Source organism: Streptomyces sp. GL_148, assembly GCF_057834205.1.
In genome coordinates this window covers 457,778-513,780 of record NZ_JBYQMC010000002.1, presented here as the reverse complement: position 1 = coordinate 513,780, position 56,003 = coordinate 457,778, and the positions used below count along the sequence as shown (strand labels likewise).

At 68.1% G+C, this 56,003-nt stretch carries 55 protein-coding genes, 1 tRNA gene and 7 pseudogenes (1 of these 63 cut by a window edge); 44 read left to right on the top strand and 19 right to left on the bottom strand.

Annotation, left to right across the window (positions count from 1 at the left end; translation table 11 throughout):
- Positions 1-742, bottom strand: partial view of a helix-turn-helix domain-containing protein gene (locus AC3IYI_RS42180; RefSeq protein ID WP_489412239.1) — the 5' portion only. It extends 125 nt beyond the left edge of the window; the window shows 742 of its 867 coding nt (coding positions 1-742); the start codon lies at positions 740-742; its stop codon lies off the left edge, out of view.
- Positions 743-1,051: 309 nt separating this feature from the next.
- Here AC3IYI_RS42180 and AC3IYI_RS42175 point away from each other — a divergent pair, with 309 nt between their 5' ends.
- From AC3IYI_RS42175 to AC3IYI_RS42130, 10 genes are all read left to right on the top strand, one after another.
- Complete coding sequence (locus AC3IYI_RS42175) at positions 1,052-1,546, top strand: ATP-binding protein (RefSeq protein ID WP_489412238.1); 495 nt, start codon at positions 1,052-1,054, stop codon at positions 1,544-1,546.
- Positions 1,547-1,895: 349 nt separating this feature from the next.
- On the top strand, positions 1,896-2,069 hold the full coding sequence (locus AC3IYI_RS42170; RefSeq protein ID WP_489412237.1) for a hypothetical protein: 174 nt from the start codon (positions 1,896-1,898) through the stop codon (positions 2,067-2,069).
- Between the two features lie 302 nt (positions 2,070-2,371).
- A complete protein-coding gene (locus AC3IYI_RS42165) occupies positions 2,372-3,028 on the top strand; it encodes a hypothetical protein (protein WP_489412236.1) in 657 nt (218 codons plus the stop codon).
- A complete protein-coding gene (locus AC3IYI_RS42160) occupies positions 3,025-3,717 on the top strand; it encodes a hypothetical protein (protein WP_489412235.1) in 693 nt (230 codons plus the stop codon). Before AC3IYI_RS42165 ends, AC3IYI_RS42160 begins: the two co-directional genes overlap by 4 nt.
- Positions 3,714-4,217 carry a LuxR C-terminal-related transcriptional regulator gene (locus AC3IYI_RS42155; protein WP_489412234.1) on the top strand — a complete coding sequence of 168 codons (504 nt, stop codon included), beginning with the start codon at positions 3,714-3,716 and terminating at the stop codon, positions 4,215-4,217. Before AC3IYI_RS42160 ends, AC3IYI_RS42155 begins: the two co-directional genes overlap by 4 nt.
- A 99-nt stretch (positions 4,218-4,316) precedes the next feature.
- A complete protein-coding gene (gene fxlM / locus AC3IYI_RS42150; RefSeq protein ID WP_489412233.1) occupies positions 4,317-5,549 on the top strand; it encodes a methyltransferase, FxLD system in 1,233 nt (410 codons plus the stop codon).
- A 62-nt stretch (positions 5,550-5,611) separates the two neighbouring features.
- Positions 5,612-5,803, top strand: coding sequence for an FxLD family lanthipeptide (locus tag AC3IYI_RS42145; RefSeq protein ID WP_489412232.1), 192 nt, complete (start codon positions 5,612-5,614; stop codon positions 5,801-5,803).
- An 84-nt stretch (positions 5,804-5,887) separates the two neighbouring features.
- Entirely contained in the window at positions 5,888-8,932 is a 3,045-nt protein-coding gene (locus AC3IYI_RS42140; RefSeq protein ID WP_489412231.1) for a lantibiotic dehydratase, read from the top strand.
- Positions 8,929-10,056, top strand: coding sequence for a lanthionine synthetase LanC family protein (locus tag AC3IYI_RS42135; RefSeq protein WP_489412230.1), 1,128 nt, complete (start codon positions 8,929-8,931; stop codon positions 10,054-10,056). The genes AC3IYI_RS42140 and AC3IYI_RS42135 overlap by 4 nt, the downstream gene beginning before the upstream one ends.
- 14 nt (positions 10,057-10,070) lie before the next feature.
- The gene (locus AC3IYI_RS42130; protein ID WP_489412229.1) at positions 10,071-11,033 is read left to right on the top strand and encodes a thiopeptide-type bacteriocin biosynthesis protein; all 963 of its coding nucleotides are present in this window, start codon (positions 10,071-10,073) and stop codon (positions 11,031-11,033) included.
- Positions 11,034-11,066: 33 nt separating this feature from the next.
- Here AC3IYI_RS42130 and AC3IYI_RS42125 read toward each other — a convergent pair whose 3' ends face one another.
- Entirely contained in the window at positions 11,067-11,558 is a 492-nt protein-coding gene (locus tag AC3IYI_RS42125) for an NUDIX domain-containing protein (protein WP_489412228.1), read from the bottom strand.
- Between the two features lie 256 nt (positions 11,559-11,814).
- On the opposite strand from AC3IYI_RS42125, the gene AC3IYI_RS42120 reads away from it, so the two are divergent.
- From AC3IYI_RS42120 to AC3IYI_RS42095, 6 genes and pseudogenes are all read left to right on the top strand, one after another.
- The gene (locus tag AC3IYI_RS42120; RefSeq protein ID WP_489412227.1) at positions 11,815-12,186 is read left to right on the top strand and encodes a hypothetical protein; all 372 of its coding nucleotides are present in this window, start codon (positions 11,815-11,817) and stop codon (positions 12,184-12,186) included.
- Between the two features lie 93 nt (positions 12,187-12,279).
- Complete coding sequence (locus tag AC3IYI_RS42115) at positions 12,280-13,626, top strand: IS630 family transposase (RefSeq protein WP_489405530.1); 1,347 nt, start codon at positions 12,280-12,282, stop codon at positions 13,624-13,626.
- A gap of 279 nt (positions 13,627-13,905) precedes the next feature.
- The gene (locus AC3IYI_RS42110; RefSeq protein WP_489412226.1) at positions 13,906-15,228 is read left to right on the top strand and encodes a UDP-glucose dehydrogenase family protein; all 1,323 of its coding nucleotides are present in this window, start codon (positions 13,906-13,908) and stop codon (positions 15,226-15,228) included.
- Between the two features lie 60 nt (positions 15,229-15,288).
- Positions 15,289-15,756 (top strand): GNAT family N-acetyltransferase, encoded by a 468-nt coding sequence (locus AC3IYI_RS42105; RefSeq protein WP_489412225.1) that lies wholly within the window; start codon positions 15,289-15,291, stop codon positions 15,754-15,756.
- Positions 15,757-15,826: 70 nt separating this feature from the next.
- Positions 15,827-16,417: pseudogene (locus AC3IYI_RS42100) on the top strand (SDR family oxidoreductase); the annotation flags it as partial.
- Positions 16,418-16,663: 246 nt separating this feature from the next.
- Positions 16,664-16,951 (top strand): heavy-metal-associated domain-containing protein, encoded by a 288-nt coding sequence (locus AC3IYI_RS42095; protein WP_489412224.1) that lies wholly within the window; start codon positions 16,664-16,666, stop codon positions 16,949-16,951.
- A gap of 151 nt (positions 16,952-17,102) precedes the next feature.
- On the opposite strand, the pseudogene AC3IYI_RS42090 reads toward AC3IYI_RS42095, so the two are convergent.
- Positions 17,103-18,637 (bottom strand): annotated as a pseudogene (locus tag AC3IYI_RS42090) (ISL3 family transposase).
- A gap of 121 nt (positions 18,638-18,758) precedes the next feature.
- Here AC3IYI_RS42090 and AC3IYI_RS42085 point away from each other — a divergent pair.
- The 4 genes and pseudogenes from AC3IYI_RS42085 to AC3IYI_RS42070 form a co-directional block, all read left to right on the top strand.
- Positions 18,759-19,142, top strand: a complete 384-nt coding sequence (locus AC3IYI_RS42085) for a hypothetical protein (RefSeq protein ID WP_489412223.1) — start codon at positions 18,759-18,761, stop codon at positions 19,140-19,142.
- A gap of 181 nt (positions 19,143-19,323) precedes the next feature.
- Complete coding sequence (locus AC3IYI_RS42080; RefSeq protein WP_489412222.1) at positions 19,324-20,739, top strand: phosphatidylinositol-specific phospholipase C domain-containing protein; 1,416 nt, start codon at positions 19,324-19,326, stop codon at positions 20,737-20,739.
- A 101-nt stretch (positions 20,740-20,840) separates the two neighbouring features.
- Positions 20,841-21,664: pseudogene (locus AC3IYI_RS42075) on the top strand (IS3 family transposase); the annotation flags it as partial.
- Positions 21,665-21,785: 121 nt separating this feature from the next.
- Positions 21,786-22,286: pseudogene (locus AC3IYI_RS42070) on the top strand (DUF4158 domain-containing protein); the annotation flags it as partial.
- Between the two features lie 203 nt (positions 22,287-22,489).
- Here AC3IYI_RS42070 and AC3IYI_RS42065 read toward each other — a convergent pair.
- Complete coding sequence (locus AC3IYI_RS42065) at positions 22,490-23,170, bottom strand: hypothetical protein (protein WP_489412221.1); 681 nt, start codon at positions 23,168-23,170, stop codon at positions 22,490-22,492.
- Between the two features lie 271 nt (positions 23,171-23,441).
- On the opposite strand from AC3IYI_RS42065, the pseudogene AC3IYI_RS42060 reads away from it, so the two are divergent.
- Together AC3IYI_RS42060 and AC3IYI_RS42055 are read left to right on the top strand one after the other, a co-directional pair.
- Positions 23,442-23,849: pseudogene (locus tag AC3IYI_RS42060) on the top strand (Tn3 family transposase); the annotation flags it as partial.
- 46 nt (positions 23,850-23,895) lie between these two features.
- Positions 23,896-24,837 (top strand): Tn3 family transposase, encoded by a 942-nt coding sequence (locus AC3IYI_RS42055; RefSeq protein ID WP_489412220.1) that lies wholly within the window; start codon positions 23,896-23,898, stop codon positions 24,835-24,837.
- A 232-nt stretch (positions 24,838-25,069) separates the two neighbouring features.
- Here AC3IYI_RS42055 and AC3IYI_RS42050 read toward each other — a convergent pair whose 3' ends face one another.
- Complete coding sequence (locus AC3IYI_RS42050) at positions 25,070-26,092, bottom strand: SpaA isopeptide-forming pilin-related protein (RefSeq protein ID WP_489412075.1); 1,023 nt, start codon at positions 26,090-26,092, stop codon at positions 25,070-25,072.
- A 532-nt stretch (positions 26,093-26,624) separates the two neighbouring features.
- On the opposite strand from AC3IYI_RS42050, the gene AC3IYI_RS42045 reads away from it, so the two are divergent.
- From AC3IYI_RS42045 to AC3IYI_RS42030, 4 genes are all read left to right on the top strand, one after another.
- A complete protein-coding gene (locus tag AC3IYI_RS42045; protein WP_489412219.1) occupies positions 26,625-27,521 on the top strand; it encodes a recombinase family protein in 897 nt (298 codons plus the stop codon).
- Positions 27,522-27,641: 120 nt separating this feature from the next.
- The gene (locus AC3IYI_RS42040; protein ID WP_489412218.1) at positions 27,642-28,103 is read left to right on the top strand and encodes an integrase core domain-containing protein; all 462 of its coding nucleotides are present in this window, start codon (positions 27,642-27,644) and stop codon (positions 28,101-28,103) included.
- A 316-nt stretch (positions 28,104-28,419) separates the two neighbouring features.
- Positions 28,420-28,917, top strand: coding sequence for a hypothetical protein (locus AC3IYI_RS42035; RefSeq protein ID WP_489412217.1), 498 nt, complete (start codon positions 28,420-28,422; stop codon positions 28,915-28,917).
- A gap of 550 nt (positions 28,918-29,467) precedes the next feature.
- Positions 29,468-29,716 (top strand): hypothetical protein, encoded by a 249-nt coding sequence (locus AC3IYI_RS42030; RefSeq protein ID WP_489412216.1) that lies wholly within the window; start codon positions 29,468-29,470, stop codon positions 29,714-29,716.
- Between the two features lie 69 nt (positions 29,717-29,785).
- On the opposite strand, the gene AC3IYI_RS42025 is transcribed toward AC3IYI_RS42030, so the two are convergent.
- From AC3IYI_RS42025 to AC3IYI_RS42010, 4 genes are all read right to left on the bottom strand, one after another.
- A tRNA-Ile gene (locus AC3IYI_RS42025) sits at positions 29,786-29,859 on the bottom strand.
- Positions 29,860-30,832: 973 nt separating this feature from the next.
- Entirely contained in the window at positions 30,833-31,315 is a 483-nt protein-coding gene (gene ssb, locus AC3IYI_RS42020; protein WP_489412215.1) for a single-stranded DNA-binding protein, read from the bottom strand.
- 500 nt (positions 31,316-31,815) lie between these two features.
- The gene (locus tag AC3IYI_RS42015; protein WP_489412214.1) at positions 31,816-31,998 is read right to left on the bottom strand and encodes a hypothetical protein; all 183 of its coding nucleotides are present in this window, start codon (positions 31,996-31,998) and stop codon (positions 31,816-31,818) included.
- Positions 31,999-32,287: 289 nt separating this feature from the next.
- Complete coding sequence (locus tag AC3IYI_RS42010) at positions 32,288-32,767, bottom strand: hypothetical protein (RefSeq protein WP_489412213.1); 480 nt, start codon at positions 32,765-32,767, stop codon at positions 32,288-32,290.
- A 1,219-nt stretch (positions 32,768-33,986) separates the two neighbouring features.
- Here AC3IYI_RS42010 and AC3IYI_RS42005 point away from each other — a divergent pair.
- Positions 33,987-34,424, top strand: a complete 438-nt coding sequence (locus tag AC3IYI_RS42005) for a hypothetical protein (RefSeq protein ID WP_489412212.1) — start codon at positions 33,987-33,989, stop codon at positions 34,422-34,424.
- Positions 34,425-34,436: 12 nt separating this feature from the next.
- Here AC3IYI_RS42005 and tpg read toward each other — a convergent pair whose 3' ends face one another.
- From tpg to AC3IYI_RS41980, 5 genes are all read right to left on the bottom strand, one after another.
- Positions 34,437-34,994 carry a telomere-protecting terminal protein Tpg gene (tpg, locus tag AC3IYI_RS42000; RefSeq protein WP_489412211.1) on the bottom strand — a complete coding sequence of 186 codons (558 nt, stop codon included), beginning with the start codon at positions 34,992-34,994 and terminating at the stop codon, positions 34,437-34,439.
- Between the two features lie 170 nt (positions 34,995-35,164).
- The gene (locus AC3IYI_RS41995; protein ID WP_489412210.1) at positions 35,165-36,535 is read right to left on the bottom strand and encodes a replicative DNA helicase; all 1,371 of its coding nucleotides are present in this window, start codon (positions 36,533-36,535) and stop codon (positions 35,165-35,167) included.
- Positions 36,532-36,870, bottom strand: a complete 339-nt coding sequence (locus tag AC3IYI_RS41990; protein ID WP_489412209.1) for a hypothetical protein — start codon at positions 36,868-36,870, stop codon at positions 36,532-36,534. The genes AC3IYI_RS41995 and AC3IYI_RS41990 overlap by 4 nt, the downstream gene beginning before the upstream one ends.
- A 972-nt stretch (positions 36,871-37,842) precedes the next feature.
- Positions 37,843-38,139, bottom strand: coding sequence for a hypothetical protein (locus tag AC3IYI_RS41985; protein ID WP_489412208.1), 297 nt, complete (start codon positions 38,137-38,139; stop codon positions 37,843-37,845).
- Positions 38,136-38,387 carry a hypothetical protein gene (locus tag AC3IYI_RS41980; RefSeq protein WP_489412207.1) on the bottom strand — a complete coding sequence of 84 codons (252 nt, stop codon included), beginning with the start codon at positions 38,385-38,387 and terminating at the stop codon, positions 38,136-38,138. The genes AC3IYI_RS41985 and AC3IYI_RS41980 overlap by 4 nt, the downstream gene beginning before the upstream one ends.
- 245 nt (positions 38,388-38,632) lie before the next feature.
- Here AC3IYI_RS41980 and AC3IYI_RS41975 point away from each other — a divergent pair, with 245 nt between their 5' ends.
- From AC3IYI_RS41975 to AC3IYI_RS41965, 3 genes are read left to right on the top strand one after another with little or no spacing between them, the layout of a single operon-like run.
- Positions 38,633-38,794: a hypothetical protein gene (locus AC3IYI_RS41975; RefSeq protein ID WP_489412206.1), complete on the top strand. Its 162-nt coding sequence runs from the start codon at positions 38,633-38,635 to the stop codon at positions 38,792-38,794.
- On the top strand, positions 38,791-38,949 hold the full coding sequence (locus tag AC3IYI_RS41970; RefSeq protein WP_489412205.1) for a hypothetical protein: 159 nt from the start codon (positions 38,791-38,793) through the stop codon (positions 38,947-38,949). Before AC3IYI_RS41975 ends, AC3IYI_RS41970 begins: the two co-directional genes overlap by 4 nt.
- Positions 38,946-39,416 (top strand): hypothetical protein, encoded by a 471-nt coding sequence (locus AC3IYI_RS41965; protein WP_489412204.1) that lies wholly within the window; start codon positions 38,946-38,948, stop codon positions 39,414-39,416. The genes AC3IYI_RS41970 and AC3IYI_RS41965 overlap by 4 nt, the downstream gene beginning before the upstream one ends.
- Before the next feature lie 65 nt (positions 39,417-39,481).
- Here the strand turns inward: AC3IYI_RS41965 and AC3IYI_RS41960 are convergent, their stop codons facing one another.
- The gene (locus tag AC3IYI_RS41960; protein WP_489412203.1) at positions 39,482-40,234 is read right to left on the bottom strand and encodes a GntR family transcriptional regulator; all 753 of its coding nucleotides are present in this window, start codon (positions 40,232-40,234) and stop codon (positions 39,482-39,484) included.
- Positions 40,235-40,838: 604 nt separating this feature from the next.
- On the opposite strand from AC3IYI_RS41960, the gene AC3IYI_RS41955 reads away from it, so the two are divergent.
- The 6 genes from AC3IYI_RS41955 to AC3IYI_RS41930 all read left to right on the top strand — a co-directional run bounded on the left by AC3IYI_RS41955 (position 40,839) and on the right by AC3IYI_RS41930 (position 43,075).
- Positions 40,839-41,087 carry a hypothetical protein gene (locus AC3IYI_RS41955; RefSeq protein ID WP_489412202.1) on the top strand — a complete coding sequence of 83 codons (249 nt, stop codon included), beginning with the start codon at positions 40,839-40,841 and terminating at the stop codon, positions 41,085-41,087.
- A 16-nt stretch (positions 41,088-41,103) separates the two neighbouring features.
- The gene (locus AC3IYI_RS41950) at positions 41,104-41,340 is read left to right on the top strand and encodes a hypothetical protein (protein ID WP_489412201.1); all 237 of its coding nucleotides are present in this window, start codon (positions 41,104-41,106) and stop codon (positions 41,338-41,340) included.
- Positions 41,341-41,437: 97 nt separating this feature from the next.
- A complete protein-coding gene (locus AC3IYI_RS41945) occupies positions 41,438-41,614 on the top strand; it encodes a hypothetical protein (RefSeq protein ID WP_489412200.1) in 177 nt (58 codons plus the stop codon).
- Positions 41,607-41,912, top strand: a complete 306-nt coding sequence (locus tag AC3IYI_RS41940; RefSeq protein ID WP_489412164.1) for a transposase — start codon at positions 41,607-41,609, stop codon at positions 41,910-41,912. Before AC3IYI_RS41945 ends, AC3IYI_RS41940 begins: the two co-directional genes overlap by 8 nt.
- An 11-nt stretch (positions 41,913-41,923) precedes the next feature.
- Positions 41,924-42,847: an IS3 family transposase gene (locus AC3IYI_RS41935; protein WP_489412163.1), complete on the top strand. Its 924-nt coding sequence runs from the start codon at positions 41,924-41,926 to the stop codon at positions 42,845-42,847.
- 66 nt (positions 42,848-42,913) lie between these two features.
- Complete coding sequence (locus tag AC3IYI_RS41930; RefSeq protein WP_489412199.1) at positions 42,914-43,075, top strand: hypothetical protein; 162 nt, start codon at positions 42,914-42,916, stop codon at positions 43,073-43,075.
- Positions 43,076-43,103: 28 nt separating this feature from the next.
- Here AC3IYI_RS41930 and AC3IYI_RS41925 read toward each other — a convergent pair whose 3' ends face one another.
- The 3 genes and pseudogenes from AC3IYI_RS41925 to AC3IYI_RS41915 form a co-directional block, all read right to left on the bottom strand.
- The gene (locus tag AC3IYI_RS41925; protein ID WP_489412279.1) at positions 43,104-43,319 is read right to left on the bottom strand and encodes an IS3 family transposase; all 216 of its coding nucleotides are present in this window, start codon (positions 43,317-43,319) and stop codon (positions 43,104-43,106) included.
- 97 nt (positions 43,320-43,416) lie between these two features.
- A pseudogene (locus tag AC3IYI_RS41920) lies at positions 43,417-44,615 on the bottom strand (IS3 family transposase).
- Positions 44,616-44,694: 79 nt separating this feature from the next.
- On the bottom strand, positions 44,695-45,642 hold the full coding sequence (locus tag AC3IYI_RS41915) for a transposase domain-containing protein (protein ID WP_489412198.1): 948 nt from the start codon (positions 45,640-45,642) through the stop codon (positions 44,695-44,697).
- Between the two features lie 14 nt (positions 45,643-45,656).
- On the opposite strand from AC3IYI_RS41915, the gene AC3IYI_RS41910 reads away from it, so the two are divergent.
- The 4 genes and pseudogenes from AC3IYI_RS41910 to AC3IYI_RS41895 form a co-directional block, all read left to right on the top strand.
- Entirely contained in the window at positions 45,657-46,871 is a 1,215-nt protein-coding gene (locus AC3IYI_RS41910) for an IS110 family RNA-guided transposase (protein WP_489412197.1), read from the top strand.
- Positions 46,872-48,372: 1,501 nt separating this feature from the next.
- Positions 48,373-49,410: a bifunctional DNA primase/polymerase gene (locus AC3IYI_RS41905; RefSeq protein WP_489412278.1), complete on the top strand. Its 1,038-nt coding sequence runs from the start codon at positions 48,373-48,375 to the stop codon at positions 49,408-49,410.
- Complete coding sequence (locus tag AC3IYI_RS41900) at positions 49,407-50,963, top strand: DNA primase family protein (protein WP_489412196.1); 1,557 nt, start codon at positions 49,407-49,409, stop codon at positions 50,961-50,963. Before AC3IYI_RS41905 ends, AC3IYI_RS41900 begins: the two co-directional genes overlap by 4 nt.
- Positions 50,964-51,086: 123 nt before the next feature.
- Positions 51,087-51,461: pseudogene (locus tag AC3IYI_RS41895) on the top strand (DUF6009 family protein); the annotation flags it as partial.
- A 67-nt stretch (positions 51,462-51,528) separates the two neighbouring features.
- On the opposite strand, the gene AC3IYI_RS41890 reads toward AC3IYI_RS41895, so the two are convergent.
- A complete protein-coding gene (locus AC3IYI_RS41890; protein WP_489412195.1) occupies positions 51,529-53,064 on the bottom strand; it encodes an ISL3 family transposase in 1,536 nt (511 codons plus the stop codon).
- Between the two features lie 117 nt (positions 53,065-53,181).
- On the opposite strand from AC3IYI_RS41890, the gene AC3IYI_RS41885 reads away from it, so the two are divergent.
- The 4 genes from AC3IYI_RS41885 to AC3IYI_RS41870 are packed head-to-tail and all read left to right on the top strand — an operon-like array spanning position 53,182 to position 54,933.
- Entirely contained in the window at positions 53,182-53,505 is a 324-nt protein-coding gene (locus tag AC3IYI_RS41885; protein WP_489412194.1) for a hypothetical protein, read from the top strand.
- The gene (locus AC3IYI_RS41880; protein ID WP_489412277.1) at positions 53,499-53,747 is read left to right on the top strand and encodes a transposase; all 249 of its coding nucleotides are present in this window, start codon (positions 53,499-53,501) and stop codon (positions 53,745-53,747) included. Before AC3IYI_RS41885 ends, AC3IYI_RS41880 begins: the two co-directional genes overlap by 7 nt.
- A gap of 17 nt (positions 53,748-53,764) precedes the next feature.
- On the top strand, positions 53,765-54,064 hold the full coding sequence (locus AC3IYI_RS41875; RefSeq protein ID WP_489412022.1) for a transposase: 300 nt from the start codon (positions 53,765-53,767) through the stop codon (positions 54,062-54,064).
- Positions 54,061-54,933 (top strand): IS3 family transposase, encoded by an 873-nt coding sequence (locus AC3IYI_RS41870; protein WP_489412021.1) that lies wholly within the window; start codon positions 54,061-54,063, stop codon positions 54,931-54,933. The genes AC3IYI_RS41875 and AC3IYI_RS41870 overlap by 4 nt, the downstream gene beginning before the upstream one ends.
- The last annotated feature ends 1,070 nt before the right edge of the window (positions 54,934-56,003 follow it).

Sequence of the window (56,003 nt, the reverse complement as noted above, 5' to 3'; positions counted from 1 at the left end):
TGGTCGTCGCCCTGTGGCTGTCGCTCTGCACCACGGCGTCCAGGCCCGTGAACTCCAAGATCGTGAAGTTGAAAGCCGCCCGATACATCCCCTCGCCGAGCTCCGGGAGGATCTGAACATCGACGTTGTCGAGCCTGGCTAGGCGTTCGATCTCGGCATACTGCTCGCGCATGACCTCCGTCGTGCCGATCTGCCGAGTCAGGGCATTTTCAGTGAGAATGATGTGGAGCTCCGGGCCGCCCTCCCCAAGAAGCAGACTCTTCCGCTCCATGCGAAGCCGGACGCTCGTTTCTACCGCGTCTGTGGTGCGTTCCTCGACCACCTTTGCCGAGCCCATGAGGGCGCTGGCGTAGGACTCGCACTGGAGCAGGCCGTGGACGTTGATGTTCTCGTATCCGAAGATGCCCTTGGCGTCGCGTTCCAGGCCCATGTACATGGGCCACCCGGACGGCAGGACGTTTCGGTAAGAGGTGAACGGCTCCTTGTTGAGGGAGTCCTTGTGCATCCTCACTAGCGTGGCCCGGTCATCCAGGTCTATCACCTGTAGGTGGTCGAGCAGCTTGTTGAGGTCCTCGAGCTTGGGCAGAGGAATCTCGCCGGCTTCGATCCTGCTCAGCCTGGGTCGCGACCACCCCAGAGCGACGGAGACGGCTTCTGCGGTCTCCCCCTTCTCCCGCCTCAGGGCACTCAGCTCCTTGCCAAGTGCCACCCGGAGATACGTCGGTCCCTGTCGTGCGGCCACCCGCCTGTCTCCCTACTTCGTCGCCCTGTCCGTCACAGCGAGACCCCTGTCCCCGTAGCCGGGGCACCTGTCCGGCAGATGAAGGTCCCTGACCGGAGTGTGGCACTGCCCGTCCCCCTCGCAACACCCTCTGTAGGACACGTGGCATGTGCCAATTTACTGCCTTTCGGAGTTTCCCTTGAATGTTAACTGGCACTTCCATCACGCTAGTTGAGCAGGGACGGGCAAGGATCCGAAACCTCGGAGATCGCCCCGTTCCCAGTGCTGGCACGACTCCTTGTACACCGCCGACTCGGACAGGTGTGGACCATGACGAACACGATCACCCCGCAGCGAGCCGTGCAGGCGCTGGAGCAGCCGGGCCCGGCCCGTCGTCGAACTGACGCCCTGATGCAGTGCGGGTTCACCGCCAAGTGCGCATCATCGGGGACTGCGTCGGTCCTTGATGCACGTCGTGTCGGCCACATGCGGACGCTCGTGACCGCGCAGCTTCGCCACCTGGACCTTGGTGCTCTGGTGGAGGCCATGCAGCAGATCGTCAGCGAGCTGGTGACCAACGCGATCGAGCACGCCAGTGGACCGGTGACGCTGTCCCTGCTCGTCACCGGCACGAAGGCACGGCTGGAGGTCGAAGACTCCGGGGCCGGCCATCCCCTTCTGCGGTCGGCGGCCTCGGAGGAAGAGAACGGCCGGGGCTTGTTCCTGGTCGACAGCCTCACCACCGAGCTCGGCGGCAGATGGGGGTTCGACGCCGACCGCCGCACGGTCTGGGTCGAGATCCCCACGCCCACCAGCACGCCGTAGCCGTACACCCAACCGCGCCCCATACATCTCTCCTGGAGGTCTCCCTTGTTCGAGGTTCCCCGCGGCGGCTTACCGCGCGAAGTGCAGGTTGAGCGTGCCCCGCTGGGCCCGCGTCCGCCGGGCGAGGCCCGGCGCGGCGCGGAGGCCGGACTGCCGCTCCCCAAGTCGAACCCTTTGGAGGTGCCCGTGCCGACTCGGCGCAGCGACTCGGTGCGCCGGGATTGGGCTTCGTATCGGCGGTCGATGGTCCCGCGCGGGGCCCGCTCCGTCGAGGGGGCATGACGTGGATCGGGTGGGTTCTGCTGGTGGCATTCGGAGTGCTGATCGTGCTCGGCCCGCGGAGACGCCGATGACCGTCCGTCGCGACCGCGGCCGTCTCCCCCGGCTGCGGTGGGCGATCCGCCACCCGATGAAGGTGCTGGATCGGGGCGGGTTCGGGCCGGTGACGACCTCGGTGCTGCTGGCGTTTGCGACCGCCGTCGTGGGCTGGCTCGCGTACACGTACTTCACGTACCTCTCCTGACCGCCGCCTCCCCGGCGCTGCCCACCCTCGCACCTGGGAGACGGCTCTCGAAGGGCCCCGCCCGCTCCCCGGAACCCCGCCCCGCCTCTCAGGCCGAGCGGGGTGCCCCGGGGCACCGGCCAAGCGGCCGGGGCGCGGCGCCTGGCCCACCGTCGCCCACCGGTGGGCCAGAGTGCCCCGGCCGCCCCCTGCTCCCAACTGATCCGGGGGCGGCCGGCCACCCCGTTGTGCACCGTCCACGGACGGTTTCCCATACTTCCACCCGCGAACGGGCCCTGCACCGGCCCCACCTGGAGACCTGAGTGAGCACGATTCAAGCCCCGGCCGTCGCGCGGCGGGAAGGCCGCCATCCCCAGCATCCGCTGGTCATCGTCAGCGATGACGGAATCCAGTACAAGGGCGGACGGCGCGCAGACCAGCTCGACACCCTGTTCCCCGTGCTGTGGGAGCTGTGGGACGGCCCCCGCGGCGGGCTCCCCGTGTATGGGGAGTTCGACGCGGAGATCCAGCGTGAGGCGGCCGACCGCCGGCTGTGCGCGTACTGCATGAAGCCGCCCGAGTTTGAGCCCGTCGCGGGCGGGCTGTGGCTTCTCCACGCGGACCGGGACTGGCGCACGTGGCCGGCCACGATAGAGACGACGACGCCCCCGATCTGCCGCCCTCACGCCAAGCTCGCGCTGGAGCGGTGCGCGACCCTGCGCCGCGGCTACCTGACGGTCCGCGTCCCCGAGGTCGAGCCGATCGGTGTGATCGGCACCCTCTACACCGACGGCAAACCCAGCGCCCCCGACGAGCGCGTCCTGTTCACCGACACCAGCCGCCTGCCCTTCGTCCTGGCCCGCTACCTGTTGCTGGAACTCCGAGACGCCGTCCCGGACACCGTGCTGCACCCTCCCCAGCACCTCAGGCCTCATACCGCGGCCGCACCAACCATCTGTCCGAGAGGAACCTCGTGGTGAGTACCGACCCGACCGAGGCGCAACAGCTGTTCCGAGCGCTGGCGGGCGCCACCCTCATGTCCGAGTCCCCCGCCTTTGTCGAGAATCGGGACGGCTGTCTTCCCTGCCTGCTCTGGCCCATCGGCGTTGGCCCTGTGGGCGCCTCGAACGTGGACGAGTTGAGGAGCTGGCTCGCGAGCAGCCGGATCGAGGCGACGGTCGAGATGGTGGGCCGAGATGGCCAGGATGCGAGGGTGGAGTTCGCCGACGCGGACTCGGGCCACCGGCTGGCCGAGTTGCTGCGTGCACCCGCCGACCGGGCTCAGGTCCTGGCTCGGCAGCTGTACGAAGCTCTCGCCCTTCACCAGGTCGACGCCAAGGTGGCGCCCTCCGAGAAGGGCAGGGTCGCGGTCGATATCGAGGACATCGCGGACATGCCGTCGGCCACGAACCTGGCCGACGCCCTCGGCGCCGAGGACATCGCCGAGGGGCTCGATCTCAATGAGCACGACGGGCAGTACGAATTCGGTGTCCGTATGCGGCGGGTCATCGAGGAGGCCGCAGGCGGCTGCGCCCTCTACGAGCTGCACCCGGACTGCCGCCACACCCCCAGCGCGATCGAGATGGAGTTCGCCGAAGCACAGGCCTTGAAGCTCGTCGGTCTCCTCACCTCCGCTCCTGGGATCCAGACCACGGCAGGCACGTCATGAAGACACCCGCGGACACCGCCATGAGAGCGATCTCGGCGGTGGGCTCGGTGAGGGCTGGCAGCTCCATCGCGTTCACGAGGCGGGAGGTTCAGGTGGTGGCGTTGCTGGCCGACGGCCTGACCGTCAGGGAAGTCGGCGCGCACTTGCACCTGTCGCCGAACACGGTGGCGAGCTACGAGCGGACAGCGAAGGCCAGGATCGGTGTCCGCACCGCGGCCGAGCTGGTCCTGGCCATCTACGAACACAAGCTGCTGTCCAACCCCCTCAAGGCTCCCGGGCCCTTCTGTCTTGATGACGACCTGCAGACGTTGGTTCCGCTCGTTGTACGGGGGATGACGAGCAACGAGATCGCGTCACGGCTGCGGCGTCCGCCCGTTGACGTACGAGCCGATGTACGGATCCTGCTCGGTCAGCTGGGGGCCCGCAACGCCGCGCACGCCGTCAAGCTGCTGCGCTGCTACGGACAGCACGACCTGCTCAAGGGCGAGGCTGAGCCTTAGCCCCGCCCCAGAGCCCCCCACCACCAGAAACCCGATCACTCTCAGCCACCTCAGTGGATACGGCCGAGTAGGAGAACCGCCATGGATAGCGTCCCCGACATGACGACCGACAGTGTGCAGTCCCCCGCGTCCGCAGCCGAGTTGCGTGACCAGATGGTCAACCAGCTTGTCACGATGGGCGCCCTTCGCAGCAGCCGCGCCGAGGCGGCCTTCCGGGCTGTTCCCCGCCATCTGGCGGCTCCCGAGGCCGAGCTGGCCCAGGCGTACAGCGTGGAGAACGCGGTGATCACCAAGACCGACGGTCATGGTGTCCAGATCAGTTCCGTGTCCGCGGCCCGAATCCAGGCCATCCAGATCGAGCAGGCCGGCCTCCGGCCGGGCCAGCGGGTGTGGGAGATCGGATCCGGCGGTGTGAACGCCGCCTACATCGCCGAGGTCGTCGGCCCCGACGGCGCGGTTGTGACCATGGACATCGACCGGGATGTCACCGGCCGCGCGGAGCGGTTCCTCAAGGAGGCCGGCTACGACCGCCGCGTGAAGGTGGTGACGGCCGACGCCGAGGAAGGCGTGCCCGATGAGGGGCCGTTCGACCGGATCATCGTCACGGTCCAGGCCGCCGACATTCCCCCTGCGTGGATCGCCCAGCTCGTCCAGGGCGGCCGCCTGGTGGTGCCCCTGCGCGTGCGGGGCATGACCCGCACTGTGGCGTTCGTCCGTGAGGGCGACCGGCTGGTCAGCGAGAGCTTCGAGCTGTGCGGCTTCGTCCCCATGCAGGGCGCCGGCGAGAACCGCGTTCGCCTGGTCCTCCTGCACGACGTACCGGGTGAGGAGGTGGGACTGCGCCTCGACGGACACCCCGAGCCGGACGTGGAGGCCCTGCGCGCGGCGCTGCACTCGCCGCGTGTGGAGGCGTGGTCTGGAGTGACGCTGGCCGGCGACGAGTCGAACGAGCACCTCGACCTGTTCCTGACCACGGTCCTGGACAACCTGCCGCTGCTCACCGGAACGGTGGCGGCCCGCTCGCGGGGTCTGATCGCGTCCGTCTCCCCCCTGGGGATCCCCGCGCTCGTTGACGGCGGCAGCTTCGCCTACCGCACCGTGCGCCGCACCGAGGACCCCGACCGATTTGAGCTCGGCGCCATCGGCCACGGGCCTGACGCCGACGCGGTCGCGGAGCGGATGGTCGTGCAAATGCAGTCCTGGGACCGCGACTTCCGGAGCGACCGAGCGCGCATCGACGTCTTCCCGGCCAGCACGCCGGACAAAGAGCTTCCCGAGGGCGGTCGGCTCATCGACCGGCCGCACACCCGGGTGTACATCTCCTGGCCGTAGTGGCGCCGCCACGGCCAGGTGAATCCAGAAGCACCATCCCACCACCTCACAGGAGGAATCAGATGGCACAGCACAGCAGCCCCGTACTGAAGGCAGCCACCGACTTCGCATCGGGCAGCGACTCCGACTTCGACCTGAACATCGAGACGTTCGCCTCCGCTCCGGTCGTCGCCGGCCTGCTCAACGACACCGGCGACGGCTGCGGGGGCACCTGCCAGTCGGCCTGCTCCAACAGCACCTGCATCGGCGGCTGACCCAGCGCTGAACCTCTCGCGGGGCCGGGCCTGCTGTTGGGGTCCGGCCCCGCACCATCCGGTGACGACGAAGGAGGAACGACCGTGTACCGAGCCCTCGACGCGGCCCTGATCAGGGTCACAGCCAGGCCGTTGGCGGACGAGCTGCCTGCCTGGCCCGACCTGGTGAACGGCAAGGTTCCCGCCTGGACAGCCTGGATCGCGCAGGTCTGGGCCGACGAGGCGACCGTGGCCGCAGTCGAGGTCGCAAGTCCCCCTCTGGCCGAAGCCGTACGGAATCTGCTCGATGGGAAGACCACCGGCACGCGGCCGGCACGGCGTGTGGCGTTGTCCCTGACGCGGTACCTCCTGCGCAGCAGGTACCGGGCCACCCCGTTCGGACTGTTCGCCGGCCCGGCCCCCGTCCGTCTCGGAGCAACCGGTCGCGCCGTCTGGGGTGAGCGCCACCAGAGCAGTGTCCGTGCCGACGCGCAGTGGATCGCCGAGACCATCAACCTGCTGGAGAACATCCCGGACCTGCTGCGGCTCCTGCCGGTCATGGCGGATACCACCCATGTGGTGCGCGGTACAAAGGTGGTCGTGCCGCACCAGCCGGGCAAGGACGGTCCGGCCGAGAAGACGATGCGGCGTACCCGCGTCATCGAGACCGTCCTGAGGCTGGCTGCCTCGCCGATCACGGTGTCCGAGCTCGTCGACAAGCTCCGCGGGCACTACCCCGCGGCCCCGGCCGAGGTGGTCGAGAGCACCGTGCACGAGCTGGTCTCCCACCGGATCCTCCTGTCCTGCCTTCGGGCTCCCATGACCTGTGAGGATGCTCTCGGTCACCTCGTGGCGCAGCCGGACCTCCTGGAAGCTACCCGGATCGCGCAGGCGGCGCCGCTCGTGGAGGAGCTGCGGCAGATCCACGGACTCCTCTCCCAGTCACAGCACGCGGCGCTCCCCTCCGGCGACCGGCGCGGTATCCGCGGTGAGGCGACCAGGCGCATGACGGAGGTGACCGGGGTGGCCGCCAACCGGACCCTGGTCGTCAGCATGCGCCCGGACTGCGACGTACGGCTTCCCTCCACTGTGGTGGCCGAGGCGAGGAGGGCTCTGGCAACGATCGGGCGGATCTCTCCCTACCCGGCCGGGCCACCGGCCTGGCAGGACTACCGCACCCGGTTCCTGGAGCGCTACAGCATGGGCGCCCTGGTCCCGGTACGAGACCTGACGGATCCGGGCATCGGGCTGGGGTTCCCCGCCGGCTACCGAGGGTCGGTCCTGACCCGCCCCGTGCTGGCCACGACCCACCGAGACGAACACCTCCTCGCCCTGGCCCAGGACGCCGCCCAGGACGACCGGCGCGAGATCACCCTCACACCCGAGGACCTCGACGCTCTCACAGTCGGCACCCCGAGCCAGGTACCCGCGCACATCGAGCTGTGCTTCACCGTGCACTCGCCATCGCTGGACGCCCTGAACAGCGGCCGGTTCGAACTGTCCCTGACCGGCCTGTCCCTCGCGGCCGGCACCACCACCGGCCGGTTCCTGCCCCTGCTGGAGCCGGCCGACCGCGACCGCATGCAGCGCGTCTACGCCACCGTGCCCACCCTCACCGAAGGCGCTGACCGCGCACAGGTCTCCAGCCCACCCCTGCGGCTGCGCACACAGAACGTCAGCCGCTCCCCCGCCGTTCTGCCGCACGTCTTGAGTCTGGGCGAGCACGACCCGGCCGCCACACTCACGCTGGACGACCTCGGTGTCGGCGCCGACTCCCGCAGCCTGTACCTGGTCTCCCTCTCCACCGGGCAGGTCATCGAGCCGTGGGCGATGAACGCGGTCGAGCTGTCCAACGCCACCCACCCGCTCGCCCGGTTCCTCGCCGAAGTGCACCGCTCGCACACCGCCGTACTGACCCCGTTCACCTGGGGAGCCGCCGCCAGCCTCCCCTTCCTGCCCGGGGTACGCACCGGCCGCACCATCCTGACGCCCGCCTGTTGGCGGCTGCGCCAGCACGATCTCACCCGCGACGGCGCCGACCGGTGGCCGCACCGCTTCGAGGAGTGGCGCGCCCGCTACGGCGTCCCGCGCACCGTCTTCCTCGGCTCCGACGACCAACGCCTTCGCCTCGACCTCGACATCCCCGCCCACCAGCACCTGCTGCGTCTGGAGCTGGAGCGCACCCAAGGCGTGACCTTGCACGAGGCCCCCTTGGAAGCGGCCTACGGATGGCTCGGGCATGCCCACGAGGTCGCCATGCCCTTCGCCACCGACCAGACCCGGATACGCCGCCCCTCCACGACGACGGTCGTGCGCCGCGAGGACGGCCGGCTGCCCGGCACCTCCCGCTGGGCCTACCTCAAGCTCTACAGCCACCCCGAGCGGGCCCCTGAGCTCCTGGCCTCCGCACTCCCTGCCCTCTTCGACACCTGGAAGGACGGATCCGCATCGCTGGACTGGTGGTTCACCCGCTACAGCGACCCTGCTCCACACCTGCGCATCCGCATGGATCTCGGCGATGCGGACGCCTTCGGAAATGCCACGCAGCAGGTCGGCGCCTGGGCTGCCGCCCTGCGCGCGGACGGGCTCCTCAGCCGGATGCAGTGGGACACCGATGAGCCGGAGAGCGGCCGCTACGGCACCGGCGAGGTGTTGGCGGCCGCGGAGCAGGTCTTCGTCGCCGACTCCGCGGCCGCCCGCGCCCAGATGCTGCTGGGCACGCCACCCGAACTGACCCCAGCGGTCACCGCAGCCAGCTTCGTCGACATCGCCACCGCCCTCACCGGCAGCCCGCCCACCGCCCGCGCCTGGATACTGGCCACCCTCCCCCAAGCCGACGGCACCGCCGCGCAGCGCACCGTTCAGGCCCAGGCCCTGCTCCTGGCCGCCCCCGACCAGACCGCACTGCGCGAGCTGCCCGGCGGCAGTCTCCTCATGGACACCTGGACCCAGCGGCGCAACGCGCTGGAGGCCTACCGGGACGTGCTCGTCGTCGCGGGCCGTGATCCGTCCGATGTGCTGGCGTCCCTGCTGCACATGCACCACAACCGGGCAGCCGGCCTGGACCCCGCGGGCGAAGCCGACTGCCGGCGCCTGGCCCGCACCATCGCCCTGTCGCAGACAGCACGATCCCAAGGAGCACGACAGTGACCGCCACCCCCGGAACAGTGGCCCCGGCCACTCGCCAGTCCCTGGCCCACGGCCCCCTCGGCACAGCGCTCCTGGACATCGAGCGGGCCCACCGCGGCACGGTCTCCTGGCACTCCGTCCAGCAGCAACTCGCCGACATCGGACCCCTCATCGACGGCGACCAGGCCAACCTGTTCCTCGGCGCCCCCGCCATGGCCTTCGTCCTCCATCTCGCCGCCGCCGACACCCCCCGCTACACCAAGGCCCTGACCGCCCTCGACAACGCGGTCACGGCCCACATCAGCCGGCGTCTGGCTGCCGCCCACACACGCATCGACCAGAGCACCCCGCCGGCGTTCGCGGAGTACGACGTGCTGCGGGGCCTCACCGGCCTCGGCGCACTGCTCTTGAAGCGCTCTCCGGCCGGTGACGACCTCAAGGGAGTCCTGGAGTACCTGGTCCGGCTCACCCAGCCGCTTCCCGACGGGCGGCCGGGCTGGTGGGTCTGGCACGGCCCCACCCACCTGCACCAGCCGACACTGGCCGGACACGCCAACGCGGGCCTCGCCCACGGCATCACCGGGCCCCTCGCTCTCCTGGCTCTCGCCGCGCTGCGCGGCGTCACCGTGCCCGGCCAGGACGACGCGATGCTGCGGGTCTGCCGCTGGCTCGACCACATACGCCAGACCAACGACGGCGGGACCCGCTGGCCCCGCTGGATCACTCCGGACGGTGCCGTGGACCGACATGCAGGAGCTCCGTCCTGGTGCTACGGAACTCCCGGCATCGCCCGTGCACAGCAGCTCGCCGCGCTCGCCTTAGACGACCTTCCCCGCCAACGTGCCGCCGAGCGAGCGCTCCTGTCCTGCCTCAGCGACCACGCTCAGCTCTACCAGCTCGCCGACCGCGGCCTGTGCCACGGCCTCGGTGGACTGCTTCGCACCGTCCAGCGAGTAGCCGCGGGCGCCCTGGACCCGCACCGCTTCCTCCTACACGTCCCCCAGCTCACCCAGCGCTTCCTGGCTGCGCCACCCCCGCACAGTCCTGGCTTCCTGGAAGGAACGGCCGGCGCGGCCCTGGCCTTCCAGAGCGCCGATACCGCCGCGCCCGCCTGCGACTGGGATGCCAGCCTCCTGCTGGTGTGAGAGGAAGTGACCCAATGATGCCGCCCGAAGCCGCCATCCTCGCTGTCCTCGCCGGACAGCCCCTCACGCAGGCCGCCGCCCAACACTCCTGCCCACCGCAGCAACTGGCGGACGCCGTGGACCTCTACCGCGCGGGCGGGCGGGCCGCGCTCGCCCGCCGGGGAGACACCGAACGGTGGCAGCAGGTGAACCTCGAGTTCTCCGACTACTCCATGGCCAGAGAGACGTTCACCGCCTACCTGCTGCCCGCGCTCCGCCAAGCCCACGCCGACGGCCACATCAGCTCCTGGTGGTTCGTGCGCAAACACCCCTGCTGGCGACTGCGTGCCCGACCCGGTCCCACAACAACGAGCCGCGAGCTGAGCGGGCTACTCGCCACGAGCCTCGACTCCGCCATCTCATGGGGTGTGCTCAAGAGGTGGCAGCCCAGCCCGTACGAGCCCGAGACGGCAGCCTTCGGAGGAGCAACCGGTATAGGGATCGCCCACGACCTGTTCCACACGGACAGCGACGGAATCCTCGCTTACCTACACGCGGCCGGTGCCCGTGATTCCGCCTTGGCGGACGCGAAAGCCACTTCCCTGCTCATGATGACGCTGCTCATGCGGGCGGCGGGACAGGAGTGGAGCGAGCAGGGCGACGTCTGGGCGCGAGCAGCGGGACGCCGACCGTTGCCGGCTGACGTCCCGGCCATGTCGATGGCCGCCATGCCGCCGAGGACCCGCACCCTCCTGACAGTCGACGCCACCGACCTTCTGGCCCCGGGTGGACCGATGAGCCCCACCACTACCTGGGCAACCGGACTGGAGGACGTCGGCCGGCGCCTTGCCGACGCCAACCGCAAAGCCCACCTCACCCTGGGGTTGCGAAGCATCCTGGCCCGGCACATCACCTTTCACTGGAACCGGCTGGGGCTCACCCCACGGCAACAGGCGATCTTGGCCCACGCAGCACGCGACACGATCCTCGGCGACTGACAAGGGCGGTCCGCTCCGTGACCCCTACTTGGATCAGGGCGCTGGCCGGCCCGCGAGTTCAGTGATCATCACGAACAGCTCCTTCGCGAGGATCTTCGTATCGGCGAAGACCGATACGGATGCGAGGACTTCCTCCTCACGCAGCCAGGTGAAGGGGTGCTCCGCCTCGCAGACGGGCTGGGTGTCGTCCGCGACGGCTACGAAGACGTGGTCGATGTGGACGTGGTCCTCGGCCAGATGGTTGTCGCGCGGAACCCGGAGCTCGGTGATCCACCAGGGCTGGGCCATCACCGGATGCGGGTACCCGACCGGCATCGCGGCCGTCGGCGCTGGTAGGGGCCTCACCTCAAGCCCGGTCTCCTCCCGCACCTCGCGCCACGCGGCCTCGGCCGCACTCTCGTCCTGCTCGATGTGCCCTCCCGGGATCATCGTCATCGCCAGACGCGGGTGCTCGATCAGGCCGAGCCTCCATTCCCCCCCGACCCGCGCAAAGACGAACGTGGACGCCGTGCCGTGCTTGATCATCTACAGCCCCTCGAAGTCGGCTACCGCACCCGAGCCTTCCCCACCCGCAGAGCCCACACCCCCATGAACTCCGCTGAGCCAGAGCTCCGTTCAACCGCAGCTGGCACTCGCCATACCAGCGGACAGGGAAAACAGTCCCCACAGGGCACGCTCTTGCACACCCGCTGCTTCCCGCCGGCACCCACGGGGTGTAACAGATCCCTGAGATCAGCGTTGGGAGTGAAGGGCGTGCTTCAACGCTGAGGTCACCCCGGCCATGCGCGCGCTCAAGCGGATGGAGGAGGCCGGGCACATGGTCGGCCCGTTCATCACGAACAACTTCGATGCGCTCGGTGCCCGCGCCGGGTTCGAGGAGCAGTTCATGCGCCGCTACGACCAGCGGATCCCGCCGGTCACCTTCCACCCCGACGCGAAGGCACTGGTCGTGATCGGGCTGCACGCCGACCGGCGGTGGGTGGCCAAGCGGGCCCGCGCGGCCGGCCTGAAGGTGTTCCTCGTCGACCCGGAGGGGGGTTCCCCCGTCCGGACGGTTCCTGGTTCGCCTACCCGCTGGAAGCCCCGCAGACCGGCGACGTCGTCGTTCGGCGGACGGCAGCCGACGCGATCAGCGGCCTGGAGCGGATGCTGAACCCCGCGTGACCAGCGCGTGAAAGAGAGGGTCGGGGAACGGCGCTAGTGTGATGCGCCGGAAATCTCATGGCTAAGTCTGTAGCCTGTTTGCATGTCTCCGGGTCCTCGTGCTGTTGAAGTCCGCCTGTCTGATGAAGAGCGTGCGGAGTTGTTCCGTTGGGCGGGTGGGGCTGTGGCGCCGCGGTTCGCGGAGCGTGCTCGTATCGTGCTGGCCTGTGAGGGTGGGGTGCCGAACGCGCGGGTCGCCGTGGAAGTCGGTGTGACCGCGGCGACGGTGCGGAAGTGGCGTGGGAAGTTCGCGGTGGAGGGCATCGCGGGGCTTGAGGACGGGATGCGCATCGGCCGGCCGAAGCCCGACCTCGTTCTGAGCGAGTCCGAACGGGCTCAGCTGACCCGGTGGGCCAGGCGTGCGAAGACCGCCCAGTACCTGGCACTTCGCGCGAGGATCGTGCTGCGTTGCGCGGACGGTGGGACGAACAAGCAGACCGCGGCCGAGCTCGGCATCGACACCTCGACCGTTGTCCGCTGGCGTGGTCGTTTCATCGCCGAGCGTCTGGACGGCCTGGCCGATGAGCCCAGGCCGGGCCGGCCGCCCTCGATTCTCCTCGACCAGGTCGAGGAGGTGATCGTGGCGACCTTGGAGTCCACTCCGGGCCAGGACACCCACTGGTCGAGGGCCTCGATGGCAGCCCGCACGGGCCTGTCGAAATCGACGGTCGGCCGGATCTGGAAGCGGTTCGACCTGAAGCCACACCTGCAGGATTCCTTCAAGCTGTCCACCGATCCGCAGTTCGTCGCCAAGGTCGTCGACGTCGTCGGCCTCTACCACAACCCACCCGAGCGGGCCGTGGTGTTATGCGTGGACGAGAAGTCCCAGATCCAGGCGCTGGACCGCTCGCAGCCGGTGCTGCCGATGATGCCGGGCATGCCCGAGCGCCGCACCCACGACTACCTGCGGCACGGCATCACCAGCCTGTTCGCCGCCTTCAACATCGCCGACGGCACCGTGATCAGTGAACTCCACCGCCGCCACCGGGCCATCGAGTTCAAGAAGTTCCTGGTCACGATAGACAAGACAGTGCCCCACGACCTCGACGTGCATCTGGTCTGTGACAACTACGCCACCCACAACACCCCCGAGATCCGGACGTGGCTGGCCAGACACCCCCGCTTCCACGTCCACTTCACCCCCACCGGATCGTCCTGGATCAACCAGGTCGAGCGGTGGTTCGGCCTCCTGACCGACAAGCTCATCCGCCGCGGCGTCCACACCTCCGTTCAGGCTCTCGAGAGCGACATCAAGGAGTGGATCGCCACCTGGAACGAGAATCCCCGGCCGTTCACCTGGACGAAGACCGCCGACGAGATCCTCAAATCCCTCGCCGACTACCTCACCAAAATCACCCCACCAGCAAGCAGCAACCAACCACAAACTTAAGCCTGAGATTTCCGGCGCATCACACTAGTGCTGTGGCCGGAAAGGTTTGCCGGGTCGCGGCGTTCGGTGCATGGGGTCTCCCCAGGCCCGAAGGGCCGAGGGGACGCATCGCAAGGCGGAGGACCGCGCCTCGTACTGGACGTACCGGCGTGGTCCGACAACGCGGCGAGGTGCCGTGCCGGGCGTCGCGACCCGGTGAACCTTTCCGGTCACAGCACTAGCCTCTGGGCTCGTTCCCCGGCCCCCTGCACGGGCCCCTTTCAGGATGAGAGTCAAGGAATGCGCGTTTCAGTAATCGGCTGCGGACACCTCGGCATCCCGCACGCCGCGGCGATGGCCGAACTGGGTCACGAAGTCATCGGCGTGGACGTCGATCAGGCCAAGGTCGACCGGCTCAACTCCGGCCAGTGCCCCATTTATGAGACTGGCCTCCCCGAGCTGCTCGCCGCCCACACCGCGAGCGGACGCCTGCGGTTCACCACCGACATCCGCGAGGCGGCCGAGTTCGTCGAGCTGCACTTCATCGGTGTCGGCACGCCGATCGACGCGGACGGCCGCTCCTACGACACCAGGCAGGTCTTCGGGGCGATCCGCCAGCTCGCCCCGCACCTGACCCGGCCGTGCACGATCGTCGGGAAGAGCACGGTCACCGTCGGGACCACAGTCCAGGTCACCGCCCTCGCCCAGCGCCTCGCTCCGGCCGGCACCGCGGTGGAGGTGGTCTGGAACCCTGAGTTCCTCCGCGAGGGACACGCCGTCGAGGACACGCTCCGCCCTGATCGCCTCATCGCCGGCCTGACCACCGCCGAAGCCGAGAAGGCGATCCGCGCCGTCTACGCCCCGATCCTGGACGTCGGGGTCCCGCTGTTCGTCACCGACCCGCAGACCGCGGAACTCGCCAAGGGAGCCGCGAACACCTTCCTCGGCCTGAAGATCAGCTACATCAACGCCGTCGCCGACATGTGCGACGCGGCGGGCGGCGACATCTCCCAGATCGTGGAGATCCTCGGCATCGACCCGAGGATCGGCAGCGGCGGCATGAGGCCCGGCATCGGCTACGGCGGCGGCTGCCTGCCCAAGGACGTCCGAGCCTTCACCGCCTCCGCCCGCCAGCTCGGCGCCGACCGGGCCGCCACCCTGCTGCGCGCCGCCGAGGAGATCAACGAGTCCCGTACCGACGTCGCCATGGACCTCATCCGCAACGCCCTCGGCGACCGACCCGTCAAGAACACAAAGATCACCGTGTGGGGCGCCGCGTTCAAGCCCGGCACCAACGACGTCCGGGAGAGCCCCGCTCTCGCGCTGGCCCATGCCCTCCAGCAGGCCGGCGCCACGGTCACCGTTCACGACCCGCAGGCCGTGGCCACCGCCATGACCCGCAACCCGGAGCTGGAATACACCGACGATCTGCCCGCATCCCTTAACGGAGCCGAGGTCGTCGTCCTGGCCACCGAATGGCCCGAATACGGCCAGGCAGACCCCCAGGACCTGGCCGGCCGCGTGGACAGTCCCCTGCTCGTCGACTGCCGCACCACCTTGGACCCAGAGCCCTGGCGCACGGCCGGCTGGACCGTCCGCCAGCTCGGACGCCCCGGCAAGTAGCACCGCGCGAAAGCCTTCGCACCACGTCATCAGCCCCTGGATCGCCGGAGGTACCGCACGATGTCCAGCAACGACGTTGTTCTCCGCCGCGCCGGCGACCCCGACGCCCGCGCCGCGGCTGACGTGTGGCTGCGTTCCTTCGCCGCCGCGCTGCCCAGCGTGCGCTGCGCGCACGACGACGCCGACGTACACGACTGGTTCGCACGCGTGCTCGTGCCGCGGTACGAGACCTGGGTCGCGGTCACCGGAAACGAGGTGGTGGGGGTCATGGTGCTCAACGAAAATGAGCTGAAGCAGCTCTACCTCGACTCCGCGTGGCGTGGGCGGGGGCTCGGTGACCGGTTCATGAACCTGGCCAAGGAGCAGCAGCCGGACGGGCTGACCTTGTGGACGTTCCAGGTGAACACCTCGGCGCACCGGTTCTATGAGCGGCACGGCTTCATCGCTGTCGAGCGGACGGACGGGTCGCGCAACGATGAGCGCGAGCCGGATGTCCGATACCGCTGGCAGCCGACAGCGGCACGCTGATGCTGAAGGAGGTCACCCGAACTCCTGGGTGACCTCCTTCATCGTTGTGGAGGCGGTCTACGGTGGCGCGATGACAGTTCTGATCGTCGGCGGCAGCGGCTTCCTTGGGACCGAGCTGGTCCGTCAGGCGAGAGCAGCGGGGCATACGACCGTCGCGACGTACGCGACCAAACCCGGCACCGCCTCCCCCACCGCGTGACGCCACCTCGATCTGCGGGACGCCGCAAGCCTGGACGCCGTCCTGTTCGAGGTCCGCCCGCACCTCGTCCTCAACGCATCGAGCGGATCGGCCCACTGGCCGACCACAGCAGAAGGACCCATCCGGCTCGCGATGGCCGCGGCGAAGTACGGAACCCGCATGGTCCACGTATCCAGCGACGCGATCTTCTCCGGGGCACACGTCCACTACGACGAGTCCAGCCTCCCCGACCCCGTCACCCCCTACGGCGCGGCCAAGGCCGCGGCGGAGACCAGGGTCCTCGCCGTGCACCCGAAGGCCGCCGTCGCCCGGACATCACTGATCATCGGCCACGGGCGGTCCGCGCACGAGAAGCTCGTGCACGAACTCGCCGACGGCATCCGCGACGGTGTCCTGTTCACTGACGACATCCGCTGCCCCATCCACGTCACCGACCTGGCCGCCGCCCTCCTGGAGCTGGCGGCGTGCCGGCCAGTCCTTCACGTACTGCCCGGCAACCGGCCCACACCCTGCGGTACGCGCGCCTCCACGAACTCCACCGGCCAGATGCTGCCCCTCCCCGGTTGCAGCCACCGGCCCCGAGGACCCGCCGACAGCCCACCCCACCACAATGTGATGCAGGTCACGTTTCACAGATACCCCCCAGGGGTATATTAAAAGTGTCATAAGTTAGATATCGGACTCTGGTTGGCTTTACAGGAGAGCACCATGACTTCCACAACGACGCCCCGCACCTGCTGCTCCAACACCCCCCGCGACACAAACCTCGACAGCATCAAGATCGGCATCACCTCCGACTACCAGATCACCGGCATGACCTGCAGCACCTGCGAGAACACCGTGACCGAAAAGATCGAAACCCTCCCCGGCGTCGCCGCGGCCCGCGCAACCGCCACCACCGGCAACCTCACCGTGCTCTCCATCACCCCCATAGACACCCACACCCTCCGCACCGCCCTCACCGAAACCGGCTACGAACTCACCCACCAGGCCTGACACCCACCCAGTCGGCGTGGCTGTGGGGCGGGGACGGTGGCCCTTCGATCGGTTACACGTCGCGATGGTCCCGGCACCACTGGGGAGTGTCATGAATCATTCGATTGGCTCTTCCAAGATTTTCGTAGGCGTTGATCGTTGGGGTGGGGCGTCAGTTGAGCAGGATGAGCTGGCGAAGAAGACGATGACCTGCACGGCCATACATCAGACGCTTGATGAGTTTGATCTTGTTGTTGACGCCTTCCGTGCGGCCGTTGTGGTGGGGCAGGGTCACAGCGGCGTCGACAGCGGCGCGGTCGCGTTCCAGGCCGTTCGCGAAGGAGTGCAGGAAGGGCAGGTCGGCGGCGCGAGCCCGGGTGATCCAGCCGGTCAGTGCCTCTGCATTGCTCCCGTCCGGGACCAGCAGGTCGGCGAAGGTGCGGAGCTGGCCCGCCAGCGCGGCCATCTCGGGACAGGCGCCGGCGAGCTGGTCACGCAGGGTGCGCTGATCATCGTCGAGGCGGTCCGGGCGGGTGGTCATCAGACGGGTGACGCGGCGCGGGGAGAGGGCGGCGTGGTCGGCTTCGACGCGACCCTGGTTGATGTAGCGGACCAGGAGATTCGCGCTGCCGGTGTAGCCCATGTCCCGGATCTCGGCCAGCAGGTGGGTGGTGGGGACTGCCGCGCCTCCGGCACGGCGTTCTCGCAGGTGATCGCGGTAGGGGTCGACCAGGCCTGGCCGGTAGGTGGGAGTGCGGACGAGCCGGTCGGGCTCGCTGTGGCGGGCGTAACGCTTGACGGTGTTCAGGGTCAGGCCAAGCCGACGCGCGCACTCAAGGAGACTCACCCCGGCGTCCAGAAGCTCACGGATCTGGCGCCAGCGTTCCGTGTTGTCGCAGCCTGCTTGCCCTCCCGCAGCGGTGGTCCGAACTTCCCCCAGCACGAGCCGTGGGCACTCACTTCCTTCCACGCAGCCTCGGCGAGCCCGTGCCACAGGTGCCATCTGTCCATGACCTGCACAATCGTCGGGTCGGCGGCGCGGGTCGCCTGGGCGAAGCCGCCGGAACCGTCCCGACAGACGACCCGGACTCCGGGATGCTCGCGCAGCCAGGTGGTGATGGTCGCGGCCCGCCGATCCGACAGCACCTCGATCCGCTCGCCAGTCTCCGCGTCGATGACGATCGTGGCGTAGCGGTGGCCCTTGAGCAGGGCGAACTCATCGATCCCGGCTACCCGTGGCACCGGCCGGTCCGGCGGAGCGATCCGCATCAGGCAGTTCAGCACCGTCGACCCGGACAATGCGTGGTGCAGGACGGTGAGTAGCCGGGCGCCGGCCGAGCCCGCCAAAGCCACCGCGACCGCCTCGACCACTCGTCGCAGCGCCGGGGTCCGCCGCTGGTAACGCTCCGTCAGACCAGCGACCTGCTCAACGAAGGTCACCTTCGGACAGTCAAGGTTTTCGCAGTACAACCGCCGTACCGACAGGTCGATCACCAACGAACGCCCGCCCACCGCCTCGCCCGCGACATGACGCACGTACCGCGAGTGCGTCCACTGCGACATCTGCCCGCACTGCGGGCAGGCCCGGGGTATGCCGTCCCTGGTCACGGCGGTGATCCGCAGCGCCTCCGGGCTGGTCTCCACCCTCTCGATCCGTAACCCAGCCAGCTGCGGCAGTAGTTCCTCGACAGCAACAACACACGTCACCAGCCTGGCAGCAGCGGCCCCGCCCCCGTAACGGATCACCGCAACGATCAACGCCTACGAAAATCTTGGAAGAGCCGCTCGTTTGACAGACCCCCTCTTAGGGCATCGCCGAGGACCTGCTGTGGCCAGCCTCCGGCGGCGCGTACGCGGTCTGGTGGGCGGACCCACTGCGGACAACTACTTGTCGGCGTGGGTGCGCCGTGCACTGCTGGATCACGTCACCTCGTTGATGCGGTCAATGCCGTTCATGGAGCCGCGCCTGTTCGTCCTCGCCGACCGCACCAATACCGGCGAGGTCGCCGAGCGGATAGTCGAGGGCCCTGGCCTGCAGCGGATGCCAGCCTGGACGTGCGCTGCCAGGGTCGACATGCTCGCGGACGCCGAGACGCACGAGCGGGCCCTATGGCTGGTCGCTCCGCTGTCCGGCGGCGCCAGCACCCTCACGGCGCCTTTGGGGGCCCTGTACGGCAAGGTGTCGACCGTGCTTAGCCTCATATGCACATAGGCCAAACATCCCAGGTGCTCTACCTGTGGGTAATCAATTGCCCTAACATCCGTACGCCAACGGTTCGGCGGATCAGAACCCGTCGACCGGATCGGTGATCAGCCACTGTCGGCCGACACAGAGACGGATCAGCATGCGTAGACAGCGGGACCTCACCGCACGCCGTGGCGTCGCTGCCCTCGTGGTAGCGGTGTTCGCCCTTACAGCACTCGGCGGGGGAAGCGGCACGGCGGCAGCGCTGCCGGGTCTGTCCTCGTCGGCCTTCAACAGCCTGACCGAACAGTCCCATACGGACTGGATGCGGAACTTGCCGAACTGGCTCGGCCTCGGTGCCATGTCGATACCCGGCACTCACGACACCCTGGCGATCCATGGAGGCTTGGCGCCATGGGCCTACGAAGCCCAGGAGAATCACGGCGACGGCGCCGCGACGCTCAATGCCCAGCTCACCGCAGGTGTTCGCGCAATCGACATCCGGGTACGGGTGGTGAACAGTGGCGCCGCTTTCGCTATCCACCACACCAATGTCTATCAGCACGCCAACTTCGACGATGTGCTCGCCAATGCCCGCAGCTTCCTGTCCGCTCACCCGCATGAAACGATCTTGATGAAGCTCACCGGTGAGTGCGACGCCAACTCAACCGAGGGTGGCAGCGGCACCGACTCGATCGGCCACTGCGTCGACGACCCTTCCACAACCACGCGTGACGACCGGATCCGGATATTTCGCAGCTATCTCGCCCGCTATCCAGGCCTGTTCTACGCGCCCACCGTCGCTGGTAACTCCACCGCTGACGTGCCGAACCTCGGCCAGGTCCGCGGCCGCATCGTGCTCACGGACTTCAGCGGCCCTGGCGGCCGCTACGGGGGCTACGGGCTTAGGCAGTACACCAGTAACATCGAAAACGACTGGCAGCAGTGCGACACCGGCAAGAAGTGGGCAGTGGCACGCGCCAACATCGCCTCAGCCTCCGCCGATACCACGAGCCAGATGTATACCACCTACCTCTCTGCAAATTGCGCACCGTTCGGCCCTGGTCCGGCCGAGGTGGCTGGCGGCGGCCTGTTCACCACCGGCGTGAACCAACTTGCCCTGAACGGTCTACTCGGCAACGGCTCGACCCAGCTGCCCCGCACCGGGGTGGTCCTCATGGACTATCCCGGCCATGCCCTGATCGGTACGATCATAGCCCGCAATAGCCTCCCAGCCACGGCTATCAGCTTTCGCGCACACGCTAACGGCCGCCTCGTCACCGCAGAAGACGGAGGCACCTCCCCACTCATCGCCAACCGAACAGCGATCGGCCCCTGGGAAAAATTCGACGTCCTCCACAACACAGACGGCAGCGTCAGCTTTCGCGCACACGCTAACGGCCGCCTCGTCACCGCAGAAGACGGAGGCACCTCCCCACTCATCGCCAACCGAACAGCGATCGGCCCCTGGGAAAAATTCGACGTCCTCCACAACACAGACGGCAGCGTCAGCTTTCGCGCACACGCTAACGGCCGCCTCGTCACCGCAGAAGACGGAGGCACCTCCCCACTCATCGCCAACCGAACAGCGATCGGCCCCTGGGAAAAATTCGACATCCAGTAAGAGGTATTGAGGCGGAACTGTTGAGTTGCCTACTCGATGGTGTAGCGGACTGAACCGCCCCGGTGTGTTCGGAGGCTCCACTTCGTGAGGAGATGGAGTCCATGTCACGTCCTTCGAGGAACTACCCGGCTGAGCTGCGGGAGCGTGCGGTGCGGCTGGTGGCCGAGGTTCGGCCCGATCATCCGACCGAGTGGGCTGCGATCTGCTCGGTCGCCGGCAAGCTCGGCATCGGCGCCGCGGAGACGCTGCGCAAGTGGGTCCGGCAGGCCGAGGTCGACGCCGGCACCAGGGCGGGGACCAGCACGGCAGAGTCGGCGGAGCTGCGCCGGCTGCGGGCCGAGGTGCGGGAGCTGAAGCGGGCGAACGAGATCCTGCGGGCATCCTCGATTTTCTTCGCGGCCGAGCTCGACCGGCCACGCAGGTCCTCGTGAACTTCATCAGCGCCCACAAGGACACTACCGGCGAAGCAGGGGTGCGGTGGGGAGTCGAGCCGATCTGCCGCGTGCTGAGTGAGCACGGAGCGCCGATCGCGGCGTCCACCTACTACGACGCCGCAACCCGGCAGCAGCGTCACTCCGGCTCCGGCGGGATGTCCTCGCGGGATGAGGTGCTGAAGCGGGAGATCACCCGCGTGTTCGACAAGAACTTCCGGGTCTACGGGGCGAGGAAGGTGTGGCTTCAGCTCAACCGGGAGGGAATACCGGTAGCCCGGTGCACCGTCGAGCGGCTGATGCGCGAGCTGGGCCTGCGCGGCGCGGTCCGCGGCAAGAAGCACCGCACTACGGTGCCGGATCCGGCCGCTGCCCGCCCCGTCGACCTGGTGCAACGCCGATTCAACCGGCCGGCGCCAAACCGGTTGTGGGTCACCGACTTCACCTACGTGGCCACCCTGACCGGCACGGCCTACGTCGCGTTCGTCATCGACGTGTAGGGGTCCCGCCGGTAACGCTGCTGGATTGAACGCTAAGGAATGATCATGGTTCGAGGGGTCTCGGTTCGATCACTGCCGGGGCGGCTGTGACACCTGTTGCCTAGCGTCACGGAATGTGACTGTTGAGTATCTTTCAGAAGATCAGATAGCCCGGTACGGACGCTTCGCCGGGGAGCCGTCGGCGCAGGAGCTGGAGGAGTTCTTCCGGCTGGACACAGTGGCGCTGGAGCAGGCGGCGGCCAAGCGCCGCCCTCACAACCGGCTGGGCTGGGCGGTTCAGTGGGGCACGGTACGGATGCTGGGCGCCTTCTTGTCGGCGCCGGCCGAAGTGCCGCCTGGGGTGGCCGAGTTCGTCGCGGACCAGTTGGGGGTCGACGATCCGTCGTGTCTGAAGCTGTACCCGGAGCGGCTGCCGACCCAGCATGAGCACGCCCGTGAGATCCGGAAGCTGCTGGGGGTCCGTGACTTCGAGGACGGTGACCTGGCCCTGCGGGAGTACATCGCGGGGCGGGTGTGGGTGTCGAACGAGGGGCCTCGGGCGCTGTTCGACCGGGCGGTGACGTGGCTGCTGCGTAACCGGGTGTTGATGCCGGGGCTCACTCAGCTGGCCCGTCTGGTCGGTGAGGTCCGTACCGGCGAGCAGGCGCTGATCTACTCGGTGGTGGACGCTCCGGTGGATCCGGAGTTCAGGCGCTCGTTGCTGGAGCTCCTCGATGTCCCGGAGGGGGTCACACGGTCTGTGCTAGAGGGGTGGCGCAAGGGCCCGCAGGATGTGTCGGGGCGGGGGCAGAAGGCCGCGTTGGAGCGGACGCGGGACATTCACGGGGTGAAGTCGGGCGAGCTGGATTTGTGGCGGGTGCCGCCGGTGAAGCTGGCGGAGCTGGCCCGGTACGGGATGAGCGCGCACGCGCCGACGCTGCGCAGGCTGGCAGAGCCGCGGCGTACGGCGACGGTGCTGGCCACGATGCGGCATCTGGAGGGGTCCTCGGTTGATGACGCACTCACGCTGTTCGACGTACTCATGGCCACGAAGCTGCTGGCCCGCGCGGAACGCGAGGAGGACAAGGCCAAGCTGGTGGGGCTGCCGCGCCTGCGGAAGGCCGCGGCGAAGGTGAGGGACGCGGTCTCCGTGTTCCTCGACGTCCCCATCGAGAGTGACGGCGGCGAGGTCGGCGGGGAACCGGTGCCGCTGAGTGTGGCCCAGGCGTGGGAGATCATCGAGCAGCTCATCACCCGCGAGGAACTGGCCAGGGCGATCGTGGAACTCGGCGAGCTGTTGCCCGAGGGTACGGACGAGGATGCGGACACCGCCTGGCGCAAGCAGCTGCTGGAGCGGTACGCGACGGTGCGGCCGTTCACCTCACTGCTGGCCGAGGTGATCCCGTGGGGTGCGACGCAGGCCGGCACACCGCTGGTGGAGGCGCTGCGGGAGCTGCCGAAGGTCCATGCCCGGCGCAAGCCCGGCCCCGAGCACATCAACGCGTCGCTGCTGGACGGCACGTGGCGGCGCCTGGTGCTGGGCAACCCGCTGCTGGCACCGAACGGGTACATCGACAAGCACGCGTGGACGTTCTGTGTGCTGGAGGGGCTGCACACGGCGCTCAAGCGCCGGGATGTGTTCGCCAGGGGTGCGGACAACTGGGGTGACCCGCGGGCAAGGCTGCTGTCGGGGCCGGACTGGCAGGTCAACAGGCCAAGGGTGCTGACCGCGCTGGAGCTGTCGGGCAGTGCGGATGAGCACCTGGGCGAGCTGGAGGTGCTGCTGGACGAGATGTACGCGCATGTCGCCGAGGGCCTGCCCCACAACGCGGCGGTGGACATCGTGGACGGGAAGATCCGCCTGGACCGTCTGGAGGCGGAGCCCGAGACCGCCGGGTTCAAGCCGGTGCACGACGCGGTGCAGGCGATGCTGCCGAGGATCGACTATCCGGAGCTGCTGCTGGAAGTCCACGCCCGTACCGGCATGTTCGACCCTTTCGAGCACATCGGCGGGAAGGTCGCCCGCCCCGCCGATCTGGATCTCACGCTCACCGCGCTCCTGGTCAGCAAGTCCACGAACATCGGGTTCGAGCCGGTGATCAAGCCCGGTGAGAAGGCGCTGACCCGCTCGCGGCTGGCCGCTGCGGAGTGGGGTTATTGGAACCTGCCCGGGATGAGTGCCGCCTCCGGGCTGCTGGTCGCCCGGCAGGGTGACATCGACCTCGCCTCCGACTGGGGTGGCGGCCATGTCGCCTCCGCGCGACGGGATGCGCTTCAACGTACCCTTGCGCTCGATCCACACCCGCCCGAACCGGAAGTACTTCACCGGGCGCGGAGCGACGTGGCTCAACGTCGTCTCGGACCGGGTGATGGGCCTGGGCGGCATCGTGATGCCCGGCACACTGCGCGACTCGCTCGGCATCCTGGACGCGATGTTCAACTTGGACGGGCCGGTCCGCCCGGAGATCGTCATCACCGATACCGGTTCGTACAGCGACCTCGTCTTCGGGCTCTTCGCGATCTGCGGCTACCAGTTCTCCCCCAGGATCGCCGACATCTCCGACGCGCGGCTGTGGCGGCTGGACATGTCCAAGGACTACGGGCCGCTCCAGCTGGTCTCCCGCCAGCGCGTGCAGGTCGAGCGGATCCGGCAGAACTGGGAGGACATGCTCCGCGTCGCCGGCTCGCTCACGACCGGCAAGGTGCGGGCGTACGACCTGCTGCGGATGATGACCAGCGGCGACCGCATGACGGGCCTCGGCGACGCGTTCGCGCACTACGGCCGGATCTTCAAGACCCTCCACCTGCTCCAGTTCATCGACTCCGAGGCATACCGGCGCATGATCGGTGTCCAGCTGAATATCGGCGAGGGCCGCCACGCACTGGCCCGGAGCATCTTCTTCGGACGGCTCGGCGAGCTCAGGCACGCCTACCGGGAGGGGATGGAGAATCAGCTGGGGGCGCTGGGCATGGCGCTGAACGCGGTGGTCTGGTGGAACACCCTCTACATGGACGCTGCCGTCAAGGAGCTGGAGGCTGGCGGGCTGACCATCTCACCGGAGATCCGCTCCCGGCTCTCTCCGCTGGTCCATGAACATATTAATTTCCATGGCCGGTACCCGATCGTCCGCTCCCACGGCGACGGCTCACTGCGCCCGCTGCGCGACCCGGCCGCCTCCGAGGAATAGCCCCAGGCAGCAGCCGGCCCCGGCCGCGCCCCACGGAGGGAAGGGCGGCGTCCGGGGTCGATGGTGCGAACACTGCGTGCTCCTCGGGCGCGTTGGTGCCGTGGTACATGGCCAATGGGCGCGGGCGGATCGAGCTGGTTTCACCAGCTCGATCCGCCCGCGTGGCTCATCAGTGCCCACTTATCTGACGGTCGCGTCCGGTCAGCTGCTCACCGGGCAGACGCGATCCAGGTCACGGGTCGATGTGGAGGAGGCAGTTGTAGTCACCCGGCGGCAGGTCGTTGATGTTGAGCTGGACCGGGTCCGAGGGGCCGGCGCTGTTGCCGTTGCACGTGATGGTGGAGCTGATCTCGCCCGACTCCTGGCCGTCCACGCGCACCAGGACGTCAGCGAGCGGGTCGTTGGTGAACGTGGCGGTGGCGGCAGCGGCGGGCGGACGGTTACCGCAGTCCGTCCCGGCGACGACCTGCACGGTCACGTCCGTCTGGCTGGCGTCGCCGTATCCCGGGGGAGGCGTCGTCTCGTTGACGGTGTACGTGCCGGGCTGAAGCCCGGATACGCAGACCTCGCCGATGGTCGGGTCCTCATCTGGGGCCGCCATGGTCGTGTCGTCGGTCACGCTGGCGCTGTACTCTCCGGGACCGGTAATCGAGAACACCGCGCCGGCCTGGCTGACCAGGGGGTTGCCCGCCTTGGTGCTCTTCTTCAGGATCTTGAGTGCACCGGGACGCGGGGCCTCGCCGATGCAGAACGAGATGTGGCTGAGGCCGTAGAAGCGGTTGTTTTGCGGGTTGACCGGGGCGTGCAGGTTGGTGTCGTCCGTGTTGCCGCTGGGCTGGTAGTCGTAGAAGTTGGCGTTCGGGCCGCCCTTGACGATCACACCGAAGGCGGTGAAGTCGCCGTCGAAGTTGTAGTCGAAGACCTGCCCGCTCGAGGTGTTCCTGACGTCGACATCGAGCGTGCCGGTCAGCCCGTTGAAGGACAGCGGGATGTTGTTCGCGTCCACGGGGGGATCCTGTCGGAACTCGAACAGGAACGCGCCCGGCATGAGGTCGTCGCAGTCAGGGTTGCCGGTCCGCTGCACAGGCTGCTTGCCGTCCCCGCTCGGGGCCCCGGCCACGGCCTGCTGGGCAGTCGCGAAACCGGCGAACGGGACGGCGAGTGCCGTGACCATGCCGACGCAGAGGAGCGAAGCCCTGAGCGTCGCCCGCCTCGGCTGCTTCTTGCCCCGAGATACTCCAGCGGTTACTGCCATGAAGTTTGCTCCACCTTTCGCGCACGAGACCCCCGGCCGTTTCTCTGGCCGATCAGGTATCGAGTCACGGCAGAGTCTGGCCAGAAGTCGAGCTCGCGCGGCCGCGCCACTCACTTCCATACACCGACCGAACGCGTATCAGGGGCCATTCGGAGCAGCCGAGGCCTCACCGTCGTCAAGATCCCCTACGAGCCGACCAATGCATGGGCAGTTCCTCGCTGACCCGCCGACCCAGGACCGGCCGATCGGCGGGCAGCAGCTGGCCGGTCGAGCGCGGCACCTACCGCAACCAGCCCCTCGGCGGCCCGCAGGACGCGGTGGCCGACTGCAAGCTGCTGCTTGTGAAGCTCGAACAATGGCCGCCACGATGCCCGCCGGGCCCTGGTGATCATACGAGTGCACGGGACGGACCGGCGGGAGCCCGGATGTTTCATAGGTGTTCGCCTGTGAAACGCCGTCACCCGACGGACGCGTCCAGGGCGAACCGTGTTTCATGAGTTGTTGCAAACGACTCGACAGCTTGAAACCACTCATGAAACAGTCGAGGCTCGTGAGCGACGACTTCAAGCGCGTGGAATCGCACGACTGCCCGATGTCCACCTGCGCCGCCCCCGCGGGCTCGCCGTGCCGCACCGGCAAGGGCAAGGTGGCCATCCAGTACCACACCGCCCGCTTCCGCCTGGTGCCCCAACTTGGCAAGGTGCTGAACGTGCCGACCCCCGCCGTGCGCAAGCCCGGCGCGGTCTGGACCGAACTGCCCCGCCCGGTGAACATCGGCGCCGAGCCGGTCGGGCACGTCCGCCTCGGCTACGCCCGCGCGTCCACCGCCCGCCAGCTGCTCGACTCGCAACTCGACTCCCTCACCGAGGCCGGGGTGACCCGGATCTTCTCGGAGAAGATCTCCACCCGCGCCGCCAAGCGGCCCGAGCTGGAGGCGGCCGTCAGCCTCGCCGGCGAACTGCGCGCCTCCGGCGTGCGCGTCACCCTCGTCGTCCACGAGCACAAGCGGCTGGGCCGTGGCATCGAGCTGGCGACGCTGGCCGAAGAGCTGAAAGCCGGCGACGTCGGCCTGGAGTTCCTGACCGGAGAGCTCAAGGGCTCGCACGACCCGTCGGGCGTGGTGTTCACGGTGCTGGCCGCCCTGTCCGGCATGGAGCGCGAGTACATCCGCGACCGCACCCTGGAAGGCCACGAATCCGCCCGCACACGCGGCAAGACCATCGGCGGGGCCAGCGTCGCCGACGACGCCATGCTTTCCATGGCCCTCCACCTGCGCGACCAGAAGATGAGCCTGCGCGACATCGCCGCCCGGCTCGTCATCACCACCGGCAAGAAGAAGGGCCAGCATCCCTCGCCCGCGACCGTCATGCGGATGCTGCGCGAACACGATGAGCAGACGGCCGCCGCTGACGGAGCCCACCCACGGTGAACTGCGGTTCCAAGTCGTGCTGCTATCCCTTCCGGCCGTATCTCGGCTGGCCCCATCAGGCGACGCCGGACCATGATCATTCCTTAGCGTTCAATCCAGCAGCATTACCGGCGGGACCCCGTGTACGCCCGCCGGATCATCGGCTGGTCCGCGGCCGGCCACATGCGCACCGGCCTGGTCCTGGACGCCCTGGAGATGGCGGTCGCCGCCCGCTTCCGCACCGGTGCAACCGACCTGCACGGCCTGGTCCACCACAGCGACGCCGGGGCCCAATACCTCGCTATCCGCTACACCGACCACCTCAAGGAAGCCGGGATCGCCCCGTCCGTGGGCACCATCGGTGACGCGCTGGACAACGCCCTCGCCGAGACCACCATCGGCCTGTTCAAGACCGAGATCATCAAGCCGAACGGCCCGTGGCAGTCCCTGACCGACGTCGAGATCGCCACCCTGACCTGGGTCGACCGGTACAACAACAACCGCCTGCACAGCGCCTGCGACGACCTCACCCCGGCCGAGGCCGAGCAGGCCCACTACGATCACCACCACGGCCCCGTCCGGGCCGCTCATCCAACAAACTGAGTCCCCGGACACGCCGGGGCGGTTCAGTACGGGGAGCGCGAGGACCAGAGGGTGGTCCCGGCACCGGGGCCGCCACCTCTGGACAGCGGACGATCGCCAGAGGCAGGCAGGCGCCGGGACCACGTGGGACCCCTCCCCGGGCGAGACAGCAGGAGTACGAGAGCCCGCCCCGGGCCGGGTGTGCATTACCCAGCACCTCAACGACCCACCCCCGCCCCAGACACGGCACCACCCCGAACCGCGCCGCGGAGTACGCCTCCCCCCTTCGCAGGGAACTTCCTGAACTCTCCGCCACGCCCCGGGCGGTCCTGGGACCGTGGCTACATGGACACCGCCGCCGGCCCCCAGCCGGCCATCGCCCAGCGGGCCCGGACACGGTGAGCGCGGGGCGCTCCCGGGTCTGGCTATCGGGAACGTACGGATCCGGGCCGACAAGGTCACCGCGGTCACCCCGGCGGATGGCAGCCTCCACTCCGATGTCACCGGCCACCCGAACGGGCTGATCTTGTGGCTCCCGCCGGGGGCAGAGCGCATCGGGCGCAACGGCCAGCCGGTCGACTGGGCGGACGAACTCCTCCGTGTCATCGAACAGGCCGCGGCGCTGCCGGTCGGGACGCTCGTCACGTTCGCGGCCGTCAACGACTTCCACGCCGCCGGCTTCACCGCCCGCGCGCTGAGCGGTGACGACCGAGCCCTGATCGAACCGCCGCTGCATCCGGTGGCGGACATCATGCCCCCGCGCCCGATCCCCGACTCGTGGGCCCGGCCGATCCCTTCCCCCGGCAGGAAGTCGGGGCCGCGCGCGTCCCGATGAGCTGGCTCGGGGTCTACAGGTTCACCTCGATGTAGTCGATGTCGGTGAACTCGACGAGGAGGCCCTGAGCGCGGTTTCCACCGTCCTTGAAGTACGCCTCTTGGAGGCCTTCCGCGGCGATCGCCTGAAGCTGCGCTTCGGGGGCGCCGGCGTCCTGGGCGGCGAGCAGCCGGCCCGACGGCTGCGAAGATCAGGGCCGCGGCGGTGGGGCCTGCCCGCCACGGCAGCTGCGGTCCCGCGGGCTATCTCCCGGGACCGCAGCCCGCCCACTCCGCCACAGCAGACCCGCACCGGACTCTGTCCGCCTTTCGGATGTCCGCCCCACTGCCCACGCAACCACCGCCCTACCCGCGTCGTTGAACGCCCGGGTACAACCCCGACCCGCACAAACATTCGAATCCCAGAGCCCGCACTCTGCGTACGGATTGACCAGAGCACGGGCCACCCCGCAACGACCGAGCACACAGGCTGTCGCCCCCGCGCCTGCCCTACCCGGCCAGCAACAAGGGCAGAGCCACGGAAGTGCGGGGCTCTCCGGCAGAATGACGGCATGAGCAGCGACGATTCCCTGGAAGCGGCAGACCAGGCCCTGCGCCAGGCACAGGAAGCCCTGCGCGCAGCCCGCCGACACCTCACCCAGGCCGTCCTGAGCGCCTACGCGAACGGCGAAAGCGTCGCCCGGATCGCCGAACGCACCCACAGGACCACCACCGAGGTCTGGAACACCCTCGCCGTCCACGGCATCACCCGCGGCAACGCACACCTCAACGGCACCGGACCCCACCAACCCACCGCCTAAAACCCACACCCTGTCGCGGGTTCCTGAAAATTCAGGAGCCGTTGCCCCCACCACCAGCCGGCCGCCCAGTGGGGTGGGTGGGACTTGAACCCACGACCGACGGATTATGAGTCCGCTGCTCTGACCAGCTGAGCTACCACCCCAGCATCAGCACCTCTGATTAGAACACTCAGCCGATCACATGTCCTGCCAGCCACAGGCCCGGCTGTACCCGGCCAGGATGGGCGGCTGCCAACAGCCCTCCCGCCGTCTGCGATCACGGAATACCGGGAAACGGCCTTCGGACCGGCCCCCTGGACGGAGCCAGGCGGGAACCGGATCGCTTCACACGCCCCAGCACCCGCCCGGTCCACCACCCGGCAATCGCACTCCAGGGGCATCAGTGATCCCGGGCAGCCGGTACGCCCCCGGGCCGCGGCCCGGGCAACCATCCCGCCTGGGCTCGTTGCCACCGGGGGAAGGCCTCCCCCAGCTGTGGACCGGCCGTCCACGGTCCACCCCACAGCTGACACAGAGCGCCCCCGCCACCGAGCCGCCTACGCTGTCCTCATGGACCAGGGCCGATCCTCACCACAACCGGGCGTCTGTCGGGCGGACCCCGTCCTGGCACGCGGCTGCCGGCTCTGCGACGCTGGGGCACCCTCACCGAACCCCGCACCAGCCGCCTGACCCTCTGCCCCCGCTGCCAACCCCAGAACACACCCCAGGACAACACCCCACCATCCACAAACCCACACACAACCTGTGAATAACAGGCAAGACTCACCTTTTCGTTAATTCGCCAGACCGGTGTCCAGACACCGCGGCCCGATGCCGGTAAACTGAACGACCGGCATCAAGCGCGCAGTGACCTCCAATGCGCCCGACAGCACGGCCGCAAGCAGCGGCCAAAGAGACCTGTGCCGCGCTGTGGGGCCGGCGCACCATCCGTCGGAGCCCAGGAAGCCGGGCGCGTCCCCACCCTGTTCAACTTCAACGACCGAACAGCCCCATAGGCAGCGCCCAGCACAGACTTTTCCACTGCTGGAGACTTCCCCGGGGACACCAGGCCCGATCCGGCACCGCCCAGCGTGCCTGCCTTCCCGCCCCAGCCGGGCGAGGGAAGCCAGACAGCGTTCAGAACGGTGCGTCAGCACCCACTGGCCCTTCAGGGCCCCGCCCGGGCGGGGCGGGTGGGGCGGGCTGGGCAGAAGCCCAGGGATCGCCCGGTGCGCTCTCCCGTGCCGGGCCGGGGCGCGCGGTGCGGGTGACGTGGACGGTCGCGAACATCATGGACGCTCCGATGTCGTCGACGTCCAGCACTGTCTTCGAGCGTTTCTCGCCCTCCGGGCTCTCCCACCGCTCGGTCCGCAACCGGCCCGCGACCACGACCCGGGCACCCTTGCCCAGCGACGTGGCAGCGTTCTCGGCGAGCTGGCGCCACACCGTGCAGTCCAGGAACGTCGTCTCACCATCCCGCCACTGCTCCGTATCCCGGTCAAAGGAACGCGGAGTCGAAGCCACCGTGAACCGGGCAATCGCTATCCCGTTCGGCGTGAACCTGAGCTCCGGCTCCTCCACCAGATTCCCGATCACCGTCAAAGGCAGATCATTACGCATCCACCCAGACTGACACGCCCCCACCCACGAGCACGCCACAGCCCGGCAAACCCGGCCCAGGCACCCCGAGCCTTCCCGGACAGCGACCCCACCCCGGCAGGACGACATGCCGGAAATAATCAGCACACCCAGCACACCTTTCACGCTGCCCGGAACCACGGCCCGGCACAGTCGTTGGCACAACTGCCTTCCCCCGAGGCGCTCAGGGCCCCGCGCAGCCGTAGCCGCGGCGCCCTGAGCATGAACCAGGACACCCGGACAGCGCACAACCGATGCCGCCGGCAGTCGTTGGACAGCCCGCCGTAGCCCGGCACACACATCAGGGCCTCGCAACCGTCGGCCCCGCGAGGCCCTGATTGCTTTGCCCGAACCGAGCTCATCCCCAGAGCCCATCGCGCCCCAACTCAAAAACCTACGCCGCCGCAGTCGATGAACGCGGGCGCTGCCGTCCTCGGAGTACGCCTCCTGCAGCCCTTCGTCTCTCGGCGGCAAGGGGCCGGTCAGGGGACGTCCAGGTCCGGGGTGGCCAGGATGTGCAGGGCCCGGTGTTCGGCACCGGCCTGCGCAGCTCCCGCGCCGAGCAGCCCTGCGGTCGCTGCCTGTTTCAGTGCCCCGCTGAGCTCCTCGCAGCGTGCGCAGCTCGCGAACCATCCGGGCAGGAGATCGGGGTGACGGTTGGCCATGTGGCGTGCCAGCCTTGTCACTGGCGGGCCGGGTGTGTCACGAGGGGAGGGTTCCCCGGAACGGGCGGGCTGCTGCTCGCTCTGGCGCAGCCGGACGCATTGCGGACAGGTCACCGGCGGGTCTGCAGAATCGGCACTCATGCCCGCGAAAATAGCGTCCCCGCGTCTCCTGCACCCGTCCCGGCTCGGCTTCATGGACCGGCTGGCCGACACCACGCGCACCGTGGCGGGCGCCCTCCATCCGCCGGGCCTCGGACAGCGGTCGCCTTGGCCGCATGGTGTGCGCGGTTCAGCTGACGGCGGCCTGGGATGGCAGGGGGTGCCGGGTCCGTTGGCGGGCGGCCGCGCTGGCCATCCGGCTCCGGTGCGCCGCTATCCCGTACTCGGCGGGGGTGCTTGCGGTCAGTTGCCCGTGAAGGTTCTGGATCGCCTGGTCGAGGGCGAGGGCGATGCGCGGGCGTTTACGGCTGCGGATCACCCCGATGGTCTGGGTGCTCGTCTGGAGGCGGCTTGCCAGGAAGCTGGTGGGCCAGCCACGCTCGGAGAGATCCTGCAGGCACGTGGCGCTCGTGCCGGAGGGGGCCAGTCCCGGATGGCGGCGCCGTCCGGTGAGACCGGCCAGGGGTACGCCCAGGATCGCTTCGGCGGTGGTGCGGTGGACGGGCGGCTGCTGATCCGCAGGCTGGCGCAGGAGACGGCGGACCAGAGTGACCGATACTCCCGAGATCTCCGCGATGTCACCGGCCGACAACCCGGCATCACGCAGCATGGCGGCGCGCAGTGCTGCCCCGGAAGCGGGAATTCTGGCGGGACGCCCCGCCTGGAGGTCCCTGGTACGCCGGGCACGGTCCCGGCGGGCCGCGGCCCTGCACTCGGGCAGGAGGCATCCGTAGTCCGCGCAGGAGGGACTGCCGTGCCGGACACGTGAGCCTGCCGGCCGCCCGCGGCCAGCACCGCCGGCGCCGGCGCCGGACTGTGCCGGAGTCGCAGATGCTGTTGAATTCATCTCGGCTGGGGACCCGTTCCAATCGCTCTCAACCCCGCATCCTACCGGCGCCCTCCGATGCCCCGCAGACCGGCTGCATCAGCACCAGGGGGTGCGCGGGGTCATCGGATGCACCGGCCCGCCATCCGCCCAGGACGCAACGACTGCCCGGTTTCAGCCACCTGTGGACAGTCCATGGACACTGCGGTCCGGAACCGCCGGGACAGACGGCCCCTGTCCGGTACTCATGGACGAGATGGCTCCCCTCCCAGATACGCAGGGGCCGTACCCCGGCCCGGACTCCTCCCAGCCGGCCACTGCCCGCAGGGGCGGTGCCGGGCCGGTCTCACGGTCTGCCGCCGCACCGGCAGACCGTGAGATCAACACACCTTTCACACCGCCCGTAACCCGCTGCCACGCCCACTTGTTCACCAGTTGCCTCACCTCCGAGGCGCCCAGGGCCCTGCCCCTCTTCCATTTTCGTGGCAGGGCCCCAGGCATGGTCAGGAGCACCCGGTCGGTCCACATGCTCCTGGCCACACTCGGCACCGGAATGCCGGCCGCAGCGAAGTGGGTTCCAGAGTCGGCCACGTCCAGCGACCCGTGCCAGCTTGATGGAGTCTCCATGGGAACCACTCCGGCGCGAATCCCCGGGCAGCCAGCTCGTGTCCGATACCCATGGACTCTCAGGCCCCTGTGTCCTCAGGGCGCCTGACCGGAGTACCGGCTCCACCAGTTCTCCTCCGATCCGGGAAGGGGCCGGTACCCGACCCAGCGGAGTCTGGTGTATCCATGGCGTACGGGCCCATCCACAGGGCCCGCCCCGGGTACCGGCTCCCTGGTTCTCCCCCCCGATCCGGGTTGAGCCGGTATGCCGGTACGTGTACCCTCTTCGCGGGACTCTTCCTGAACTAGCCTCCGCGCCCGTACGGTCCTGGGATCGTGGGTTCATGGACACCACCACCGGCCCCTGGCCGGCCACCGCGCAGCAGGCGCAGCCGTGGTGAGCGCGGGACGCGCGCGGGTCTGGTTGCTCGCCGCTCGCGTACGGATCCGGGCCGACAAGGTCACCGCGGTCACCCCGTCCGATGGTGGCCTCCACCTCGACGTAACCGGCCACCCGGGCGGGCTGATCCTCTGGCTGCCGCCCGGGGCGGAGCGGATCGGGCGGAATGGTCAGCCGGTCGACTGGGCGGACGAGCTACTTCGTGTCATCGAGCAGGCCGCGGCGCTGCCGGTCGGGACGCTCGTCACGTTCGCGGCCGTCAACGACTTCCACGCCGCCGGCTTCACCGCCCGCGCGCTGAGCGGTGACGACCGAGCCCTGATCGAACCGCCGCTGCATCCGGTGGCGGACATCATGCCCCCGCGCCCGATCCCCGACTCGTGGGCCCGGCCGATCCCTTCCCCCGGCAGGAAGCCCGGCCGCGAGTCCCGCTGAGCGGGCCGGGGTCTACAGGTTCACCTCGATGTAGTCGATATCGGTGAACTCCACGAGCAGGCCCTGGGCGCGGTTCCCGCCGTCCTTGAAGTACGCCTCTTGGAGGCCTTCCGCGGCGATCGCCTGTAGCCGCGCTTCGGGGGCGCCGGCGTCCTGGGCCGCAAGCAGCCGGGCCGCGAGTTCGGGCCCCAGGTGCTGGGTGATCCGGCGCATCCGGCCGTCGTCGCTCGTGCCCGGGGCCGCGGTGAAGCCGAACCGGGCGCGAGTCTCGATGACCATGCCGGTCCACTTCGCGGCCTTGTCCCGGGCACGCTTGCGCACCAGGGGCTGCCACCGGCGCCGCACTTCGGCCGCCAACCGGTCCGCAAGCGCCTGCTTGGGCCGCTTGATCTGGTCTTTGACGTACCGCTCCACGGTGCGCTGCGCGACGCCCAGAAGGGCCGCTACGGCCTTCGTGGAACCCTTGTGCTGCCGCACGAGGTAGCGGACCTGCGCGCCCGCCGACTTCGGTATGGGGCGGGTGAATCCTGCTTGCGAGGCCCGGTCCAGGCCGTCTCCAACGATGCCCATGAGGTTCTTCACTTCCGTCTCAGATGTGCACTCAGGTAACACAAGGCCGCACACGCCGCGCTGAGCGGCCATCAGGGACTCTCCGTGCCGGGAAGGGTCGGGTTGCCCTGGGGGGCGCTCAGCGGGGCGTACAGCGGGGCGTACAGCGGCGTTGCGGGGGCTGCGGGTGGTCAGTCGTCCATGCGGTCGCTGCTCATGTCCCGGATCCGCGAGTAGTGGAACTGGTGCGCGGCTGTGATCACGGAGGTGGGCCCGTTTCGGTTCTTCGCCAGGATCAGATCGCTCTCTCCGGCCCGGGGGCTCTCTGGGTCGTAGGCGTCCTCGCGGTGCAGCAGGATGATCCCGCTTGCGTCCTGCTCCAACTGCCCGGAGTCGCGCAGGTCCGAGACGGCCGGCTTCTTCCCGTCGCGCTGCTCGGAGCCGCGGTTGAGCTGTGCGCAGCAGATGATGACCGCGCCGGTCTCCTCCGCGATGATCTTGATTTCGCGGCTGACTTCACTCACCCGCTCGTACGCGCTCTGCCGGGTGTTGCGCTGGTCGGTGTACATGAGCTGGACGTAGTCGATGATCACCAGCGGTGCGCGGCCGGTCTGCCGGATCAGGGCTTTGATCCGGGAGCGGACGAGTCCGGGGGTGACGCGGGGGGTGTAGTCCATCCACAACGGAAGTTCGCTGAGGTCAGGCAGGCGCCGGGCGATGCGCGTCCAGTCGTCTTCCGTGACGGCCGGCCCGCCCTCCATCAGGTGATGCAGCGCCACCCGGGCCTTGTGGGCCAACACGCGGTTGGTGACTTCCGCGCGGCCCATTTCCAGGCTGTGCACCAGCGTGGGCCGGCCCGAGGACGCGTTGGCGAGCGCGACACCGAGCGTCATCGCGCTCTTGCCCATCGCCGGGCGCCCCGCCACCACAATCACGTTCCCCGGGCGCAACTTCAGCACGTAATCCAGGTCGGTCAACCCCGTGATCGCGGAAGCCTCGACCACGGTCTCCAGGCCGTCCAGGTGCTCACCAAGATGGTCACCGAACCGACCGAACAGATCGTCCGTCTCCGTGGTGTCCGCGGCCAGGTGCTCCAGTTCAGCCTGGTGCGCCGAAATCGCGTCCGTCACCCCGCCCGGGTCGGCCTGACGGGCCATCTGCATCCCGCGCACCAGGGCCTGCTGGTAGCGGCGCAGCCGGGCATACCCGTGGATCAGACCGGCGTAGTGGCTGGCCTCCACCGATGTGCAGGCCTGCGAGGCGATCCGCGAGAGCCGCACTGCTCCGCCGACCTTGTCCAGGTCGCCGCTGCGCCGAAGCTCTGCCTCCACCATCGGCACACCGGTGGGCTTGCTCCGGCCGTGCAGGGCCAGGATCGCCCGCCAGATCGTCTCGTGGTGCGGGTGGAACCAGTCACCGGAGTCACGCAGGTTCTCGGCAACGGCGACGACCGGGTCGTAGTCCGGCGTGGCCATCAGGCAGGCACCGAGGGCGAACGTCTCAGCCTCGGTACTCGCTTCCTCGGTGGCCGACTGCTGCGCGGGAATGTCCAGGGTGGTCACTGCTGGGTCTCCTTCGCGGTGTCGGTGCTGATGCCGGGGTGTGTGCAGCGAACCGGCGGGGCGTCGTCGCTGAGCGTCGGGTCATCAACCCAGCCGTACTGGTCACACGCCGGGCAGGCCGCGCGCAGCGCCCCGATGCTGCGGCGGTCGGGGCCCGCGTCCGCCGGCGCGGTCGCCGCGGCCGGCTTGCGGTAGCGGCGCAGATCCGCCACCCAACCGGGAAGGCACTTCGGCCAGGACACCGCCCCGCCGGTGTTCTTCAGGATGTCTTCCTCCAACAGCACCCGCTGCGCCTGGTCCAACTCTGCGACCGGCGGCCAGCCCTGCTCGCGCATCGTCCGCACAAGACGCGGTGCCGCATGCCGCGCGGTGGCTGCCCCCGGCTGCCACTGGCTCATCTGCTGCAAGAAGTCCGAAGCGGCCGCGATCTCTTCCTCGTCGGACTTCGTCTCCTCCCGCTGTGACGGGAGCGCCCCGGAGGGACCGGTGAGGAGGTTGGAGGAGGAGGAATCCTCCTCCTCCGTGGGGGGGGCAGAGCGGAACCGGGTTTTTCCGGATTTCGGCTCTGACCTGCGGAAACGTCGTCTGAGGGAAACCCGCTTTTTGCGGTTACCGCTCCGGAAGCCGGAAAAAGCGGTTTCCGGGTCTGACCAGGCGAAACCCGCTTTTCGCGGTTTTCGCTCGCGGGTCCTGGCTCCGAACCCCGCTTTTTGCGGTTTTCGTCGCTGACCTGCGACAACGTGTTGATCCCGTCAGCTGTGTACTGGGGGTTGTTGGCCGGGTTCCGGTACGCTCGGTAGCGCCACTCAGGGCGCTTCGTCGCGGGGTTGTAGACCGACGTGCGGAGCAGGTGGCCGGCCTTGGTCAGACGCTTGGAGATCTTCGCGAACCGCTCGTCGCTCATCTTCCAGCCCCGGGCCGCGCGCATATCGGCCACCAGGTCCTTGCCGGCAGCCTGCGCGGTCGCAGGGAGCAGCAGCAGGTGCACCAGGACCCCGATGTCTTCCGGCTGGAGCCCCTGGGTCTCGGCGACAGGCCGAGTGATCACAGCCTCTTCCGGGTCTTCCTGCGCACGCTCGAAAACGCTGTTCGCGAACCGTTCCGTCACAGGGCCACCCCCGTAGCCAGCGCTGTGACGTTGCCCTCTGTCCTACGGACCTGCTGTGCGCGTACCCTCAAGGGAGCGCCCTCCTGACTTTGCTCGATTCAATGGAGGCGCTTCTCCGATCGGGTCTCGACACCCGGTCGGGGCCTCCAGGCCTTGCCATCGGCAGGGCCTGTTGTGCTGTGTGGGGCCGTCTTCGGTGTTACTCCTGGGCGTTCGGGTCGCGGCCGACCTGAAGAGCGGTGAGCAGCTCGATGATCGTGGCCGTGCCGCTCCGCATCTCGTCGCGCAGCTCGGCCACCGTGTTGTCGAGCGCGTCCAGTCGGCCGTTGACCGTGGAGAACCCGTCACGGACCTCACGGCGAAGCGCGGCCTGTCCCTCGATCACCGCCGCGAAGTTTCCGCCGGTCTGCACCTGAAGTGCTTCCACGCGGTCTTCGACCGCTTCCACGCGGCGGGTAAGCGCGTCGACTTCGCTCTGAGCTGGGTTCTTGCTCATGACTCCCCCTCGTTCTTCCTGGCGGCCGGCTGCTTGGGTCGGACCTCAATGCCTGCCTCGTTGATCAGCGCGTACAGCGTTTTGCTGCTGATTCCCGCGATTTGCTTGATGCGGGTCCGGTTGGCGCCCGTACGGGCTGCGTCGATGACGCACGTGGTGACGGCGTCCTGCGCGTCGTCGCGGACGCGGACAGCGTTGGCCAGCGCGCGCAGCGCTGTGGCCTGCTGCTCTTCCGGAATTTCAACCATGCCCCCGAGCATAGCCGATGCGAGCAAAAGGGCAATTGATTGTTTCCGAGGGGCATTCTGTGTAGCGTCGTTCTTGCACGACGGACCGGCCACCACGGCGGGAAGCCTCCGGGCATTCCTATGCCCGGCACAACTGAATGCGGCCCTGACCTGGTGCTACGAACACCTGGCCAGGGCCTGAGACACACACCCATTCCTGACAGAGACAGGGAGGTGCGGTCCTGCCATGGATCGTATCGAGGTAAGTGATCACAACGAAGACCCGGCCACCGTGCCGGTGGCCGTCCGCGACCCGCTCCGTCGTCTACGACGCGGTGCTGACCGGGATCGGTCGGGCGTACGGGGGCGGCCGGCTGACGGTGCTGTCCTGGACGCTGGCCCCGGAGTCCCTGGGCGGTGCCCGATGACCGCGCAGCCCGGGGCGTACGACCCCTCCGTTGAATCGGCCACCGCGGCCGCCATCGCCAACGCCACCGCCGCGGCCATCGCGGCCGACGCCGCGCGCCAGGCCGCCGAGCAGATCCGGGCCGCTGCCGCGCAGCAGTCGGGCGGTGCCAAGTGAGCGCCCGCACGTACGGTCCGGGGTTCTACCAGTGGGCGCTGGCCGCCGAGTTCCGCAGCGCGGTCCCGGCGTCGGTGTCCGGCTACGGGGTCATCGAGTTGACCGAGGCGGAGTCGGAGCTGTCCGTCTGCGCGCGGCTGGTGCGCGAACTGGGCGGTCCGAACCTGGCCGGCCTGGACTCCACCGCCGCGTTCACCCTCCGGCCCGCACGGGCCGGATCGGGCGCCGAGCCCGTCGCGGCCCCGGTCGAGACCACGGTGACCTACACCCTGACGCCGGGCTGGATCGACGTGGACGTCTTCGGCTGGGAGTTGACCAGCGTCGACCTGGCCGACTGCCACGCCACCTTCGCCCCGGGCGCTGACCTGGATGTCGAGATGGCCATGAGCTGGGCCGAGTCGCTCATCGGCTCCCGCCAGGCCTGGCGCCACGTGCGTGAGCGCGGCTTCGACCGGTGGGAGGCGTAGTGGCCCGGGTCAGCCGGTACCGCGCCGGTTTCCCCTACGGGGGCTCCCTGATCACCCCGGGGGGATCAGGGAGTGAGTGGCAGGTTGTCGTACGTCAGCCGGAGCCGGTCCGCCGGGGCGACGGACCGCAGCACTTCGAGGGGCCGGCCGTCCGCGTCGCGGGTCACGCGCTCGATCGTGATCACGAGCAGGCGCACGCTGATGCGGAGCTGCGCGGCTTCGGTTTCCGTCGGGGGCCGCGCTTCGACGGACTCGCTTGCGGTGTCCGGGACGTGGCCCGCCGCGGTGAGCGCGGAGTACGCGCCGGACTGCACCTTCTCGAGCCGGTCGAGCCCTGCCGCCTGGGCGATCGCCTTCGGGTAGTAGGCGTGCTGGACCTGCACGACGTCGTTCGGCCGAATGATCGCGTGCCGTAGCCGGTAGACGATCGGGTCGCCCTCAGCGAGTTCGAGGAGGGCGGCCAGATCGGCGGGGGCTTCGACGGGGTCGACCTGGACGAGCACCATCTCGCCCTCGAGGCCGGCGGCTGCCGTGGTGCTCTCCCACGGGCCCCTGGGGCTGCCGGGCGCGAGGACGCTGCGGTACCGGCTGAGCGGCAGCCGGACCGGGGTGCGGTGCCGTACGACGGTCCCCGCCCTCTTGGACGCGACGACCAGACCGGCGTCGGCCAGCACTCCGACCGCCTTGCTGATCGTCTCCTTCGAGACCCCGAACTCCGCCATCAGGGCGGGGTTCGTCGGGATCTTCTCGCCGACGACGTATTCGTCTGCGTCGATGCGGCGTCGCAGCTCGGACGCCACTTCCTGGTAGCTGGGCAACTCCTCACCTCCTTCTCTCTGTCGACACCTTAAAGCCTATCGCCTAGGCGTTGACAGGGGTATCGCCTAGGCGATACTTTTTGTGACGTAGCCACTACGCACCACGGCTCCACCGCACGAGACGCCCGGACTCCGACCGCCACGGCGCAAGGACAAGGCAGCGGCCGTTACTTGAGAACTCCATCAGAGGACGCACCGCACCCTGGACCGCAGCCACGGCTGGGCAAGGGGAGAGCGGGCGTCAGAGGTACAGGCAAATGCGACAAGCCGCAGGCCCTGCCGCGCAGGCAGCACGCACCTTCTCCCATGCCGCCCCCGCGGGCGGACAAGTGATCCATATGCGCGGTGAGACAAGGGCAAAGATCGCGGGCCCCGTAGGTATCGACCGGTTCGACTCCGGTCCGGGGCACTCCGCACCCTCCAGGCCGTCATGGCCTTGGCACCCACACGCACTACGACATGCCGCTGCCCGAGAGGACACCCCGCCGTACTGTTCTTCTGCCACACCGCCCCCGCTCCGGCTCCCGAGCCGGTGCCGCTGCCGGCTGAACCCGCCGCAGCCCCGCTGATCCGCTTCCTGACCGTTGGCGGTGCCGTGGTGGTGGTGAGTACCACCCGGTTCACCACCCACTACACGTCGCACGGCCGTCCGTACTCCGACCCGAAGAACCCCCGCGAGGTCGAGGGACTCCGCTGGGAGTGCGGTGGCTGTGGCGCGACTGGCACCACGGACGGTTCGCGCGGTCCCCGTTGGGACTACGGGCGGTATCTCCCGGACGAGAGGGACCTGGCCCGTACCGACGCCAACGACCACGCCAACAAGTGCCGGGCGATGGCCCCGGCCGCGCTCTGACCCGAAGGGATCCGACATGACCGCCACGAACAAGAACTTCACGGCTGCCGAACGTGCCGAGATCGCGCAACAGTTCGACGGCTACGCCGATGGTCTGCTGCGCGTCGCCGCCGACCTGGAGGCCCAGGGCCACGACATCGCGGCCGAGATTCAGAGGAACACCGCCGCCGTGAATCGGGAGGTCGCGCAGGCCGCCCGGGACTCGAACGCCCGGGAGGCGAACTTCCGGCTGAACGAGATCTTCAACGGCTGACCCGGAGGCCGGCCCGCCCTCCCCGGCGGGCCGGCCCCAGTCACCTCCTTACCCGGCCGTCCGTGTGGCCGCCATACCGACTCGGAGGAGTCGCCCGATGGTGAATATCCCGATCGAGGACGACGGCCCCGTCGTGCTCTTCGACGTGCCCGACATCCAGACCTTCGGCGCCGCCTACAAGCTCCAGGTCCATAGTGAAGTTTTTCCCCTGAACTTGGACAGCCTCATACTGGGACGAATCGTTCCGGAGGAAGCAGTTCCAGGCAGTGAGTAAGAAGAGCAACAGCAACAAGCGATACACGGCCGAGTTCAAACGGGATGCCATCGCGTTGGCCCGCTCGTCGGACAAGACGGTGACCGAGGTCGCCCGCGACCTCGGGGTCAGTCCCGAAGGCCTGCGGGGTTGGGTAAAGCAGGAGGCCGTTGACCGAGGTCAGGGCAGTTCCGGGGCGCTGACCAGCGCCGAGCGGGAGGAACTGGGACGGCTCCGTCGGCGCAACCGCGAGCTGGAGCAGACGGTGACCATCCTGAAAAAAGCCACGGCTCTCTTCGCGACGGACACGTTGAAGTAGACACCGCCACAGTGTGCGGCTTCATCGACGCGCAGAGAGCCGATTCCCACCCCGACACCCCCGATGACCAGCCGATACCCGGGCTGTCGCTGCTATGCCGCGTGCTGGAGGTGCCACGCTCGACGTACTACGCCTGGAAGGCCGCGCGCCCGGCGGCCCGGGCGCGGCAGGCCTCCGAGGACGAGCTGGCCAACGAGATCCGGGCGATCCACGGCGGCCCTGGCTCCCGAAGAGCCTACGGCGCCCCACGCATCCACGCCGAACTGCGCAGACGAGGCCGGACGGTCAACAGGAAGAAGGTGGTGCGGATCATGGCCGAGCGTGACATCCATGGCGTCACGCGCCGCAAGCGGCGCGGCCTGACCAAGCCCGACCGCAAGGCCAAACCCGCTCCTGACCTGGTCGGACGCGACTTCACCGCTCCTCAGCCGGGCGTGAAGCTGGTCGGGGACATCACGTTCCTGCCGACGCTCCAGGGCTGGTGGTACCTGGCGACCGTGCTCGACCTGGGGACACGCGAGATCATCGGGTACGCGATGGCCAGTCACCACCGGGCCGGACTGGTCACCGACGCACTGCGCATGGCCGCCGGCCGCGGCGACCTCCAGCCCGGCTGCATCATGCACAGCGACCGCGGGTCGGAGTACACCTCGGGCGAATTCCGCCAGGCGGTACAGGAGTTGGGCCTGAGGCAGAGCATGGGACGAACCGGCTCATGTTACGATAACGCCGCAGCTGAGAGCTTTTTCGGCTTGATGAAAGCGGAGATCGGCACCACCGTCTGGGAGAACCACGAGGCCGCCCGCACCGACGTCTTCCGCTTCATCGAGGTCGAGTACAACCGCGCCAGGCTCCGCAAGCACCCCGAGTTCGGATACCTCACCCCACTCGAAACCCGGACCCTGCTGCAGCAAGACCTCACCCCCGCAGCGTAAGCACACGCTGTCCAAGTTCAGGGGTCAACTTCAATAGAGCTGGACGGCCCCGGCTTTCACCACAGTGTGCTGGCCGGCTTCCGTGACCGTCTCACCGGGGGCGACCGCGCCGACCGCCTCCCCGACCTGGCGCTGGCGCGGCTCAAGGAGGCCGGGCTGGTGCGTGAGCGCATCACGCAGCGCACCGACTCCACCCACGTCCTGGCCGCGGTCCGCGACCTGACCTGAGGTTCCCCCGGTGAGCTGGGGGTGCTGATCAGCTGGCCGTGATGGGTTGATGGGTATTCAGGTTCGCTCGTTCGGCCGCTGCCTGTTCGGCGTAGAACTTCTCCTCGTATTCGATGGGGCTGAGGTAGCCGAGGCGTTTTTGGATGCGGGTGGTGTTGTAGAAGCCGTCGATGTACTCGAACAGGGCCTGGTTGGCCTGGGCCCGGGTGGCGAAGACGCGGCCGCGGATCCCTTCGCTCTTGATGAGGGTTCACAGGTTCTCGGCGAGGGCGTTGTCGTACGAGTCGCCCACCGATCCCATCGAAGCCGCGATCTGAACCGTTCCGGGTTTCGTAGAGACTTCAGATTGTGGTTGTGACCTGGGGTTTCACGATTGCTTCGTAGTGTTTGGCTTCGTATTCAATGGGTGGTGTGACCTATCTCGCCGTGGAGTCGCCGGTGGTTGTACCAGTCGATCCATTCGGCGGTGGCGAGCTCGATGTCGGAGAGTGTCTTCCAGGGGCGTCGGGGTTTGATCAGCTCGGTTTTGAACAGGCCGATCATGCTCTCCATCAGGGCATTGTCGTAGGCGTCGCCGACGGATCCGATCGAGGCGGCGATGCCGGCGGCGTCCAGATGCTCGGCGAGCCGGAAACTCGTATATTGCGACCCGGCATCGGAATGGTGGATCAACTCGCCTGGCTGGACTGGGTGTTGTTCGCGGTCGCGTTGCCAGAGAGCCATTTCCAGGGCGTCGAGAACGAAGACGGTTTCCTTCACGGTGGCCGCGGACCAGCCGACGATCCGGCGGGAGAAGGTGTCCACGACGAAGGCGACGTAGACGACCCGGCCCAGGTTTTCACGTGGGTGAAGTCGGCGACCCAGCAGCGGTTCGGGGCGCCGGCGACGAAGTCGCGGTCCAGCAGGTCCGGAGCCCGCCCGGCCTGTCCGCCGGGGAGCGTGGTGATCACTCGCTTCCCGCGGACCACGCCGGCGATCTTCAGCTCGCGCATCAGGCGCTCGACCGTGCAGCGGGCCACGGCATGTCCCTGCCGGTTCAGTTCGCGCCAGATCTTCCGCGCTCCGTAGACACGGTAGTTGGCCTCGGAAGCCTCGCGGATCAGCTCTTTCAGTTCGGCGTCACGCACGGTCCTGGCGGATGGCAGGGCTGTGCGTTTGTGGTGGGCGTAGTAGGTGGAGGGTGCGATCTTGCAGTCGTGTGCGGTCAGCACGCGGCAGATCGGCTCGACGCCGCCGAAGCGGTCCCGGTGCTCGTCGATGAACGCTACGAGCGTGTGTGTGGCCGGTCGAGCTCGGCCGCGAAGAAACTCGCCGCGGCTTTGAGGATGTCGTTCGCCCGCTTCAGCTCGGCGTTCTCCTTCTTCAGCGCCTTGAGCTGGACGGATTCCTCCGTCGTCGCCCCCGGACGCGTCCCCGCGTCGATCTCTTGTTGCTTGACCCAGTTTCTCAGGGTCTCGCGCGACCCGATGCCGAGTTTCTCGGCCACCGTCTGCAGTGCGGCCGTCTCGTTCGGGTGATCGTCGCGGACCTCGGCGAACATGCGCACCGCACGGCGTCGGAACTCGAGGGGGTAGCGGGAAGGTCGTGCAATGACTCGATCCTTTCACGGAATCGAGTCTCTATCCAACCCGGAACGGTTCGGGCAGGACGTCCTGGACCCTGCGGGCTTTGCGCTGCTCGATCCGCCACAGCAGGTGGGCACCCTGTTCGCGCAGGCGGTGCCACCTGACCAGGCCCCACAGCCCCCGGTCCGCCAGCAGCAGAGTTCCTGCGCCGGCATGCCTGTCGAGTTCGTCGGAGATGATCCGCTCGGAGTCTTTCCATCCGCCGATCGCCGCGTCCAGCACCGTATGGGACGAGCATTCCGCGACGGCAACCACCCGTGCCATGGGATAGCCCAACGGGCTGCGCTGCGAGCCCGACTTGCCGAAGGCCTCCCGGTTTCCGGCCGAATCAGGAACCGCCAGCAGCATCCCGTCCAAGGCCAGTACACGCAGACCTTGAAAGAGATCGCTGTCCTGGCCCAGCGGCCGGACAACGGCCCAGTGCAGGTCGCGCATCACCTGCCACCCCAGCCGTTGCCGGGCTCTGGTCAGCGACGACTTGTTCACCCCCGACCACTCCCGCAACCCCGGCTCGCCTGCTTTGAGCAGCCGCAGGACCTCGAGGTAGTCGACCCGCGGGAACAGGCACAACGCGAGGACGAAGTACACGGTGAACCGGGCCGACAACAGACGTCGGCGCTTCTCACCGCAACCCGTCACACCAACGACCTGGTCCACCAGCTCCGGCGGGCACGATCGGGTCAAGCTCCCAATCCCCAGCCGCTCCAGACGCGACACCAACACGAACGGCTCAACGCCCGCCCCACCCCAAAAGCAACGGCATTGGAAGGCGTGACCTGGGGGGTGGTGTCGCCGGGTCCGTGGGGTGCCGTCACAGACGCTGATGAGAGACCCGGCCACCGCCCGGTCCGGCGCAATGCCGGGCACAAGCGTGGGCGGCAGGTCTGCATAACGTGGATGCGCGAGCACGGTGCCGCCGCCGAGGCCGGCAAGGTCAACCACCCGGGAGGGGTGCGATGTTAGACACCGGTGATGTGGGCGTCTTCCTGGGTATGGACGTCGGCAAGACCGCCCATCACGGCCACGGGCTGACCCCGGCGGGCAAGAAGATCTTCGACAAGCCGATGCCCAACAGCGAACCGAAACTGCGGGCCGTCTTCGACAAGCTGATCGCGAAGTTCGGCACCGTGCTGGTGATCGTGGACCAGCCCGCCTCGATCGGGGCTCTGCCGCTGACCGTCGCCCGTGACGCGGGCTGCGAGGTCGCCTACCTGCCCGGACTCGCGATGCGGCGGATCGCTGATCTGTATCCGGGCGAGGCGAAAACGGACGCGAAGGACGCCGCGGTGATCGCGGACGCCGCCCGCACCATGCCGCACGTCCTGCGGTCTTTGGAGCTGACCGACGAGATCACCGCCGAGCTCACGGTACTGACCGGCTTCGACCAGGACCTCGCAGCCGAAGCCACCCGCACCAGCAACCGGATACGCGGACTGCTCACCCAGTTCCACCCGTCGCTGGAGCGCGTGCTCGGGCCCCGGCTGGACCACCCGGCCGTCACCTGGCTCCTCGAACGCTACGGATCCCCGGCCACACTGCGGAAAGCCGGCCGTCGCAGACTCGTCGAACTCATCCGTCCGAAAGCCCCGCGGATGGCCGCCCGGCTGATCGACGAGGTCTTCGACGCTCTCGACGAACAGACCGTCGTGGTCCCGGGAACCGGGACCCTCGACATCGTGATCCCGTCCCTGGCCGCCTCCCTCGCGGCAGTTCACGACCAGCGCCGGGCCCTGGAAGCGCAGATCAGCACCCTGCTGGAGGCCCACCCTCTTCACCCGGTCCTGACCTCGATGCCGGGAGTCGGCGTCAGGACCGCCGCCGTCCTGCTGATCACCGTCGGCGACGGCACCAGCTTTCCCAGCGCCGCCCACCTCGCCTCCTACGCCGGCCTCGCCCCCACAACAAGATCCTCGGGGACCTCGATCCACGGCGAACACGCACCACGAGGCGGAAACCGGCAGCTCAAACGCGCCATGTTCCTCTCCGCCTTCGCCTGCATGAACGCCGACCCCGCCTCCCGCACCTACTACAACCGGCAAAGAGCCCGCGGCAAAAACCACACCCAGGCACTCCTCCGGCTCGCCCGCCAACGCATCAGCGTCCTCTTCGCCATGCTCCGAGACGGCACCTTCTACGAGTCCAAAACCCCCACCATCACCCTCGCCGCATGACCACCCCAAACAGCCCCATACCCGACACCACGTTCTTGACGAAAGACATAGAGACACCCCCCCGGGCCGCGGACGCACGCTGGCGGATATCCACGACGAGAGCTTCCCACCCGAGGCCTAAAACAGGGGCGGGCCCCCGGCCGCGTCTTGTCAGGGAGGCAGCCCAGAGCCCGTCTCCACAAGCTATCGACACCCCCACAGCCCCGGCTCCGGACACTCCGCGCCGCCGGGAAAACTCGGCCTAGGACAGTGTCCCTTCTCACCGGACTCGGAGAGAAGCCCGTGATCGGTGAGCTCGACTACGAGAGAGGCGCACAGGGAGGGGCGTTGTTCTGGAGTGAGGTGATGGACTGAAGCCCGTCGGCTCTGTTGGTCCGGGCCGGAGACCTGGGCACACTGGAGATCGGCCTCCGTCTTGCTTAACCCGTCCTGCCCCAGGAGGGCCTTCCGACAGGATGGGATACCCCTTTGTCGGGAAAGGTACTGGGTCCCCGTCGGCCAACAAGTGCGCAGGGTACCGGACAGTGGGAATCCAGTCGGCACACCACCCTGCAGCCGCGCTCTGTACAAGGTCCACCTCGCGCTTCCTCGCCCGTGTCGAGGAAGAAACAACGCCCACCGACCCAGGCGGCCCGCGGGCACCAGCACTCGCTATGCCAAAAGATGACCTGCCGGGCGGCTCGTCCCACAGCGAACGCTGGCTACGTGCCGTCCTTCGCGCTGCTCAGGGGAGGAAACGCGCCTTCTATTGTTCGTGGAGGTTGGCGGCTGCTCCTGCTTCTCGGGAAAACGGCCAGCCTACAAGCTGACCAACCGCCCCCGGACTCTCGCTCAGAGAGCCCCCGGCCGGGCGGCTGGGCTTGGGCCCAGCTTCTTTGATTCAGTCCCTCTGCGAAAACATCTGCAGAGCTGCAGGTCAGGAGGGTTGTACAGGACGGCCGGAGGGACTGGAGGGACCGGAGGGACTGAATCTACCAGTTCCTTCTATCGGGTGTGCGTGCGTATGCGCACGGGCGATACGCAGAACCAGGGTACGTGATGACCTGCTCATAACTAGGGTTTCTCAGTCCCTTCAGTCCCTCATCTGGGTGGATGTCACCTCTGACCTGGTCTTTTCCCCCGGGACTCTGTGGGGACCAGAGTCCAATCAGCCCCCTTGGCCAGTCCAAGGGATCTAACCGTTGCTCTGGTCAGGCGTCCGACACGCCCGGGTTTGAGAAGTTCCCCCTGGCACCTCGGCCTGTGATTCCTTTGCCCAGTACGTGGCGAAGGGACTGAAGGGACTGGGGGACTGATACAACGGCGGTGCTGATGCCACCACTGGGGTAGGCTCTAGAACTCATTTGAAAAACTCGGTCCCTTCAGTCCCTCCCAGAGGGGTTTTGAGCCCTCTGACCAGGGCTTTACCCCACGGGGTCTGAACCAGCTGTTGGGTCCCTCAACAAGGACAGTCAGAGTGTCACGCCAGGGTGAGAGCCGTAGGGCAGCGCCATCGGGGAGCATCAGCCCCCTCGATGTTGCGCTGTGGTGCGCCTTGAATGGCTGGCCTGTGCATCCCTTGGCGGCTGGTCGCAAGACACCAGCCGCCAACTGCCCAGCCTGCCGGAACCACGATCATGCCCCGCAGGTTTGCCCTTGCACAGCTGAAGGCAGGTGGTGCCACGGTTTCCATGCCGCGACGACGGATACCTCTCGCCTGAGGGCCTGGTGGGGCAATGAGGAGTCCTACGGGGTTGGTGTCTCCTGCGGCCCTGCCGGGCTCGTGGTCCTCGATGTCGACGCGCACAGTGCCGCAGTCCCTGACCGCAACCGGCTTTTGCCAGGCATCACCATTCCTGAGGAAGTCAACCTGGCTGGTCTTACCTCGGGGTTCGACACGCTCGCTTTGCTCGCGGCCTACCGAGGCAAGCCGGATCCCTCTGAGGATGAACAGACTTTGCGTGTCAGGACGCCCTCAGGGGGTCTCCACGTCTGGTACCAGGCCCGGCCGGCCGGGATTCGGTACCGGTCATCGACCGGTTCGAGCAGCAAGGTGGCTCTTGCTTGGCAAGTCGATGTACGGGCGACTGGCGGCTACATCGTTGCCCCGGCCACCAAGACCCAGGCAGGCACGTACCTCCCCCTTGGGGAGGCACGAAAGCCAGCCGCACTGCCACGCTGGCTGGCCTCAGAGCTTGAACGGACCGGCCATGTGGTGAACGACACCCCAAACCGCACTGCCACGCTGGTGCCGCACTGCCAGGACACGGAAAAAGGGGTCACAGCCGCGCACCGGCTACTGCATCCGCTGCTGGCTGAAGTTCAGGACTGTGCAGCGGTTCCGCAGGGAGCGAGTTTCACGGAAAAGCTCAACCGGGCGGCCTACACGGCCGGAGGCCTGGTGGCCGGCGGGTACTGCACACAGACCCAGATCCGCGAGCTCCTGACGGCGGCTGCGGAGGCGGCTCGCCCACATCAGATCCACCGCAGCGTCTCTGTCATCAACTCTGCCCTGTCCGCCGGCCAAAGCCGGCCGCTTCATCTCAAAGGACGCACATGAGCAGCGCCGACGGCCCGCGTTTCGACGCCATTGCCGCCGCCCAGCAGATGCTCGACCTCGAAGAACAGCAGACTGCGGCGAAGCCGCCTGCTCAACAGGGCACAGTCACAGTGCGAGAGTTGGCGCGCCCGAGTGGACAGCTGCCCGGCCTGCTCACCGACCGAGGTAACGCGAAGTTGTTCGCAGTGATGTACGGGGATCAGTTCCGTCATGTCGAAGGGCTGGGCTGGTACCACTGGAGTCAATACAGGTGGAAGCGCACCGGCGGCGAGAAGTCCGCGCTCTGGGCCGCCGGAGACATGGCAGAGCAGATGCCGGCCAGCGATCCCACAGGTCTTTTTAGCGACCGTGATCTTCTTCTGCATCGTCGCAGGTCGATGTCGACTCCAGGCCTCAAGGCCATGCTGACTCAGGCGAAGGCCTCACCCACGCTCGCCCTCGACCCTGACACTCTGGACGGCGACCCGTACGCCCTGTGCACCCCGGCCGGTGTCGTCGACCTGCACACCGGGCAGTTGCGCAAGCCCGACCCCGAACGCGACATGCATTCGCGGGCCGCCAGCGTAGGGCCTGAGGCCATGCCAACCCCCCGCTGGTACCGGTTCCTTCACGACACTTTCGGTGACGACGCCAAGGGTCTGGAAACCATCCAGTTCCTCCACCTGCTCCTGGGGTACTCCATCACCGGAGACGTCGGCGCGCAGGTCCTGCCATTCCTCTATGGCACCGGCGCCAACGGCAAGTCCGTCCTGTTGGATGTCATGACGCAGATTCTTGGCGACTACGCTCAGGCGGCCCCGCCCGGATTCCTGATGGAGAAGGGCAAGTTCTCCGAGCACTCCACCGAGCTGACCGAACTGCACGGCCGGCGCATTGTCGTGTGCAGTGAACTCAAGCCCAACGACAAGTTCGATGAGTCCCGCGTCAAGCTGCTGACTGGTGGCGACCGGATCATGGCCCGCCGCATGCGCCAGGACTTCTTCTCCTTCACACCCACACACAAACTGTGGCTGCTGGGCAACCACCGCCCCGAAGTCGGAACGGGCGGCCACGCTTTTTGGCGTCGCATCCGCCTCATCCCCTTCGAACGTGTCGTCCCCGCCTCACGTAAGATCGACAACCTAGCCAAGCAACTCGTCGACAGCGAAGGCCCCGGTATCCTGCACTGGCTGGTGGAAGGGGCCCAGCTCTATCTCCACACCCGCGACCCGCTGACGGGGCCTGCATCTGTGCGGATGGCCACGCAGGCATACGCGACGACCGAAGACCACATCGGCCGCTTTCTCACCGAGTGCTGCACCAGCGCCACCACCAGCCGTGCCGGCGATAGAACCTCAGCCGACCTCAAGGTGGAGCAGGGACTCCTCTACGCCGCCTACAGCAGCTGGTGCAGTACCGGTGAGGGCATCAGGCCTGCTACCGCTCGGGCCTTCGCGACCCGCGTGCGCCAGGAGCTCGCCCTCGCCTCACCGGCCGACATGATGAAATCCAGCGGGAAGAAGTACTACCCCGGTCTAGCCCTCCTTGCCGACGACGAGCCCGAACATGTCTAAACCATGCGGCCTGAGTATCCGGCCCGCACCTCTCTACTATCGACACGGCACGCCCCCACCCGACCGTTCCCAAAGCCACCCCGGCCCCTACCCGGCCGCCGACAACGAAAAGGGGCCGCAGCCATGAGCTCGCTGCTGAACGAGAGCGACCTCCTCCACGAGAACACAGTGGTGTGGCTGGAGAACCCTGACCATCTCGACTACGTACGCCAAGCCCTCGACAAGACCGCCCGCCGCCGCGGAAAGCCCCGCTACGCCCGAGACGGGCGCATGGTGGGCTACACCGAACTCGACGAACACGCCGAAGCCGATCCTGACAGCGGTCTCCAGCTCCGACGGGTCTTCTTCCTGCTGCCGCACGACCGGGACACCGACCCCGACGGTGTTTATCATCAAGGCGCGCCCGGCGAAGCGATCGACCCCCGGACGGTCGAGCCGCGCTGTGTAGGAGCGAAGACGCCCCGTTCTCAAGGCGGCTTCGATGTGTCGGCAACTGCCAGAACGGCGGAGAGGGACTGTAAAAGAAACGGCCCTGTCTCATTTTCGGTGGTGACGGGGAGTGCTTCTATCCGAGGAGGATCCGGTGGCGAAGCAGGGTGAAGCTTGCTCGTCCGTGCATCTGGCGCGCGATCCGCTTGGTCTTGGTGTTGACACCCTCGGTGGGGCCGTTGGTGTACGGAAGCGTGAGGGCGGCGTTCACGGCGGCGCGGTCTCGTTCCAGACCTCGGGCGAAGGCATGCAGGTGGGGCAGGTCCGCGCCGCGGACCTGGACGATCCAGCGCGAGAGTGCGTCGGCATTGTCGGCGTGAGGCGCAAGGAGCGGGGCGAAGTCGCTGATACCTGTCACCAGTTGGGTCATCCCGGGGCAGGCGGCGGTGAGCTTGGACAGGAGCTCGTGATGCTCGGCCTTGAGGTTGTCGGGCCTGGTCAGCAGCATCCGGGCGAGCCGCCGCGGAGAGATATGGCTGCGGTCGGCGTCCGCACGGCCTTGGTTGATGTACTTGTGCAGGAGGTTCAGGCAGCCCGTGAAGCCCAGGGCTTTGATCTCTTCGAAGAGGTACTTGACGGGGACGCCAGGGTCCTCGGCCCGGCGTTTGCGTAGATGCTCGCGGTAGTGGTCGACGAGGCGGGCGCGGTACTTGGGGACGCGGAGCATGCGCTCGGGCCGGTCGGCGCGGGCATAGCGTTTGACGGTGTTCAGGGTCAGTTCCAGGCGGCGGGCGCATTCGAGCAGGCCCACGCCCTGGTCGAGCAGGCCGTGGACCTGGTGCCAGCGTTCCAGGGTGGTCTGGGCGCGGGGTCCGTCGTAGATAGGCGCGTCCAGTACGGTGGCCCAGCAGGTGCTGTGGGCCTTGACCTCGCTCAGGGCGGCTTCGCACAGGTTGTGCCACACATGCCAGCGATCACCAACCTGCACCGCATCGGGCAGGGCGCGACGGATGGCCTCGGCGTAGGTCGCAGAGCCGTCCCGGCACACGATCTCGACGCCCGGATGCTCGCGCAGCCAGGTCTCCAGGGTGTCGGCTGTGCGGTCGGGCAGCACCTCGATCCGTTCATGGGTCTCGGCGTCGATGATCACGGTGGCATAGCGGTGCCGCCGGCGCAGAGCGAAATCATCGACGCCGATCACGCGAGGCACCCGCCCGGTGGGCAACGCAATACGCAACAGGGTGCGCAGGGCAGTGTGACGCGACAGTCCCATGGCGAGTATCGCCAGCAGCCGTGCCGCTGCACGGCCCGCTAACTCCTTGACCACAGCCTTGACTTGCCTGGTCAAACGGGCTGTGCTCCGCTGGTATCGCTCCAATACCCCTGGCACCTGCTCGCGGAAGGTGTGGCGGCAGCCGCGCGTGGGACACACCAGACGCCGGACCCGTACACGGACCACTACCCGCCGCCCGTCCACCGAGACATCGGCCACCGTCCGCAGGTGATAGCTGTGCACACGGCCGGACGGCGCCCCGCAGCCCGGACACGGCACCGAGTCCTCCGGAGTCCGGGCCCGCACCATAATCCGCTCGACCTCGTCGGTCACGTCCTCGATGACCAGCGGCGACAGCCCCGAGAACACCACATCTACAAGCTCGTTGACGTTCCGCATGTCATGTCAACGACGAACCGGCACCCTCCATTACCACCGAAAGTGAGACAGGGCCAGTTTCTTTTACAGTCCCAAACAGGGGCAGGAGCAGGGGCGAAGCCGAATCTGATCACCCACGTGCACACGACCGACGCGACTGTGCCGGAGGTGAAAGCTACCGCTCCCATCCAGCACAAGCTCGCGGAGCACGGCGTGAAGCCGGCCGAGCATCACCCCGACTCCGGCTACCCGTCGGCCGACCTGATCACCAAGGCCATGCAAGACGGTATCCGTATGGTCACCCCGGTGCTCCTGGACCACTCCGCGCAGGCCAAGGCGGCCGAAGGCTTCGAGAAGATCGCCTTCACCATCAATGGAAGACCCGGCAGGTCCGCTGCCCCGCCGGCCGCACCAGCTCCCACTGGAACCCGGTCAAACAGCACGGCAAGGACGCCATCGTGATCACCTTCAGCGTCCTGACCTGCCGCGACTGCCCCTTCCAAAGGCAGTGCACCACCTCGAAACCCGGACGCCGCATGCTCACCCTCAGACCCCGGGAACTCCACGAGAACCCCGCCAGAGCCCGCGCCGAGCAGAAGACCGACACCTGGAAGAACAAGTACGCCCTCCGCGCCGGCGTCGGTGTGGGCTTGATCCGCTTTGACGGACATCTGAGATCAGGGGCTTGGGCCCCGGAAGGATGATGTTCATCATGGAGAGCATGGGGAAGAGGAAGCCGCGCCCTCGCCGTTCGTTCACGCCGGAGTTCAAGGCGGAGATCGTCGAGCTGTGCCGGCGGGGCGCGCGCTCGGTTGGTCAGGTCGCCAGGGATTTCGAGCTGACCGAGACCGCGGTGCGGAGCTGGGTGAGGCAGGCCGAGGTCGACGCCGGCGAACGGGACGGCCTGACCAGCGGCGAACGTGAGGAACTGGCCGCGCTGCGGCGGGAGAACCGCCGGCTGCGCGAGGACGTCGACATCCTCAAGCGTGCGACGGCTTTCTTCGCGACGGAGACCCGGTGAACGTGCACCCGTTCATCGAGGCGGAGAAAACCGCAGGTCACAACGTCAAAAGGACGTGTGAACTCCTCAAGGTCTCCCGGACCGCCTATTACGCCCGACGCATTGCCTCCCGTGGCCCGCGTGCGGTGCGGGACGCCGAGCTGACCGAACAGATCACCGCTGTTCACCAGCGTTCCCGCGGCACCTACGGGGCCCCGCGCGTTCACGCCGTCCTGAAGCGTGAAGGCGCCGGCTGCGGGCGCCGCCGGGTGGCCCGCCTGATGCGACAGGCCGGTCTGACCGGCAGGCACCGACGACGCCGGCACCGCACCACCATTCCCGACCCACACGCGTCCACCCGGCCTGACCTGGTACTTCGTGACTTCCAGCCCGATTTGTCGGCCCTCGACACCCGCTGGTGCGGGGACATCACCTATATCGCCACGAGCGAGGGCTGGCTCTATCTGGCCACCGTGATCGACATCGCCTCACGCCGCGTCGTCGGCTGGGCGACAGCCGACCATCTGCGAACCGAGCTCGTCGCCGACGCGCTGCGGACCGCCTGCCGAACTCGCCGTCCATCCGGTCCGGTGATCTTCCACTCCGACCGAGGCTGTCAATACACCAGCCGTGAACTCGCCGTCCTGGCAGATGAGTTCGGCATCCGCCTGTCGGTCGGACGGACTGGGCAATGCTGGGACAACGCGCTCGCGGAATCGTTCTTCTCGACCCTGAAGAACGAGCTGGGCGACACCGACCCCTGGCCGAGCCGGGCTGCTGCCCGCACGGCGATATTCGAGTGGATCGAGAGCTGGTACAACTTGCACCGGCTTCACAGCAGCCTCGGCTACCGCAGTCCCGCTGAATACGAGACCGCTCTCGCGGCCTGACCACCACACCAAAGGTGCCCGTCAAAGCGGAACAAGCTCACAGACCCATCTGCGGCCCCTTCATCCCGAGCTGTCAATTATTGGGTCAAATAATTACGATCACGAGAATTTCGACATACCGCAATATCTCCTAGAATTTCGGTAACCCGCCGAACCAATACTTCGTGAGGTTTTAATATGCTCTTCTCAGTCACGCGTAACGCTGGCGGTTCTAGGCGTCGCCTTCCACTGCTTCTTGCTGTGGCCGCGGCAGCTACGGCGACCGCAGTTTCTGTCGCCGCCGGCCCGGCCTCAGCCGCGGAGGCCGTAGCTAGTGGCAGTAGGACCTTCAATTGTCAGAACATTCGCGAGGTCTTCCTCGTTCCGGACGGAGTGAATCGGATCTCCGTCACAGCTGATGGTGCACAGGGCGGCGGGTCGCAGGGGGGCCGGGGGGCTCATGTGACCGCTATGGTCAATGTGGTGCCCGGTCAGGAGCTGCGGGTACTGACGGGCTGCACCAAGGCGGACTCTGATGGTGCGCCTTTCGGGTATGGCCGCGGTGGAGCGCATGGCGTCGCTAAGCAGGAGACTGCGAAGACGGGCGGGACTGGTGGTGGTGGCAGTGGCATCGTCACCAAGGGGCCGGACGGGACGTTCACGGTCGACGTTGTGGTTGCCGGCGGCGGCGGAGGCGCAGGGGGCGCTGGAGCGTGGCCTTATGAGAACACCGGTGGGCATGGCGGTAATGCGGGGTCCACTGCTGAGAGTGGCAGCGGTGGTAACGGGAAGACTGCAGGATCGGGCGGGTCGGCTGGCGTTACTGTCGATAAGGCGGGGACGAGTGGTGGTGACTCCAGCGTCGTACAGGCCGGTGGTGGCGGCGGCGGTGGTGGCGGCGGCTACAAGGGCGGCCTTGGCGGACGCGGCGCTGGCTCGTTCAGTGGCGGTGGCGGTGGCGGCGCCGGCTCCTCTTACGTCAACCCGGACACTGGCGTCGTCGGCTCTATCACCACCAGCACACGAAGCGGTGCCGGCCAGGTGACGATCTCCTGGTAACCCTGCTGACCTGGCCGCTAGCCTCGCCGTTT

Bases quoted from the DNA above. Each gene is read 5' to 3' on its own strand.
- AC3IYI_RS42175 (WP_489412238.1), top strand. From the start codon at position 1,052: ATGACGAACACGATCACCCCGCAGCGAGCCGTGCAGGCGCTGGAGCAG.
- AC3IYI_RS42170 (WP_489412237.1), top strand. From the start codon at position 1,896: ATGACCGTCCGTCGCGACCGCGGCCGTCTCCCCCGGCTGCGGTGGGCG.
- AC3IYI_RS42155 (WP_489412234.1), top strand. From the start codon at position 3,714: ATGAAGACACCCGCGGACACCGCCATGAGAGCGATCTCGGCGGTGGGC.
- fxlM (WP_489412233.1), top strand. From the start codon at position 4,317: ATGACGACCGACAGTGTGCAGTCCCCCGCGTCCGCAGCCGAGTTGCGT.
- AC3IYI_RS42145 (WP_489412232.1), top strand. From the start codon at position 5,612: ATGGCACAGCACAGCAGCCCCGTACTGAAGGCAGCCACCGACTTCGCA.
- AC3IYI_RS42130 (WP_489412229.1), top strand. From the start codon at position 10,071: ATGATGCCGCCCGAAGCCGCCATCCTCGCTGTCCTCGCCGGACAGCCC.
- AC3IYI_RS42125 (WP_489412228.1), bottom strand. From the start codon at position 11,558: ATGATCAAGCACGGCACGGCGTCCACGTTCGTCTTTGCGCGGGTCGGG.
- AC3IYI_RS42120 (WP_489412227.1), top strand. From the start codon at position 11,815: ATGCGCGCGCTCAAGCGGATGGAGGAGGCCGGGCACATGGTCGGCCCG.
- AC3IYI_RS42115 (WP_489405530.1), top strand. From the start codon at position 12,280: ATGTCTCCGGGTCCTCGTGCTGTTGAAGTCCGCCTGTCTGATGAAGAG.
- AC3IYI_RS42110 (WP_489412226.1), top strand. From the start codon at position 13,906: ATGCGCGTTTCAGTAATCGGCTGCGGACACCTCGGCATCCCGCACGCC.
- AC3IYI_RS42105 (WP_489412225.1), top strand. From the start codon at position 15,289: ATGTCCAGCAACGACGTTGTTCTCCGCCGCGCCGGCGACCCCGACGCC.
- AC3IYI_RS42095 (WP_489412224.1), top strand. From the start codon at position 16,664: ATGACTTCCACAACGACGCCCCGCACCTGCTGCTCCAACACCCCCCGC.
- AC3IYI_RS42055 (WP_489412220.1), top strand. From the start codon at position 23,896: ATGTCGCCTCCGCGCGACGGGATGCGCTTCAACGTACCCTTGCGCTCG.
- AC3IYI_RS42050 (WP_489412075.1), bottom strand. From the start codon at position 26,092: ATGGCAGTAACCGCTGGAGTATCTCGGGGCAAGAAGCAGCCGAGGCGG.
- AC3IYI_RS42045 (WP_489412219.1), top strand. From the start codon at position 26,625: ATGAAACAGTCGAGGCTCGTGAGCGACGACTTCAAGCGCGTGGAATCG.
- AC3IYI_RS42030 (WP_489412216.1), top strand. From the start codon at position 29,468: ATGAGCAGCGACGATTCCCTGGAAGCGGCAGACCAGGCCCTGCGCCAG.
- ssb (WP_489412215.1), bottom strand. From the start codon at position 31,315: ATGCGTAATGATCTGCCTTTGACGGTGATCGGGAATCTGGTGGAGGAG.
- AC3IYI_RS42015 (WP_489412214.1), bottom strand. From the start codon at position 31,998: ATGGCCAACCGTCACCCCGATCTCCTGCCCGGATGGTTCGCGAGCTGC.
- AC3IYI_RS42010 (WP_489412213.1), bottom strand. From the start codon at position 32,767: ATGCTGCGTGATGCCGGGTTGTCGGCCGGTGACATCGCGGAGATCTCG.
- tpg (WP_489412211.1), bottom strand. From the start codon at position 34,994: ATGGGCATCGTTGGAGACGGCCTGGACCGGGCCTCGCAAGCAGGATTC.
- AC3IYI_RS41990 (WP_489412209.1), bottom strand. From the start codon at position 36,870: ATGCGCGAGCAGGGCTGGCCGCCGGTCGCAGAGTTGGACCAGGCGCAG.
- AC3IYI_RS41985 (WP_489412208.1), bottom strand. From the start codon at position 38,139: ATGAGCAAGAACCCAGCTCAGAGCGAAGTCGACGCGCTTACCCGCCGC.
- AC3IYI_RS41980 (WP_489412207.1), bottom strand. From the start codon at position 38,387: ATGGTTGAAATTCCGGAAGAGCAGCAGGCCACAGCGCTGCGCGCGCTG.
- AC3IYI_RS41970 (WP_489412205.1), top strand. From the start codon at position 38,791: ATGACCGCGCAGCCCGGGGCGTACGACCCCTCCGTTGAATCGGCCACC.
- AC3IYI_RS41950 (WP_489412201.1), top strand. From the start codon at position 41,104: ATGACCGCCACGAACAAGAACTTCACGGCTGCCGAACGTGCCGAGATC.
- AC3IYI_RS41945 (WP_489412200.1), top strand. From the start codon at position 41,438: ATGGTGAATATCCCGATCGAGGACGACGGCCCCGTCGTGCTCTTCGAC.
- AC3IYI_RS41910 (WP_489412197.1), top strand. From the start codon at position 45,657: ATGTTAGACACCGGTGATGTGGGCGTCTTCCTGGGTATGGACGTCGGC.
- AC3IYI_RS41900 (WP_489412196.1), top strand. From the start codon at position 49,407: ATGAGCAGCGCCGACGGCCCGCGTTTCGACGCCATTGCCGCCGCCCAG.
- AC3IYI_RS41890 (WP_489412195.1), bottom strand. From the start codon at position 53,064: ATGCGGAACGTCAACGAGCTTGTAGATGTGGTGTTCTCGGGGCTGTCG.
- AC3IYI_RS41875 (WP_489412022.1), top strand. From the start codon at position 53,765: ATGGGGAAGAGGAAGCCGCGCCCTCGCCGTTCGTTCACGCCGGAGTTC.